This window comes from Caballeronia sp. INML3B, assembly GCF_023631305.1.
In the GTDB taxonomy this organism is placed as follows: Bacteria; Pseudomonadota; Gammaproteobacteria; order Burkholderiales; family Burkholderiaceae; genus Caballeronia; species Caballeronia turbans.
In genome coordinates this window covers 1-55,916 of the sequence record NZ_JALQDI010000073.1, presented here as the reverse complement: position 1 = coordinate 55,916, position 55,916 = coordinate 1, and the positions used below count along the sequence as shown (strand labels likewise).

At 62.2% G+C, this 55,916-nt stretch carries 54 protein-coding genes, 2 pseudogenes and 2 riboswitches (1 of these 58 running past the window's edge); of the genes and pseudogenes, 21 read left to right on the top strand and 35 right to left on the bottom strand.

Features of this window, described 5'->3' with window-relative positions; genetic code table 11:
* Together NCS58_RS29300 and NCS58_RS29295 are read right to left on the bottom strand one after the other, a co-directional pair.
* Nucleotides 1-901, bottom strand: the 5' portion of a protein-coding gene (locus NCS58_RS29300) for an ATP-binding protein (protein WP_061118925.1). Its footprint begins 407 nt before the window's first position; the window shows 901 of its 1,308 coding nt (coding positions 1-901); its start codon is at nucleotides 899-901; its stop codon lies beyond the left edge, outside the window.
* 5 nt (nucleotides 902-906) lie between these two features.
* Nucleotides 907-1,635 carry a response regulator gene (locus tag NCS58_RS29295; RefSeq protein ID WP_061118924.1) on the bottom strand — a complete coding sequence of 243 codons (729 nt, stop codon included), beginning with the start codon at nucleotides 1,633-1,635 and terminating at the stop codon, nucleotides 907-909.
* Between the two features lie 241 nt (nucleotides 1,636-1,876).
* Here NCS58_RS29295 and NCS58_RS29290 point away from each other — a divergent pair, with 241 nt between their 5' ends.
* Nucleotides 1,877-2,626, top strand: a complete 750-nt coding sequence (locus NCS58_RS29290) for a response regulator (protein ID WP_061118923.1) — start codon at nucleotides 1,877-1,879, stop codon at nucleotides 2,624-2,626.
* A gap of 558 nt (nucleotides 2,627-3,184) precedes the next feature.
* Here NCS58_RS29290 and NCS58_RS34535 read toward each other — a convergent pair.
* The 9 genes from NCS58_RS34535 to NCS58_RS29250 all read right to left on the bottom strand — a co-directional run bounded on the left by NCS58_RS34535 (nucleotide 3,185) and on the right by NCS58_RS29250 (nucleotide 8,696).
* Nucleotides 3,185-3,406, bottom strand: coding sequence for a TNT domain-containing protein (locus NCS58_RS34535; RefSeq protein ID WP_086961174.1), 222 nt, complete (start codon nucleotides 3,404-3,406; stop codon nucleotides 3,185-3,187).
* 210 nt (nucleotides 3,407-3,616) lie between these two features.
* Complete coding sequence (locus NCS58_RS34395) at nucleotides 3,617-4,414, bottom strand: RHS repeat-associated core domain-containing protein (protein ID WP_250538935.1); 798 nt, start codon at nucleotides 4,412-4,414, stop codon at nucleotides 3,617-3,619.
* Nucleotides 4,408-5,724, bottom strand: a complete 1,317-nt coding sequence (locus tag NCS58_RS29280; protein WP_250538934.1) for a hypothetical protein — start codon at nucleotides 5,722-5,724, stop codon at nucleotides 4,408-4,410. Before NCS58_RS29280 ends, NCS58_RS34395 begins: the two co-directional genes overlap by 7 nt.
* Entirely contained in the window at nucleotides 5,724-6,251 is a 528-nt protein-coding gene (locus tag NCS58_RS29275; protein ID WP_250538933.1) for a DUF6531 domain-containing protein, read from the bottom strand. The genes NCS58_RS29280 and NCS58_RS29275 overlap by 1 nt, the downstream gene beginning before the upstream one ends.
* A gap of 4 nt (nucleotides 6,252-6,255) precedes the next feature.
* Complete coding sequence (locus NCS58_RS29270; RefSeq protein ID WP_143756436.1) at nucleotides 6,256-6,714, bottom strand: hypothetical protein; 459 nt, start codon at nucleotides 6,712-6,714, stop codon at nucleotides 6,256-6,258.
* Nucleotides 6,715-7,031: 317 nt separating this feature from the next.
* Nucleotides 7,032-7,700 carry a flagellar basal body L-ring protein FlgH gene (locus tag NCS58_RS29265; protein WP_250538932.1) on the bottom strand — a complete coding sequence of 223 codons (669 nt, stop codon included), beginning with the start codon at nucleotides 7,698-7,700 and terminating at the stop codon, nucleotides 7,032-7,034.
* A gap of 20 nt (nucleotides 7,701-7,720) precedes the next feature.
* The gene (locus NCS58_RS29260) at nucleotides 7,721-8,341 is read right to left on the bottom strand and encodes a hypothetical protein (protein ID WP_061121330.1); all 621 of its coding nucleotides are present in this window, start codon (nucleotides 8,339-8,341) and stop codon (nucleotides 7,721-7,723) included.
* A 1-nt stretch (nucleotide 8,342) separates the two neighbouring features.
* Nucleotides 8,343-8,525, bottom strand: coding sequence for a DUF6726 family protein (locus NCS58_RS29255; RefSeq protein WP_061121331.1), 183 nt, complete (start codon nucleotides 8,523-8,525; stop codon nucleotides 8,343-8,345).
* A gap of 3 nt (nucleotides 8,526-8,528) precedes the next feature.
* Entirely contained in the window at nucleotides 8,529-8,696 is a 168-nt protein-coding gene (locus tag NCS58_RS29250) for a hypothetical protein (protein WP_250478102.1), read from the bottom strand.
* 404 nt (nucleotides 8,697-9,100) lie between these two features.
* Here NCS58_RS29250 and NCS58_RS29245 point away from each other — a divergent pair, with 404 nt between their 5' ends.
* From NCS58_RS29245 to NCS58_RS29225, 5 genes are read left to right on the top strand one after another with little or no spacing between them, the layout of a single operon-like run.
* Nucleotides 9,101-10,060, top strand: coding sequence for an ABC transporter substrate-binding protein (locus tag NCS58_RS29245; protein WP_061121333.1), 960 nt, complete (start codon nucleotides 9,101-9,103; stop codon nucleotides 10,058-10,060).
* Between the two features lie 6 nt (nucleotides 10,061-10,066).
* Nucleotides 10,067-11,587 (top strand): sugar ABC transporter ATP-binding protein, encoded by a 1,521-nt coding sequence (locus NCS58_RS29240; RefSeq protein ID WP_061121334.1) that lies wholly within the window; start codon nucleotides 10,067-10,069, stop codon nucleotides 11,585-11,587.
* Nucleotides 11,580-12,635, top strand: a complete 1,056-nt coding sequence (locus NCS58_RS29235; protein ID WP_061121335.1) for an ABC transporter permease — start codon at nucleotides 11,580-11,582, stop codon at nucleotides 12,633-12,635. Before NCS58_RS29240 ends, NCS58_RS29235 begins: the two co-directional genes overlap by 8 nt.
* A complete protein-coding gene (gene yjfF / locus NCS58_RS29230) occupies nucleotides 12,632-13,654 on the top strand; it encodes a galactofuranose ABC transporter, permease protein YjfF (protein WP_096031964.1) in 1,023 nt (340 codons plus the stop codon). The genes NCS58_RS29235 and yjfF overlap by 4 nt, the downstream gene beginning before the upstream one ends.
* A 7-nt stretch (nucleotides 13,655-13,661) precedes the next feature.
* Nucleotides 13,662-14,384 (top strand): FadR/GntR family transcriptional regulator, encoded by a 723-nt coding sequence (locus NCS58_RS29225; protein WP_061121336.1) that lies wholly within the window; start codon nucleotides 13,662-13,664, stop codon nucleotides 14,382-14,384.
* Nucleotides 14,385-14,389: 5 nt separating this feature from the next.
* Here NCS58_RS29225 and NCS58_RS29220 read toward each other — a convergent pair whose 3' ends face one another.
* Together NCS58_RS29220 and gcvA are read right to left on the bottom strand one after the other, a co-directional pair.
* Entirely contained in the window at nucleotides 14,390-15,553 is a 1,164-nt protein-coding gene (locus NCS58_RS29220; protein ID WP_061121373.1) for a phytanoyl-CoA dioxygenase family protein, read from the bottom strand.
* Between the two features lie 250 nt (nucleotides 15,554-15,803).
* Nucleotides 15,804-16,712 (bottom strand): transcriptional regulator GcvA, encoded by a 909-nt coding sequence (gene gcvA / locus NCS58_RS29215; protein WP_250478101.1) that lies wholly within the window; start codon nucleotides 16,710-16,712, stop codon nucleotides 15,804-15,806.
* Between the two features lie 105 nt (nucleotides 16,713-16,817).
* On the opposite strand from gcvA, the gene NCS58_RS29210 reads away from it, so the two are divergent.
* From NCS58_RS29210 to NCS58_RS29200, 3 genes are all read left to right on the top strand, one after another.
* Nucleotides 16,818-17,660, top strand: a complete 843-nt coding sequence (locus NCS58_RS29210) for a DMT family transporter (RefSeq protein ID WP_061121338.1) — start codon at nucleotides 16,818-16,820, stop codon at nucleotides 17,658-17,660.
* A 201-nt stretch (nucleotides 17,661-17,861) separates the two neighbouring features.
* Entirely contained in the window at nucleotides 17,862-19,784 is a 1,923-nt protein-coding gene (locus NCS58_RS29205) for a diguanylate cyclase domain-containing protein (protein ID WP_061121339.1), read from the top strand.
* A gap of 237 nt (nucleotides 19,785-20,021) precedes the next feature.
* Complete coding sequence (locus tag NCS58_RS29200; RefSeq protein WP_061121340.1) at nucleotides 20,022-20,240, top strand: hypothetical protein; 219 nt, start codon at nucleotides 20,022-20,024, stop codon at nucleotides 20,238-20,240.
* A 99-nt stretch (nucleotides 20,241-20,339) separates the two neighbouring features.
* Here the strand turns inward: NCS58_RS29200 and NCS58_RS29195 are convergent, their stop codons facing one another.
* The 5 genes from NCS58_RS29195 to NCS58_RS29175 form a co-directional block, all read right to left on the bottom strand.
* Nucleotides 20,340-20,978 (bottom strand): hypothetical protein, encoded by a 639-nt coding sequence (locus tag NCS58_RS29195; RefSeq protein ID WP_143756437.1) that lies wholly within the window; start codon nucleotides 20,976-20,978, stop codon nucleotides 20,340-20,342.
* Nucleotides 20,979-21,605: 627 nt separating this feature from the next.
* Complete coding sequence (locus tag NCS58_RS29190; protein WP_061121342.1) at nucleotides 21,606-22,130, bottom strand: SLATT domain-containing protein; 525 nt, start codon at nucleotides 22,128-22,130, stop codon at nucleotides 21,606-21,608.
* Nucleotides 22,131-22,192: 62 nt separating this feature from the next.
* Nucleotides 22,193-22,600 carry a VOC family protein gene (locus NCS58_RS29185; protein WP_061121343.1) on the bottom strand — a complete coding sequence of 136 codons (408 nt, stop codon included), beginning with the start codon at nucleotides 22,598-22,600 and terminating at the stop codon, nucleotides 22,193-22,195.
* On the bottom strand, nucleotides 22,597-23,106 hold the full coding sequence (locus NCS58_RS29180; protein ID WP_250478100.1) for a helix-turn-helix domain-containing protein: 510 nt from the start codon (nucleotides 23,104-23,106) through the stop codon (nucleotides 22,597-22,599). The genes NCS58_RS29185 and NCS58_RS29180 overlap by 4 nt, the downstream gene beginning before the upstream one ends.
* A gap of 238 nt (nucleotides 23,107-23,344) precedes the next feature.
* On the bottom strand, nucleotides 23,345-24,229 hold the full coding sequence (locus NCS58_RS29175) for a LysR family transcriptional regulator (protein ID WP_250478099.1): 885 nt from the start codon (nucleotides 24,227-24,229) through the stop codon (nucleotides 23,345-23,347).
* Between the two features lie 77 nt (nucleotides 24,230-24,306).
* Between NCS58_RS29175 and NCS58_RS29170 the strand changes: the two genes are divergently transcribed.
* Complete coding sequence (locus NCS58_RS29170; protein WP_061121346.1) at nucleotides 24,307-25,608, top strand: aspartate aminotransferase family protein; 1,302 nt, start codon at nucleotides 24,307-24,309, stop codon at nucleotides 25,606-25,608.
* A gap of 63 nt (nucleotides 25,609-25,671) precedes the next feature.
* Here NCS58_RS29170 and NCS58_RS29165 read toward each other — a convergent pair whose 3' ends face one another.
* Nucleotides 25,672-26,151 carry a VOC family protein gene (locus NCS58_RS29165; protein WP_061121347.1) on the bottom strand — a complete coding sequence of 160 codons (480 nt, stop codon included), beginning with the start codon at nucleotides 26,149-26,151 and terminating at the stop codon, nucleotides 25,672-25,674.
* Nucleotides 26,152-26,190: 39 nt separating this feature from the next.
* Entirely contained in the window at nucleotides 26,191-27,465 is a 1,275-nt protein-coding gene (locus tag NCS58_RS29160) for a D-amino acid dehydrogenase (RefSeq protein ID WP_250478098.1), read from the bottom strand.
* Nucleotides 27,466-27,530: 65 nt separating this feature from the next.
* A riboswitch (glycine riboswitch) is annotated at nucleotides 27,531-27,635 on the bottom strand.
* 10 nt (nucleotides 27,636-27,645) lie between these two features.
* A riboswitch (glycine riboswitch) is annotated at nucleotides 27,646-27,719 on the bottom strand.
* A 120-nt stretch (nucleotides 27,720-27,839) separates the two neighbouring features.
* Here NCS58_RS29160 and NCS58_RS29155 point away from each other — a divergent pair.
* The 5 genes from NCS58_RS29155 (at nucleotide 27,840) to NCS58_RS29135 (ending at nucleotide 33,388) form a co-directional block, all read left to right on the top strand.
* Nucleotides 27,840-29,093 (top strand): cation:proton antiporter, encoded by a 1,254-nt coding sequence (locus tag NCS58_RS29155; protein ID WP_061121349.1) that lies wholly within the window; start codon nucleotides 27,840-27,842, stop codon nucleotides 29,091-29,093.
* 57 nt (nucleotides 29,094-29,150) lie between these two features.
* Nucleotides 29,151-29,969: a LuxR C-terminal-related transcriptional regulator gene (locus NCS58_RS29150; RefSeq protein ID WP_061121350.1), complete on the top strand. Its 819-nt coding sequence runs from the start codon at nucleotides 29,151-29,153 to the stop codon at nucleotides 29,967-29,969.
* Nucleotides 29,970-30,109: 140 nt separating this feature from the next.
* A complete protein-coding gene (locus tag NCS58_RS29145; RefSeq protein ID WP_061121351.1) occupies nucleotides 30,110-31,465 on the top strand; it encodes an MFS transporter in 1,356 nt (451 codons plus the stop codon).
* A 21-nt stretch (nucleotides 31,466-31,486) separates the two neighbouring features.
* Entirely contained in the window at nucleotides 31,487-33,193 is a 1,707-nt protein-coding gene (locus NCS58_RS29140; RefSeq protein ID WP_250478096.1) for an FAD-dependent oxidoreductase, read from the top strand.
* Nucleotides 33,194-33,208: 15 nt separating this feature from the next.
* Nucleotides 33,209-33,388 carry a hypothetical protein gene (locus NCS58_RS29135; protein ID WP_061121374.1) on the top strand — a complete coding sequence of 60 codons (180 nt, stop codon included), beginning with the start codon at nucleotides 33,209-33,211 and terminating at the stop codon, nucleotides 33,386-33,388.
* A gap of 60 nt (nucleotides 33,389-33,448) precedes the next feature.
* Here NCS58_RS29135 and NCS58_RS29130 read toward each other — a convergent pair.
* Nucleotides 33,449-33,609, bottom strand: a pseudogene (locus NCS58_RS29130) (DUF1328 family protein).
* A 514-nt stretch (nucleotides 33,610-34,123) separates the two neighbouring features.
* Between NCS58_RS29130 and NCS58_RS29125 the strand changes: the two are divergent.
* Nucleotides 34,124-36,043, top strand: coding sequence for an AAA family ATPase (locus NCS58_RS29125; protein WP_061121354.1), 1,920 nt, complete (start codon nucleotides 34,124-34,126; stop codon nucleotides 36,041-36,043).
* Between the two features lie 31 nt (nucleotides 36,044-36,074).
* Nucleotides 36,075-36,200, top strand: coding sequence for a hypothetical protein (locus tag NCS58_RS34245; RefSeq protein ID WP_284502455.1), 126 nt, complete (start codon nucleotides 36,075-36,077; stop codon nucleotides 36,198-36,200).
* 21 nt (nucleotides 36,201-36,221) lie between these two features.
* Here NCS58_RS34245 and NCS58_RS29120 read toward each other — a convergent pair whose 3' ends face one another.
* On the bottom strand, nucleotides 36,222-37,214 hold the full coding sequence (locus NCS58_RS29120) for a GlxA family transcriptional regulator (protein WP_061121355.1): 993 nt from the start codon (nucleotides 37,212-37,214) through the stop codon (nucleotides 36,222-36,224).
* 546 nt (nucleotides 37,215-37,760) lie between these two features.
* Here NCS58_RS29120 and NCS58_RS29115 point away from each other — a divergent pair.
* A complete protein-coding gene (locus NCS58_RS29115) occupies nucleotides 37,761-38,528 on the top strand; it encodes a class I SAM-dependent methyltransferase (protein WP_061121358.1) in 768 nt (255 codons plus the stop codon).
* Nucleotides 38,529-38,561: 33 nt separating this feature from the next.
* Here NCS58_RS29115 and NCS58_RS29110 read toward each other — a convergent pair whose 3' ends face one another.
* The 4 genes from NCS58_RS29110 to NCS58_RS29095 all read right to left on the bottom strand — a co-directional run bounded on the left by NCS58_RS29110 (nucleotide 38,562) and on the right by NCS58_RS29095 (nucleotide 44,763).
* On the bottom strand, nucleotides 38,562-39,938 hold the full coding sequence (locus NCS58_RS29110) for an undecaprenyl-phosphate glucose phosphotransferase (RefSeq protein ID WP_061121359.1): 1,377 nt from the start codon (nucleotides 39,936-39,938) through the stop codon (nucleotides 38,562-38,564).
* 58 nt (nucleotides 39,939-39,996) lie between these two features.
* On the bottom strand, nucleotides 39,997-41,511 hold the full coding sequence (locus tag NCS58_RS29105) for a mannose-1-phosphate guanylyltransferase/mannose-6-phosphate isomerase (RefSeq protein WP_250478095.1): 1,515 nt from the start codon (nucleotides 41,509-41,511) through the stop codon (nucleotides 39,997-39,999).
* A gap of 305 nt (nucleotides 41,512-41,816) precedes the next feature.
* On the bottom strand, nucleotides 41,817-42,935 hold the full coding sequence (gmd, locus tag NCS58_RS29100; protein WP_061121362.1) for a GDP-mannose 4,6-dehydratase: 1,119 nt from the start codon (nucleotides 42,933-42,935) through the stop codon (nucleotides 41,817-41,819).
* A gap of 679 nt (nucleotides 42,936-43,614) precedes the next feature.
* The gene (locus NCS58_RS29095; protein ID WP_250538931.1) at nucleotides 43,615-44,763 is read right to left on the bottom strand and encodes a GlxA family transcriptional regulator; all 1,149 of its coding nucleotides are present in this window, start codon (nucleotides 44,761-44,763) and stop codon (nucleotides 43,615-43,617) included.
* 359 nt (nucleotides 44,764-45,122) lie between these two features.
* Here NCS58_RS29095 and NCS58_RS29090 point away from each other — a divergent pair, with 359 nt between their 5' ends.
* Nucleotides 45,123-45,269 carry a hypothetical protein gene (locus NCS58_RS29090; protein ID WP_250538930.1) on the top strand — a complete coding sequence of 49 codons (147 nt, stop codon included), beginning with the start codon at nucleotides 45,123-45,125 and terminating at the stop codon, nucleotides 45,267-45,269.
* Between the two features lie 114 nt (nucleotides 45,270-45,383).
* On the opposite strand, the gene NCS58_RS29085 is transcribed toward NCS58_RS29090, so the two are convergent.
* From NCS58_RS29085 to NCS58_RS29065, 5 genes are all read right to left on the bottom strand, one after another.
* Nucleotides 45,384-46,724 (bottom strand): MFS transporter, encoded by a 1,341-nt coding sequence (locus tag NCS58_RS29085; protein ID WP_096031965.1) that lies wholly within the window; start codon nucleotides 46,722-46,724, stop codon nucleotides 45,384-45,386.
* A gap of 79 nt (nucleotides 46,725-46,803) precedes the next feature.
* A complete protein-coding gene (locus NCS58_RS29080) occupies nucleotides 46,804-48,015 on the bottom strand; it encodes a M24 family metallopeptidase (protein WP_061121364.1) in 1,212 nt (403 codons plus the stop codon).
* Nucleotides 48,016-48,155: 140 nt separating this feature from the next.
* The gene (locus NCS58_RS29075; RefSeq protein WP_061121365.1) at nucleotides 48,156-49,172 is read right to left on the bottom strand and encodes a GlxA family transcriptional regulator; all 1,017 of its coding nucleotides are present in this window, start codon (nucleotides 49,170-49,172) and stop codon (nucleotides 48,156-48,158) included.
* A gap of 22 nt (nucleotides 49,173-49,194) precedes the next feature.
* Nucleotides 49,195-49,608 (bottom strand): DUF1398 domain-containing protein, encoded by a 414-nt coding sequence (locus tag NCS58_RS29070; RefSeq protein WP_061121366.1) that lies wholly within the window; start codon nucleotides 49,606-49,608, stop codon nucleotides 49,195-49,197.
* A gap of 21 nt (nucleotides 49,609-49,629) precedes the next feature.
* Nucleotides 49,630-50,094, bottom strand: a complete 465-nt coding sequence (locus tag NCS58_RS29065; protein ID WP_250478093.1) for a MarR family winged helix-turn-helix transcriptional regulator — start codon at nucleotides 50,092-50,094, stop codon at nucleotides 49,630-49,632.
* A 204-nt stretch (nucleotides 50,095-50,298) separates the two neighbouring features.
* Here NCS58_RS29065 and NCS58_RS29060 point away from each other — a divergent pair, with 204 nt between their 5' ends.
* Entirely contained in the window at nucleotides 50,299-50,667 is a 369-nt protein-coding gene (locus NCS58_RS29060; RefSeq protein ID WP_061121367.1) for a DUF2784 domain-containing protein, read from the top strand.
* A 12-nt stretch (nucleotides 50,668-50,679) separates the two neighbouring features.
* Here the strand turns inward: NCS58_RS29060 and NCS58_RS29055 are convergent, their stop codons facing one another.
* From NCS58_RS29055 to NCS58_RS29040, 4 genes and pseudogenes are all read right to left on the bottom strand, one after another.
* Complete coding sequence (locus NCS58_RS29055; RefSeq protein ID WP_061121368.1) at nucleotides 50,680-51,120, bottom strand: cupin domain-containing protein; 441 nt, start codon at nucleotides 51,118-51,120, stop codon at nucleotides 50,680-50,682.
* Between the two features lie 240 nt (nucleotides 51,121-51,360).
* Nucleotides 51,361-51,591 (bottom strand): annotated as a pseudogene (locus NCS58_RS34530) (winged helix-turn-helix domain-containing protein); the annotation flags it as partial.
* 204 nt (nucleotides 51,592-51,795) lie between these two features.
* Complete coding sequence (locus NCS58_RS29045) at nucleotides 51,796-52,098, bottom strand: protealysin inhibitor emfourin (RefSeq protein ID WP_061121370.1); 303 nt, start codon at nucleotides 52,096-52,098, stop codon at nucleotides 51,796-51,798.
* Between the two features lie 74 nt (nucleotides 52,099-52,172).
* Nucleotides 52,173-53,246 carry a M4 family metallopeptidase gene (locus tag NCS58_RS29040; RefSeq protein ID WP_061121377.1) on the bottom strand — a complete coding sequence of 358 codons (1,074 nt, stop codon included), beginning with the start codon at nucleotides 53,244-53,246 and terminating at the stop codon, nucleotides 52,173-52,175.
* A gap of 514 nt (nucleotides 53,247-53,760) precedes the next feature.
* Between NCS58_RS29040 and NCS58_RS29035 the strand changes: the two genes are divergently transcribed.
* Nucleotides 53,761-55,587, top strand: coding sequence for a serine aminopeptidase domain-containing protein (locus NCS58_RS29035; RefSeq protein WP_061121371.1), 1,827 nt, complete (start codon nucleotides 53,761-53,763; stop codon nucleotides 55,585-55,587).
* The last annotated feature ends 329 nt before the right edge of the window (nucleotides 55,588-55,916 follow it).

The window sequence follows — 55,916 nt, the reverse complement described above, 5'->3', positions numbered from 1 at the left end:
GCTCCGCGATGAACGCATCGACACCGGTCTTCGCGCTCTCCGACGACGACCGGCCCGCGAATTCGAGGAACTGCTGCACGATGCGCGTCATCGAATCGATATCGCGCAGAAAATGCGCGCGCTCGCGTTCGTCTTTCGCGAGCACGGTCGCGCGCAACGACAGGCGCGTGAGCGGCGCCTTCAGATCGTGCGCGATGCCGGCGAGCATCACGGCGCGATCGTCGTCGGCGTCGGTGAGTTTCTTCATCATCTGATTGAACGCGCCGATCAGTTCGCGCAATTCGCGCGGCCCGTTTTCCTCTACGGGCACCGGCCGTTCGCCGCCACCGAAGCGGCGCGCCGCCTGCGCGACGCGTGCGAGCGGGCGTTGCAGTTGCCACGTCGCGATGAGCGAGAGCACGAGCGCACCGGCGAGCAGCACGACGCCCTCCGTGATGAACGGCGCGGGCGGCGGCAGATCGATCGGCGTGACGATCCACACGTTGCTCGACGGATAACGCACCCAGAGCCGCGACTTGTTATGGCCATCGATATCGACGGCGATCTGCGAGCCCGGCGGCAACCGCTCGGCGAGCTGGCGCGCGAGGTGCGCATGGCGCGTCTTCGCGGCGTCGCGCAGCGTGAGCGGCTCGGGCATGTTCCACACCGGCACGAGATGCACGCGCGTCTCGCGCATGAGCCGTCCGCCGAGCGCGACATCGTTATGCGCCGCTTCCAGCACGATGAGCAACGCGCGCGCGTAACCATCGGCTTCCTTGTGCGGCCCTTGCACGTGCAGAATCGCGAACCATCCGCCCTGAAGCGCGAGCAGCACGCAGATCGACACGATCGCCATGCGGCCGAACAGCGTGTCGATGAAACCGCGCGGCCTGCGCGCGGACTCCCAGAAACCCGGACGCATCGTGGTTACGCCTCGGTCCAGCCGGATGCCGGAGCGTCCGTGTCGGGGACGAATACGTACCCCTGCCCGCGCACGGTCTGCACATGACGCGGATGCGATGGATCGTCTTCGATGAGGCGGCGCAAACGCCAGATCGGCACATCGAGGCCGCGATCGCGAAAAGGCAGATCGTCGCGATGCACTAGATCGTGAATCAGCACGCGCGACAGCACCTTGTACGGATGCTTGATGAACACCTTGAGTAGCGCGAATTCGCTATCGCGCAGCGCGATGCGTTCGCCGCCGCTCGATAGCGAGCGCGTCACGAAGTCCACTTCGAAGCGCCCGAAGCGTTCGCGCGGCGCGGGCTCCGGACGGCTCGGCGCGCTCGCGCGCCGCCGCAGCACCGCCTCGATGCGCGCGAGCAGTTCGCGCGGATCGAAAGGCTTGGCGAGGTAGTCGTCCGCACCCGACTGCAGCCCCGCGATCTTTTGCGGCACGCTGTCGCAACCGGTCACGAAGATCACCGGAATGTCCTCGCCCGCCGCGCGCAGATCACGCAGCGCGCGCAGGCCGTCGATGTCCGGCATCATGATGTCGAGCACGACTATGGACGGACGTTCGAGTGTAAGCCGCCGCCGCAGGCCGCCGCCGTCGTGGAGGACGGAAACGTCGATGCCTTGCGCGTTGAAGAAGCGGCGCAGCAGATCGCGCACCGCGGGGTCGTCGTCGACGATAAGAACCGATGTAGACATCTCAAAATTTTATTCGGCCTTAATTCCTTATCGCGCTTCGTACGCCTGGCGCGACATTACGGATGTTTACGGAACGCATTGCGGACGCCAGAAACGTGTGAAGCACGCGCGTGCTATCTCGCGCGGACCCGCGTACGTGGGAGAGCCGCCGGCGCATCGTCGTTGAAACGCGCCGTAACGGAAAGAAATGGAAAGTTCGCGGCCATCGCGACGGCATCGGGCTTGCGCTTAGAATCCGCCCATGACACCCCATGTACTGATGGTCGACGACGACCCCGTTGTGCGCGATCACGTTCGCGACTATCTGCGGCAGCACGGCTTCGATGTCTCCGTCCTGAGCGATGGAACGGACCTGAAGCGCCGCGTGCAGGCCGAGCGTCCCTCGATGATCGTGCTCGACGTCATGATGCCCGGCAAGGACGGCATCAGCGCGCTGCGCGAGTTGCGCAACGCGCGCGACGATATCCCCGTGATGCTTCTGACGGCGCGCTCGGACGTGCTCGATCGCGTCATCGGGCTCGAACTCGGCGCGGACGATTATCTCGGCAAGCCCTTCGATCCGCGCGAACTGCTCGCACGCATCCGCTCGATCCTGAGGCGTCGCGAGCCCGCGTCGCCGGTCGTGGCGAGCGCGCCTGAGATGCGGCCGGCCTATCGCTTCGGCCCGTTCGAAATGGACTTCGGCACGCGCGAACTGCGCCGCGATGGCGAGCGTATTGCGCTGCGCTCGGGCGAATTCGCGCTGCTCAAGACGCTCGTTAAAAACGCGATGGTCGTGCTCACGCGCGCTGAGTTGAATGAAAAGATGCGCGGAAACGGCACGCATCGCGATCGCAGTCTCGATGTCGCGATCTGGCGGTTGCGGCGGCTGCTCGAGATCGATCCGTCGGAGCCGCGTTATGTGCAGACGGTTTGGGGGCAGGGGTATATCTTCGTGCCGCATGGCGATCCGGCTGCGGCTGGGCGGATTGCGGCGGGTGGTGGCGGTTAGGACGTTGATGAACGCGTGTTGGCGAATGAGCACTTCATTCGTCACGTCAAGCAAAGTTGAGCGTTGGACCGATGGGAATCGCGATTAAGTCTGTCCCGCTCGACTCCCAAGCCCGCCGAATTCGCGCTGAGGCAGCGCGTCAAGGTCGTCGCGGATCGGCCTGCGATTCCCACTGAACAAGATAGAGCCAAAGGCCGCCGCGTCAGCGGCCCGACGCCGTTATTCTGCCTGCTCCAATAAAAGCTCTCTCCTGAAAACCTACGCTTGTCTTTAAGGCCCATTGGATTTTCTGCGGAGTGGATCATCAGCAATAGGGACGCTTTTCGCGTTCCCTTGAGTTATCGTCCTAACATGTGCTTCAGTCTTTCAAAGAATTCACTACAAGCTTCCGCTTCGTCGGGATACGACCGCTCTTCGGTGCGCTGACCGCGCTCGCTATAAAAAATCCTCCAAGTCTTTCCTTCATGAATCAAACAAAGCGATTCGTCTGATACTTCATCAATTGAATAACTGTCCTTAGGAAAGTCAGTTGATTCCAACACTCTAACTAGTTCGTGTTTATTCACAATTACTCTTTACCTCACGCAAGTGACCAGAATCGATGAGCTCCTGTACTGATCGTGGCAGAAGATATTGAATTCCCCCGCCGGGTTCACCAAACCATGCTGCAATCTTGCTCGCTTTAACTTCCTCTATAGGCTTGACTACCTCGTAGGTGTAATAGGGTTTCGTGACATCGGTTCCTGGCGGCAAGGCTCGTATCGGGTATGGCGTCCCTATCGGTGATGTCTAACTACCGCCAGGATAGCCATAACGATCGATAAGCGTCCCCGGCTTCAAGGTGATAGTGCTAACGGGCCCTGATGCGCCGTCATTGGGCGGCCAATACGGAACAATCTCATTAGTTAAGCCTGTAGGGTCGATCCACCCGAATGTATTTGGCGCAAACTGATGTGGATTAACGCGGCCGTGCAGGCCAATCGGATCTTGCTAGATGAAGTTGCCGGTCTGGGAGTCAAAGTACCTATACCGGTTGTACCTCAGTCCCGACTCATCGTCCGAGTATTGGCCTTGGAGGCGGATCGGCTGGTCGATTGTATGCGTCTGGATATGATCAACCGCGCCCGTTACACCATAGTGTGCCTCCCAAGCGATCTGCCCGTCGTCGGTGCGTAGTCTCACCGGTGCGCCGTTCGAGTCGTTCTGATAGTAGAACATTTCAGCACGCGGCGCACCTGCGGCCTCATCTATCGAGACGGCCTGCATCGCCAGCGGCTCGAAGCTCTTCAGGTGGTAAGCATAGAAGCGGCCCTCGTTCTTGGAGCGTACATGACGGCTCTCGCCCGCCATCGCATCGCCGTCCCACAGAAAGCAGCGGGTCTGCACCTCGTCAGGCTGCGCGGTGTAAAGTCTTCCCAGCGCCTCCTTGCAGATACGCCTCCCCAGCGCGTCATAGCGATACGCCCACTGCTCGTTACGCGTGTTCTCGAACTGCACGAGCCGACCGAACGCATCCCACTTGAAACGCTGCACGCCCGACCGGTGATAATGCCGCTCGATGAGTTGTCCCGCCGCATCGAGCCACCATCGCGCGCCGCCGTCGTGCTCTATCTGCCGTCCATCCTTGTTCGCATACTGCCTGCTGAAACGATCGCCTTGCCTGTCATATACGAAGTGCCGCAACGTCTGCGCAGGGTCCGTATGCGCCACGATGCGCCCTAACGGATCGTAGCGATAGCGGTCTGTGCCAAGCCGCGAGTCGTCGCGCTCGGTGAGATTGCCTAGCACGTCGTAACGGTAAGCGACCTGATCGACAATCGCCCGGCCTCGTCATAGACGTACTCGATCGCTCCCGAGAATGACGCCTGCTGCTGCGTCTCACGCGTCAGTCGGCCATCGGTGTCGTAGGTGCGCTCAACCGTGCCGTGCGCGTTGCTCGCTGTGGTCAGTTGGCCCTTGCGGTTATAGGCGTAACACTCTTCCTCGCCCGTCTGCGCGCTGCGCTTGACGACTCGCCCCAAGGCATCGCACTGAATCGCGAGCGCCTGCCCCAACGGATCAATGGAGCGCGTCAAATGTCCGGCGGGGTCGTAAGCGTAGCGTCGCGCCTGACCCCAGTAGTCCACTTCCTCGATCAGCCGGCCATTCCCATCGCGCTTGAGTTGCCACTGCTGCCCGAGCGGATTGCTCACGCCGACAAGTTGTTCCTCCGTATCGTAGTGATAGCGCGTCACGCTGCCATCGGGATCGGTGCGCGTGTGCAGCCGCCCTTGACCGAAATAGGTATAGCTCGTGAGTTGACCGGCTTCGTCGGTATAGCGGATCAGATTGTCTTGCGCGTCATACTCGCAAAGCACGTCCCGCGAACCGGGCAAATGACACGCGCTCAAACGATTCTTGGCGTCCCAGCGATAAGACGTGGCGTCTTCACCGGGCGCTTCTCGGCGCAGCAGATTGCCGCGCGCATCGTGCGCGAGGCGGATGCTTCGGCCCGCCGCGTTGATTAATTCGGCGAGATAGCCGAACGTGTCGTAGATGAGCGTCGTGGGTTGTTTGGCCGCATCGTCGACCCGCACGAGCTGGCCGCGCGCATCGTATTCGAACGCCGTCTCGATGCCTTCGGGCGTGGTCTGTCGCACCAGATTTCCGCGCGCATCCCACGCCTGTTTCCATACGCCGCCCTCGGGATCGGTGATCGCGACGGGTCTGAGGGTTTCGTCGTACTCGGTGCAGACGCGGCCTCGATCGGGGAGCGTCTGGCTCACGACATTGCCGAAGTTGTCGTATTCCCACGTCGTGCGGTTGCGCGCCGGATCGACCATCGACGTGGTGCGGCCCAATCCGTCGTAGTGGTAGCTGGAGACACCGCCCATCGGATCGGTCAGCATGATCGGCAGGCCGCGTGCATCGGCTTGCAGGAGTGTCACGCCGCCAAGCGAATCGATGATGCGTGTTTCCAGATGCGTCAGGTCGTACTCGAAAAGATAGTCGTACAGCCCACCATCGCCCCACGCATGATCGACGCGCCAGAGACCATCGTCGTGATGTTGATGCGAGTAATAGAACGACAGGCCGTTACGATCCGTATGGCGCACCATCAGGTGACGATGCCGCCGATTTCGTCGTCGTGCTCGAACAAATCGAGGCGGATGTCAGCAGGCGTGCGCCAGCCGTGGCCCGCCGCGCCCGGCAACATGTCATGGCTCGCGTAGTAGCGATGCCACACGAGCGGCAAACGCCCGCGCACGGTGAAGTCGCGCTGCTCGACGATCACTTCGCCAGTCACGCCATCGACCGGTTCACCGAAGGCACGCTGGCAGACGCTGCTGAGGAACCTGCCCCACTTGCCATCGCCTAGTCGATCCTGAATCGCCCGCGATACGTCGCAGAACTTCGGCTTCTGGTTCATCGCGTGGGCGTGTGCGGCTTGCATCGCCATGCCCGCGAGCGCCGCGATGCTCGGCACCGGTGGACCGCCAACCAATACTGGGCGTGAGGCGGGAATCGGCAGCATCATCGAGGTCGGCAGCGAGGCGGAGCCGCGCTTGCTGTGTTCAGCGTTGTGAGAGAGCGAAAGCATCCCCACGAACCAGCAACTCAGCGCGGGCAACACGGCGTAGGACATCGGGTCACCGTTGGCGCGCACGGTGAGGCTGCCAAGGAACGATTCGCTGTTGCTGGATGGCCGGGGCGCGTCGGGGCCCGTGAACGTGCCGCCAATCGGGAAATGCAGGCCGGGAACATGAATGGTCTGGGTGCCCGCGGTGGTGCGCATCAGGCCGTTGACATGGATAGGGTCCACCGCCTCCGCCAGCGGCGCTCTGCACGGCCATCGCCGCCACGCCGACCGCCGCCGCGCCAAAACTGCGCATGCCCATCTTGACGATGGAGGCCGCGCCCATCGCCATCATGCCCATCGACACCATGTTGCCGACGCCCTCTGGCAAGAGGCTCAGGTACTCCATCGGATCGAACACCATGCCTACGTGCGGATGCGGCAGCGGTAGCGTGGGGCCTGCGAATGTCTGGATCAGATGAACGTCCACGCCGATGACCGGCGTCAGGTGGGTAACTGCAAGCAGCGCCATTACGCGTGGCCTCCCGTTTCGGGAGCCAATTCCCCGGCGAACTGTTGCGATACGTCCGGATGCCAGTTATTCATTCTCGCTTTCGCGCCTGAGAGGAATCGAACCGTCTTTCTAAACCACGGCTTAAATCAAAGCAAACCTAGTAATCCTAATCAATGCACCAAAAATCCCGGATGACTCTCGTGGGGGACACACACGGAATCACGCTGCAAGCGGTTCATCCGATCGACGCAGACCATCTGCGATGGCAAAAAGCGAAGCTCGTCAGCGCTGGATTTCGCAAACCACGCGCAGGATCAACGCGCCCCGCATCACCATCAGAAAGTCAGCACACTCATGAACAGCCGCTGCAACCACCCCATCGTCGTCGAATCCGCGAGCATTCCCACGCCCGCCTGCTCGATGCGCGCATTCGCCACCTTGTTCGACGCCACGTAATTCCCCGCCTCGATATCCTTCGGATTGACGATGCCGGAGAATCGCAGCCGGTCCTGATTGCCGCTCATCGCGATGATCTTGTCGCCCGCGACCACGAGATTGCCGCCCGGCAACGTGCCGATGACCGATACCGCGAGCGTGCCGCTCATCGCCGAACGATTGCTGGTGCTGCCGTTCCCCTTGAACGACGTATCCGCCGAGCCGACATTGAAAAGACGCGCGAGCCGCGCCGCCGCCCCGCTCGACTTGTCGGCGGCCTCGGCGCTGATGCTGCTCGCGCGGGTCGCGCTGGCATCCGCGGTATTGCTGCCCTGGTACGACTCCGCGAGCCGGATCGTCAGCACGTCGCCGACCTTCTGCGCGCGCGAAGTCTCGTAGAGCGATGCCGAACTGCCCGCCTGATAGATCGCGCCCAGCGTGTTGACGTTGACCGGCTGCGCGACGGCCGGCGCATAAGTCGGCATCTCGACGATCGAGCGCGACCCCGACGACGAGCACGCGGCGAGCGCGAGCACGAACGCCGCGCATGGCATTGACGCCAGTTTCATGAACAATCCTCTCCTTCGATTCAGGGCGCGTCGTGAACGGCGGCGAGCCGCCATCTGTCGGTGGTATCGCGCAGCCACGCTTCGTAGGCCTTCAGGCGATAGATCACGCGCGCCGAGGCCGCGGCGCCGTTCGCCTCCAGCGTGATCGAGCTCGCCGCGTTCTCCCATGTCCGCGTCTGGTAGCCGTTCGCGCGCTCGACACGACTCCCGCCGAACTTCGACGTCAGCGCTTGCGCGAAGTCATCGGCCACGCGCGCATCGATCACGAACGACATGCGATAGAGCCGCGGCGACGCATCGCCCGGCATCGCCATGAAGCGCAGCACGTGATCGCGCGCGGGCGTGCCATCGACGACCGCCAGCGATTCGCTCCATCCGTTTTGCGTGCGATGCGCCCATTTGCAGGCGATCGACAGGCTGTGCGCATCGCGCAGCACCATGCCGAGCGAGGCGGCCTCGAGGTCCGTGTCGCATACGGCGACGCTGCCCGGCGGCGTCGCGCGCGCGGGTTCCTCGCGACGGAAGGCATCGAGCGAAATGCCGAGCCGCAGGCCGCGGAAGTCGAACGGCTTTTGCGCCGCGGCGAATGCGGGCATCGCCATGCAAGCGAGCAAGGCGCAGCGAAGGAACGTTCGCTTCATGTCAGTCGATGGCGGTGGCGCAGGCATCGAAGGGCGTGGACGCGGCATGACCCACGACCGGCACGATCTTCAGCGCGGCAGATGTCACGCGGCACGGCAACGCGGCGAGCGCGCAGCCGTCGAGCATGAGCGGACACGCCGCGAGCGCGGCGCACGCGAGCACGAGACGAAAGAACGTCGCCATGATTCACGCGGTCGTGTCGACGTGATTGCCGAGATGCGCCGGATTGCTCGGCGTCGTCTTCGCCTTCGGTGTGGCGGTGTCTACGGTCGGGTTATCGCCACCCCGCTTGATGGGCAACGTGTGCGACGACGTTTGCGTCGTGTGTTGAGTGCTCGGGCCAGTGACGTTCATGCTGCGCGCTCCTTGAAGATGAAAGACCGTTGCGGATTGCAACGGGGCAATCTTCCATGAGCCCGCGATGTGACGATCGCGCGAAAAAAACACGCTTTTCGCGGGTGCTCACGAGGCATTACGCCGGTGTTACCGGTTCTTTCCACTTCGTTCGAAACGATGCTGCAATGCGGCGAAAGCCGCGAGATGGTATGACTGTTTCGCCCGAAAAAGCGGGTTAACGTGAATTAAAAGTGGCCGGATAGCTTCATATAGTCAATCTATCTCGGCGCCGTTGCATCGGCAGTATAAAAACCCAAATACCGGAACGGCAAAGAGATAAATAGAACAACGAATTAACAGGTTATTCCAGAATCACTCGAACAAAGTCGAATAAATAGCCAACGGATGGAGGAACCACTGACATGAAACGCCGCACCGTGTTAGTCGCGATGGCCGCCGCGCCCCTGAGCGCCATGCTCCCGCTACCCGCCTTCGCACAGAAGCCGATCGTGCTCGGCTTCGCGCAGGTTGGCGCCGAAAGCGAATGGCGCACTGCGAACACCGAGTCGATCAAGTCGAGCGCGAAGGAGGCGGGCATCGACCTCAAATTCTCCGACGCCCAGCAGAAGCAGGAAAACCAGATCAAGGCGATTCGCTCGTATATCGCCCAAAAGGTCGATGTGATCGCGTTCTCGCCGGTCGTCGAAACCGGCTGGGAAACGGTGCTCGTCGAAGCGAAGAACGCGAAGATTCCCGTGGTGCTCACCGACCGCGCCATCAGCAGCAAGGACGAGACGCTCTATGTCACGTTCATCGGCTCGGACTTCACCGAGGAAGGCCGCAAGGCGGGCCGGTGGCTCGTCGAGAAGGAGAAAGGCAATCCGGGGCCGGTCAATATCGTCGAGTTGCAGGGGACAGTGGGTTCCGCGCCCGCGATCGATCGCAAGAAGGGCTTCGAGGAAATCATCAAGTCCGATCCGAAGTTCAAGATCATCCGTTCGCAGACCGGCGACTTCACGCGCGCGAAAGGCAAGGAAGTGATGGAAGCCTTCCTCAAGGCCGAAGGCAAAAAGATCAACGTGCTCTACGCCCACAACGACGACATGGCGATCGGCGCGATCCAGGCGATCGAGGAAGCCGGCATGAAGCCCGGCAAGGACATCATCATCATTTCAGTGGATGGCGTGAAGGGCGCCTTCGAAGCGATGATGGCGGGCAAGCTCAACGTATCCGTCGAATGCAGTCCGCTGCTCGGGCCCCAGTTGATGTCGGTCGTGAAGGACATCAAGGCCGGCAAGTCCGTGCCCAAGCGTATCGTCACGCAGGAAAGCATCTTCCCGATGGAGGTCGCGGCGAAGGAATTCCCCAATCGCAAATACTGATCTCCGATGACTTCACCCGTATTGGAGTTGCGCGGCATCGACAAGCGCTTTGCCGGCGTGCATGCGCTGCAGGACGTGAACCTCACCCTCTATCCGGGCGAGGTTCACGCGCTGATGGGACAGAACGGCGCCGGCAAGTCGACGCTCATCAAGGTGCTCACCGGCGTCGTCAGTCTCGACGCCGGCGAAATCGTGCTCGACGGTCGCGCGATTCGCCCCGAGTCGCCGCTCGAAGCGCAGAAGCTCGGCATCAGCACGGTCTATCAGGAAGTGAATCTCTGCCCGAATCTGTCGGTGGCGGAGAACATCTTCGCCGGTTACTTTCCGCGGCGCGGCGCGCTGCACGGCTATCGCATCGACTGGGACGCGACGAACCGGCAGGCGCGCGAGCTGCTTGCGCGCATCGGTCTCGATATCGACGTGACGCGCGTGCTGACGAGCTATTCGGTCGCCGTGCAGCAGATGGTCGCGATCGCGCGGGCGCTGAAGCTGTCGTCGAAAGTATTGATTCTCGACGAGCCCACTTCCAGCCTCGACGACGACGAAGTGCGCCGCCTGTTCGACGTGCTGCGGCGGCTGCGCGAGCAAGGTCTCGCCATTCTGTTCGTCACGCACTTTCTGAATCAGGTCTACGCGATCTCCGATCGCATCACCGTATTGCGCAATAGCCGGCGCGTGGGCGAATGGCGCGCGAGCGAGCTGGGCACGCAGGCGCTGATCGCAGCGATGCTCGGGCGCGAGCTCGCCGCAGCGCAAGCGCGTCAGGCGCCGCCCGAAGAGTCCGAGGCGAGCGCGACGGATAACGCCGTGCTCGACGCCGTGCGGCTCGGCCAGAAGGGACAATTGCAACCGCTCGATCTGCGCGTACGTGCGGGCGAAGTGGTCGGCGTCGCGGGGCTGCTCGGGTCCGGACGCACCGAGCTTGCGAAGCTGCTCTTCGGTCTGGAGAAGCCCGACGAAGGCGAACTGCGCATCGATGGCACGCCGGTTTCGTTCGCGACGCCCGCCCAGGCGATCCGTCATGGCATCGCATTTTGTCCGGAGGAGCGCAAGGCCGATGGCATCGTCGCGGAGTTGTCGTTGCGCGAGAACATCGCACTCGCGTTGCAAGCGCGAATGGGCGCGCGACGCTGCCTCACGCGCGCCGAACAGAACGCGCTCGCCGAACGCTTCGTGCGCGCGCTCGGCATCAAGGCCGCGACGCTCGACATGCCGATAGGCCTGCTCTCCGGCGGCAATCAGCAAAAGGCGCTCATCGCGCGATGGCTCGCGACCGAGCCGCGTCTGCTCATTCTCGACGAGCCGACGCGCGGCATCGACGTCGCGGCAAAACAGGAAATCATGGACGAGATACTTCGCCTCGCATCGACGGGCATGGCGGTGCTCTTCATCTCGTCGGAAATCTCGGAGGTCGTGCGCATCGCCAACCGCATCGTCGTGCTGCGCGACCGTCGCAAGGTCGGCGAGCTACCGGCGGGAACGAGCGAGGACACCGTCTGCGAAATGATCGGAGCCGAACATGGATGACACCGTGCGACGTGGAATGCTGCGTTCGGCGATGGAGCATCGGCTCGGCTGGCCGATCGTCACGCTCGCGCTGCTGCTCGCGCTGAACGCGGCCTTCAATCCGGGCTTCCTGCATGTCGAATGGCGCGATCATCATCTCTACGGCAGCCTCGTCGACATCCTCAACCGCGCCGCGCCGCTCGCGGTCGTCGCGCTCGGCATGACCATCGTGATCGCGACGCGCGGCATCGATATCTCCGTGGGCGCGGTCGTCGCCATCGCGGGCGCGGTCGCCGCATGGACGATCGGCGGGTCGGTCGCGGGCACCGTCACGCGCTTTCCACTGCCCGTCGTGATCGTGGCCGCGCTCGGCGTCGCGTTGCTGTGCGGGCTGTGGAACGGCCTGCTCGTTGCGCGCGCGGGCATGCAGCCGATCATCGCGACGCTCATTCTCATGGTCGCGGGACGCGGCATAGCACAGCTCATCACGAGCGGCCAGATCATCACGATCTACTACTCGCCCTACTTCTTCTTCGGCGGCGGTTATCTGCTCGGCGTGCCGGTGTCGATTCTTATCGTCGCGCTCGTGTTCGTGCTGCTCTATCTCGCCATTACACGCACCGCGCTCGGGCTTTTTCTGCAGGCGATCGGCATCAATCCGACCGCCGCGCGCGTCGCGGGCGTGCAGGCGCGAAGGCTCACGCTCGGCGCGTATGCATTCAGCGGATTGTGCGCGGGCGTCGCCGGCATTCTGATCAGCTCGAATGTAAAAAGCGCGGACGGCAACAACGCGGGCCTGCTGCTCGAACTCGATGCCATCCTCGCCGTCACGCTCGGCGGCACCGCGTTGACGGGCGGCCGTTTCACGCTCGCGGGCAGCGTGATCGGCGCGCTCATCATCCAGACGCTCACCTATCTGATCTATTCGCTCGGCGTGCCGCCGGAGGTGAATCTCGTCGTGAAAGCGATCGTCGTGTTCGCGGTGATGATGCTGCAATCGGGCGAATTCCGCGCGACAGTCGCGAAGTTCGCGCGCCGCCCTCTTCCTGACCGCGAGGTGCGCCGATGAATTCGGGCCTGCCCACGCTCACGCAGCATCGCAAGGAAGATACGCCGCCGCGCAAGACATCGCGCAGCCGCTACCTTCCGCTTGCCGCGACGGTATCGCTCTTCATCGCCGTGTCCGTGCTCGGCTCGGTGATGTACACCGGCTTCTTCTCGCCGCAAGTCTTTCTGAATCTGCTGATCGACAACGCGTTTCTGATCGTCGTCGCGGTGGGCGAGACATTCGTGATTCTGTCGGGCGGCATCGATCTGTCGGTGGGATCGGTCATCGCGCTCACGACGATGGTCTCCGCCGCGCTCGTCGAGAAGGCGGGCTGGCATCCGCTCGTGGTGATTCCACTCGTGCTCGCGATGGGCACCGCGTTCGGCACGCTGATGGGCTGGCTGATCGCGCGCTTTCGCCTGCAGCCGTTCATCGTCACGCTCGCCGGAATGTTTCTCGCGCGCGGGCTGTGCTATCTCATCAGCATCGACTCGATCAGCATCACGGACCCGTGGTACGCCGCTGTGTCGCAGATTCGCATACCGGTGATGAGCGGCGCGTCGCTCTCGCTCGGCGCGGTGATCGCGCTCGTCGTGCTCGCCGCCGCCGTGTTCGTCGCGCATTACACGCCGTTCGGACGCACCATCTATGCGGTCGGCGGCAACCCGCATTCCGCGCTGCTGATGGGCTTGCCGGTGAATGCGGCGACCATCGGCGCCTATGCGCTGTCGGGCTTCTGTTCCGCGCTCGGCGGCGTGCTGTTCACGTTCTACATGCTGTCGGGCTACGGCCTGCATGCGATGGGCCTCGAACTCGATGCGATCGCTTCGGTCGTCATCGGCGGAACGTTGCTGACGGGCGGTGTCGGCTATGTGATCGGCACGCTCTTCGGCGTGCTGTTGCTCGGCATCATTCAGACGCTGATTTCATTCGACGGCTCGCTCAGTTCGTGGTGGACCAAGATCGCGGTCGGCGCGCTGCTGCTCGTGTTCTGTCTGTCGCAGCGGGCGTTCGGTGACCGCGGCGCGGCGAAGCGCTGACGAAGCTATGGACTATCGCCATCCACAGCCCCGCAAGAGCATGCACGCGCGCATCGTGCAGGAACTCGGCATCGAGATCGTGAGCGGCAGGCTCAAGCCGGGCGACCGCCTGCCCGCCGAGGCGAAGCTATGCGAAGCGTATGGCGTGAGCCGGCCCGTGCTGCGCGAAGCGACCCGCGTGCTGGTCGCGAAAGGGCTCGTGCTGTCGAAGCCGCGTCTGGGCAGCGTCGTGCGTGCGCGCGATGAATGGCATACGCTCGATCCCGATGTGCTCTTCTGGACGATCAACAGCGTGCATGAAGGCGAGTTCTTTCAATCGCTGCTCGTGGTGCGCAGGATTGTCGAGCCTGCCGCCGCCGCGCTCGCCGCATCGAACGCAACGGAGGACGATGTCGCGCGTATCCGTGACGCATTCGAGCGCATGTCGCACGCGCCCACGCCCGAGGCACTGCTCGCGCCCGATCTCGAGTTTCATCGCGCCATCATGACGGCGACGCACAACGACATGCTGATGTACATCGGACACATGCTGACGCTGGCGCTGTCGGAGTCGATCAAACTCACGAGCCGTCATCCCGATACGCATGCGCTCTCATTGCCGCGGCACAAGGCGATTCTCACCGCCATCGCGAATCGCGATCCGCTCGGCGCGCGTCATGCGAGTCTCGTGCAACTCGACAACGCGCTCGCCGATGCACAAAGCGTGCTGTCGGCGGTGTATCAGGAATAGCGGCCTTACGTGCTCCGGCGCCACGCGTTGTCTTTCAGTGCCTTTTCGAAGGCATCGGCGGACCAGGCTTCATCGAGCGCCTGGCGAAGCAGCGCCTGCTGGCTCTTCGGCGCGAGACCCCCGATGGGTGGATCGCGATCCAGATTCGTCGGGAACGCATAACCTTCCGCGCACGACGCGATGACCGCATCGAGCTCGGCATCGTTCATTCGTCCCGTCGACTTGATGTCGAGCAGCACCGGAAAGATCGCTTCGCACATGCGCGCGCGATCGAGCGTTTCCATCGCGCGGCCATACGCGGACGACACCTGGAGAAGATTCGCCATGCGCTGCACGTCGTGCGTGCGGTTCGCGCCCGCCGCATGGAAGAGCGCCGGGCTGAAAAAGAGCGCGTCGCCCTTTTCGAGCGGCAGTTGAACGTAGTGAGCCTCGAAGTGCGCGCGGAAGTCCGCACGGCGCCATGCGAGATAACCCTCGCGATAACGTTGCGAGAACGGCAGCAGTTTCGTCGGGCCGCTCTCGACGGGCATGTCGCTGTGCGCGACCGCGCCTTGCAGCGTGAGAAACGGCGACATCGCGTGGACGTGTGCCGGATAGCGTTGCACTTCATCCGCCGTCTGGAATCCGAGGTGATAGTCGCGATGTGCCTCTTGCGCGTCTCCGCCCGGACGCACGACATTGACCTGCGACGTCATCTGAAATCCGGGACCGAGCCACGCTCGCGCGGCACACTCGATGAACGGATTCGCAAAGTAGCGCGCAAAAACGCGGGGTGCTTGCAGACAGAGCTTTTCCTGAGCGTTCCAGATGCGATCGTTCGCGCCGGCTTTTGCGAAATGATCGCCCGCGCTCGCGCCTCGCGCGTGCTCCTGCCGGATGATGGATTCGAAAATCGCGGTGGCTTCGTCTACGGGGCCGGTGTCCGCATACGCGCGCTTCAGTACGAACACGCCCGCGCCATCGCGCAGCACCGTCGCCCATTCCGCCTGCAATGCCATGATCTTCGATGAATCGTGCAGCACCTCGGCAAGCGCGCCGCAATCGTAGAGCGGAATCCGGCTTCGACTATCCGATGCGAATATCAGCTTCTGCGCGGTGTCGCGCTCGAGCAGGCTCGAAAACGCGTCGAGCGAGCACCCGCTTTCCGTGTACCAGTTCGTCTCGTTCATGTCTTGCTCCGTTTTCCTCAAGCATAACGGCTAATGCGAAAAGCGGACCATCATCGATACATCAAAAAACCATCAAGCCTCGATGATGAAAACGGACCGTCTTGCAGAAAGCGGCTGAAGCTCATTTCAGCGGATCGTGGCCCCAGTTCATCAGCGAATAACGCCAGTGCGAATGCTCGACGTCGTGCGGACGTTGCGCGAGGGTGCCGTTTGATATAGCCGATCACTTTGCGCACGTGCGCATAGGTATTCACCCTTCATGCTCGATCTCGAACGCCTGGCCCTCGTGCTCCAGCCACGAGCGAAACAGCACGATCAGATCGTCTCCGGCCTTTTCATCGGCGATATAGGTGCAGTAGCTGCGCGACGGCAAACGCGGACCGGCAAACGGCGCGACGAGCCGTCCCGCGGCGAGGTCGTCGGCGACGAGCGCGGTCGGGCCCATCGCGACGCCCATGCCATCGACAGCCGCCTGCAAGGTCAGATAGAAGTGATCGAACGTCAGCACCGCCGCGGGCGTGAGCGCGGACTGGCCCACCTGCGCGAGCCAGTCAGGCCAGACGCGCGGCAAGCTCGACGTATGCAGCAGAGTGTGCCGCCGCAAGTCTTCAGGCGTTCGCAGCGGCAAGCGGCGCAGCAGCGCCGGACTGCACACGGGCAAGCGCGACTCTTCCAGAAACGGCCGCATTGTGTACCCATAGAACGTGTCCGGGCCGCCACGGATGACGATGTCATGGGCATCCTTCAGGCGCTCCACCGGCTCGTTCGACGTCTCGATCCTGACTTCGACGTCGGGATGACGCACGCGGAATTTTTCGAGCCTCGGCACGAGCCAGCGCAAGGTAAACGTCGCGGGCGCATCCACGGTCAGCGTGCGCGACACCTTCGCCGACACGCCATAGCGCGCGGTGGCCTGCGCAAGCTGATCGAAAAGCGGACCGATCTCCGCGAGATAAGCCCGCGCCGCAGACGTCAGCACGACGCGCCGGTTATGGCGCTCGAACAGTGACGCGCCGAGCCACGCTTCGAGCAGGCGTACTTGCTGGCTGATCGCCCCTTGCGTCACATGCAATTCGGCCGCGGCTTCCTTGAAGCTGCCGAGCCGCCCTGCAGCCTCGAAGGCGCGCAGCGCGTTGAGCGAAGGCAATGACGGTCTCATTCACAAGAGATTTTCTAACACGACTACGCAATTTATATGCTTTGTCGCCCGCAGACAAGATAGTTATTCTGTAAATCGTCCGTCACATAATCAACATAAAAACGCATGTTCACTTACACCGGCGGAGTGGTTCTCCTCGCAGCCGTGCTTCACGCGAGCTGGAACGCGATGCTCCATGGCAACCGCGACCGGTTCCTCTCGATGACATGGATGAGCATCGCGATCGGGGTCGTGTCGGCGCTCGTCGTCCTCTATCTGCCGATGCCCGCGAAAGCCGCGTGGCCGTACATCGTCGCTTCGGGGCTCGTGCATATCGTCTATAACGTGAGCCTCGTGCGCTCGTATCGTCGCGGCGATCTCGCGCAGGCTTATCCGATTGCGCGCGGGTCATCGCCGATGCTCGTCACGCTCGGCGCGGCGCTCTTCGCGCACGAAGGCATCGGCTTGCTGCATGCGTTCGGCATCGTGCTGATATCGGGCGGCATCATGGCGCTCGCGCTGCAGGGCGGACGCGTGTCGCGCGCGGGCGGGCTCGCCGCGCTGACGACGGGCGTGACCATCGCGATCTATACGGTCATCGACGGTATCGGCGTGCGTCTCTCCGATGGCCAAGCGCTCACCTACACCGCATGGATGTTCATGTTCTACTGGCTGATGCCGGTGATCTTCGTCGCGAAGCGCGGCCTTCCGGCGCTCTGGACGCCCGTGAAGGAAGCGCCGATGGCCGTGGGCTCGTCGCTCGCGGGCGGACTCGTGTCGATCGCCGCCTACGGCATCGTGATCTGGGCGATGCAGTCCGGCGCGATGGGCGCGGTATCCGCGTTGCGCGAGACGAGCGTCGTGTTCGCAGCACTCATCGGCCGCGTGTTCCTGCGCGAGCCGGTGAGCGCGAAGCGCTGGCTCGCATGCGTGGTCGTCGCGGGCGGGGCCGTGTGTCTGGGACTTTGAAGGCGGGCTTTGAAGCGGGCTATGAAGCATGCCGCGAAGTGAGGCTCAAGGCTGCCTTTGATCGACGAATCGGGATTGCGCAGGGTTCGATAAATTGCTCATCGTGGCATTGGGCGCGATGGCAAACCGCGGCGCACAGTGTCAGTGACGCGCGTAGCGCGATGTTGCCGTCTGTGTGACCGAGAAGAATCGAGAACGACCTTGCAACCCGTACACGAATGGCATGCGGCGCCTTTGCCCGCCGATGAAGCGAAGCGGCTCCAGTTGCTGCGAAGCCTCGACCTGCTCGACACTGCGCGCGAAGAAGTCTTCGACCGGGTGACGCGCGTCGTCGCTGAACTGTTGCAGGTGCCCATCGCGCTGGTGTCGCTCGTCGATGAACATCGTCAGTGGTTCAAATCGCGCGTCGGGCTGGATGTCTGCGAAACCGCGCGCGACGTGTCCTTCTGCGCGCACGCGCTGCATTCGGGGCGCCTGCTGCTCGTCGAGGATACGCAACACGACGCACGCTTCGCGGGCAATCCGCTCGTCACGGGCGCGCCTCATATCCGCTTCTATGCGGGCGTGCCGCTGCGCTCGTCGCACGGGCTCGTGCTCGGCACGCTGTGCGCCATCGACACGAAGCCGAGAACGCTGAGCGCATCCCTGCAAGCCGCATTGTGCGATCTCGCGGCCACGGTCGAGCGCGAGATCGTCCAGCGCGAAGCCGCACGCGAGACGCGCGAGCTTCAGGAAGCCGACCGTCGGAAACTGCGCCTGTCCGAGTCGCGCTTTCACACGATCTTCCAGCAGACGCCGACGGGCAAGGCGATCGTCGATCTGAACGGCCGCTTCGTCGAAGTCAATCCGAAGCTGTGCGACATCACCGGTTATAGCGCCGATGAACTCGTCACGATGACCTTCCAGCAGATCACCGAGGAAGCGGACCTTTCCGTCGATCTGCAACTCGTCGCCGAACTGCTCGACGGCGCCAGAAAAACCTATACGCTCGAAAAGCGCTATCGACGCCGCGACGGCGAACTCGTGTGGATCGAGCTTTCCGTCGCGCTGATTCGCGACGATCGCGGCGCGCCGCTGCACTTCGTGAGCGTGATGCACGACATCACGAGCCGCAAGCACAGCGAACAGATGTTGCGCGACTACCGGCAGGAGCTCGAACGCCGCGTGCTCGAACGCACTTGCGAACTCACCAGCAGCCGCGTCGCGTTGCAGACGATCACGGACAACCTGCCGGTGCTGATCGCCCATGTCGATGCCGACCTGCGCTATCGCTTCAACAATCAGGTGTATCGCGAGGTGTTCGGCATCGAGCCGGCCGCGTTGCGCGGCAAGCGCATTCGCGACACGATCGGCGCGACGGCGTTCGGGCGCTGCCTGCCGTTCTTCCGCCGCGCTCTCGCGGGCGAACGCGTGACGCACGAGGACATCGTCTACGAAGGTGCGCCGGGGCGGATCTGGAACGCGACGTATATCCCCGAATTTCAGCGCGATGATGTCGGCGGCTTCTACATCATGTCGCAGGACATCACCGAGACGAAGCGGCGCGAGAACCAGATGCGCTCGGAAGTGATGCTGGACGTACTGACGGGCCTGCCCAACCGCCGCGCCCTTGCAGAGCAACTCGCCCTTTGCATCGAAGCGGCCCGCGACGACGACGTGCCCTTCGCGCTCTTCTTCATGGACCTCGACGGCTTCAAGAGCGTCAACGATCAGCACGGACACGATGCAGGCGACGCCCTCCTGAGACAAGTGGCCGCGCGTCTGAAGAAGACCACGCGCGCGGGCGATCTCGTCTGCCGCCTCGCCGGAGACGAGTTCGTGCTGCTCGCGCGAGGCATTTCATCGACGAGCGCGTGCAGCCGCATCGCGCAGGACATCTGCCGCGCGATCGGCCGGCCTTTCGAGCTCGGCTACGCCGAGGCGCGACTCGGGACGAGCGTGGGCATCGCGATGTGCGCCGGCGGCTTCGACACTTCCGCCGACGCGATTCTCGGCGACGCGGATCGCGCGATGTACGAGGCCAAACGCAAGGGGCGCAACGGGTTTCGTTTCGCGCCCGTGCTGGCGGACTCGGCCGCGCATTCGACCAACTATCGCCGTGAAATTTTCACGATGCGGAATTGAGGTCCGTTGCCCGAAAATCCACGCTGCATGGCAGCACGGCGCGGGTTGCACATCGGAGGATGGGCTTTCTCATCATGAGAGTTCGCGCTTAACGCATTGATTCTCCTGCATTTTTATATTGCTGCCGTCACCCCGCAAGGCAACCGGCCGCCGTCGTTTCTTCGATAACCTCTTACAAGAGGTGACGTTCGCCGATGCGAACCGCCCAGTGCTTTCCAATCACGCGGGAGTAACGCAATGCAGAATGTCTATATCGAACCGATGCCGAAGGGCCAGTGGGGACCAATCGATGGCTACACGCTCGAATTCCACGACGGCACGAAGATCACGCCGCAGGTTTATCGCTCGGAGCGGCTTGCCGTCGATGAAATCAAGCTGCGCGGGTATTCGCCGCTGGTCGCGACCGTGCGTGTGACGGACAAGACCGTCGATGATCACTGGCAGCCTGCCAATTAAAGAACCCACACGCGCTTCGCGTCTCGCGCGAAGCGCATTCTCCTTTCCAGTCTCGCCCCCGCCTGGCCGGAAGTTTTTATCCGGCGATTCGCCTTCCGCTCAATTCTTCGCTTTGCCCGGCTTCCAGCTTCCGTCGGCGGTCATGGCCGGTTTCACCGGTGATGGAATGGCCGCGACCTTTTGAAATTCCTTTGTCCCTGTTTTCGCTCGTGCAACCGGGGGAGGATTCGGCGATTTGTTCGCCTGCCGATGCTTCGGCTCCGCGCTAGCGACGCGGCGTTGCGGTTGCTCCGTACACGCACGACCGGTCTTATGCGCACACGCGGCGGCGGGTTTGGAGGCGACCTTGGACACGGGCTTGGAAACAGTCTTGGGCGCGGCTTTGCTCGAGTGCTGCACACGGGTCGCCGAAGGTTTGGCCGCGACCGGTCGTTCGCTCACGACGGCCTCGCGAGTGTGATCATCGCTGGATGCGGCAACCGCAATCAAGGGTGAAGCCGTTTCGACTGGAGGATTCGTCGAAGCGCGAGACGGCGCCTCGACGATTCGCTGCGGCGGCACGTCGGCTTTCGGCGCTGCCTGCCCAACGCTGCCGACCACCGCGACTGGGAGTGTCCCTGCGCGTGGCATCGAAGAATGCTGGTCGAAATAAGCGCGTATCAGGAAACACGCCCCAATCACGATGCCGCCCATTGCGACCGTAGCCAGTATCGAATTCGATGCGCGATGCGGTTCCATCACGGCCGCCGCGCTGGCGGACGCGCTCGCGGGCGCGGACAAACGCGGTTCGCGCCGACGCGGACGCACGGTCCATCGCACGCGCGCCACTTCGTCTTGCGCCTGAAAATGGCGCGTCACGCCGCGCGCCGCTTCGACAGCCCGCAGCGACGTCTCCGCGCCCTTCGTCAGTACCGCCCCGTGCCTGTCCGCGCCGCAGAACGGGCATACGCTTTCTTCTACGGATGAAAGGCTTTCACATCGGGGGCAGATGACGAGATATAGCGACGAGCAGCCTGCCCGCTGGTCCATTGTCACACTCCATCCGAATCAGTTCGGAAGGCCGATCGACAATCAGCGATCGCCCGGTCGCAAGTAATACATACGAATCACCGTAGCACACCGGGCAACGTTTCGGAAGAACAAACAAACGCATTGGATGCGTTCAATCTTCAGGTGAATAAGGCACTTTGGAAGATGCGTCCGGCTATGCATTCAAATGGGCGACGAGCGCGAGAAGCCGAGTGATTTCGCGCGTTCTGCGTTTCGCGCGACGGTGCGTTGAGGAAGACAAACGGTAGCGCCGGCGCAAAAATTTCAATGTACTGACCATTCAAGCTCTAATCGAGATACCGCGGCTGACCGAGCTTACCCCTTCGCCTCCATCGCCCCGCCACTCGCCAGCGTGCGCGGCAAATGCGGCGCGGTCTGCGCGATATGGTCGAGTTCGTCGCGCACTGCATCGATCACGCGGACATCGTGCATACAAGGGTCCGCTGCATGGATCGCCTCGAGACGCCGCCGCACCGCGCCGTACTGCGCACCCGCACGCCGATGGAGTTCGGCCCGCTCGCTGTAGCGCAGGAACGTCTGCAATGAGGCGAGCACGGCCGCGCTGAGACTCGTCATGCCGATCACGACGCGCACATCCGGCGACATCGCCGTCGCGACGAGCGACAGGAACGCCGACGTGCCCGTCGCCGCCGTGATGCCGATGACACCGAGGCCGAGCCGTCTGCCGCAGCCTGTCAGCCTGTCGGCCATCGTGTAGTGACGAATTTGCGATTCGCGGGCACGCCTGATCCAGGCCAGCACGAGCGCCGGCGTGTCGCGAGGCGGATCGTACGAGTCAGCCGTGCCGGTTCGTTGCGGTTGAAGGTGCAAGTCGGTCATGTTCTAAACGTTGTATGAACAGACTTCATCTTCTCCGCAAGCACGGACAGATCATGTCCCGATCAGCGCGGCGCCTGGATCACCTTCCAGCCGTTGCCGGCGGGATCGCGGAATCCTGCATCGACGCTGCCGAAGCGATCGACCGGCTCCTGCGTGAACTCCACGCCGCTCGCCTTCAACCGCTCGTAGGTGGCGCGGCAATCCGCGACGGACAGCACGAGCGGCGGCATCGCGCCCTTCGCGACCATCGCGCGCAAAGTGAGCGCGGTGGCGTCGTCGTGAATGGGCGGGCCGGGCGCGAACAGGCCGAGCTGAAACGACGGTTGATCCGGATGCTGCACGGTGAGCCATCGGTACGTGCCGTTGCGCACGTCGGTTTGAACGCGGAATCCGAGCTTGTCGACGTAGAACGCGAGCGCTTCGTCCTGATCGTCGACATAGATGCCCACCACGCTGATGCCCTGGTTCATGCGACCTCCTTCGTTGAAGATGGCCGCACTGTACCGTTCGCCCCGCGCCGCCGCTTCTCCAAAACTGCGATCGTGAGATCGGGGCGCTGCGCCGCCTTCAGCACGCAGGCGGGCACGCGCTCGAGCGCGGGAACGTCTGCGCGGGATTCGATGCGCATCGCGCCCGGACTGTGACCGGTGATATCGCGAAAGATGCGGCCGAAGGTGCCGAGGCTCTCCCACCCGGTGACGAAGGCGATGTCCGTGACGGAAAGATCGGTGTCGCGCAACAGCGTGACGGCCTGCTCGATGCGCCGCGTCAGCAGATAGCGATGCGGCGGAATCCCGAACGCCCGCTTGAACGAGCGCGCGAAATGCGCTTCGGAAACGCCGCTGACTTCGGCGAGGCGCCTGACCGGCCAGTCTTCATGCGACGACGCATCCATGCGGTCCTTGGCGCGCAAGAGGCGCCGCAGCAGCGCCGGGTCTTGCGAGTCGTCGGCGCTGTCGTGGTCGCGAGATGGCATGGCGTTCAGGGCGCGGAAAGTGAGCGGAAAGTGAGCGGCTAGTGTAGCCCGCGCGCGCAATCTTCCGCCGCAAAAGAAAAACGTCGTGCGGACGGAATCCGCACGACGCGAAGTCGCTCACTCCCTGGAGGGAAAAGAGCTGGAGGGGATGGAAAGCATCGTAGCGCGCGTCAGCAAATCGCCAAGCGCCGGAAAGCGGGCGATTCTCGGCCTACTTCGCCGAATCGAATCAATCTCATCAAAGCAACGGCAGCGTGAGCCGGATGTGGTCCGCAAATGCCGCCGTCAGCAGCGAAGGCCGGTCCCGCGCGAACTTCAGCGATATGCCCACGCCCGGCAACGCAGGCAGGCCGGGGTCGGCATTCAGCACGCAGAGGTCCGCGGGCACCGCCGTCTGCGTGATGACCGCGAAGGCCTGCCCGGAGCGCACGAGCGCGGTGAGACCCGCGAGGCTGCTGCTCGCGTACGCGATGCGATACGCCTTGCCCGTGCGCTGCAACGCCTCACACGCGGCAATGTGATCGAGCGTATCCGGATCGGAGAGCGCGAGCGGCAACGGGTCGTAGTGCGCCGAATCCATGCCCGGACAGCCGATCCAGACAAGCTGCTCGCGCCGGATCACGTCGTCGCCGGGGCTGTCTTCGGGCAGCGAGAGCATCGCGAGATCGAGCGCCCGCTTCTTCAACTGCTCGGCGAGCCGGGGCGTCGGGCCGCACACGACTTCCACCAGCGCATGGGGATGCTGGCTCGAAAACTGCCGCAACAAGGCCGGCAGAAAAACGGCGGCGTAGTCGTCCGGACAGCCGAAACGGATGCTGCCCGACAGCCCCTTGCCGCATAAATCGGCCATCGCCTCGTCGTGCAGCCGCAGGATGCGCTGCGCGTGAACGAGCAGACGCTCGCCGGGATTCGTCAACACGACGCCTCGGCCAGTGCGCTGAAAGAGCGGCTGATCGACGATCTCTTCCAGCCGCTTCATCTGCTGACTGAGCGCGGACTGCGTCCGGCCGATCCGCTCCGCCGCGCGGCTCAGCGCCCGCACTTCCGCGATGACGGCAAACGATCGCAGCAATTCGATCTCGAGCGAAAGACTCAAGGTATTAGCGCCTCTTCTATCTTGCATTAGAACTATTCGATTCTATAAAACCAGAGCGCCGACTACACTGCAAATTCCCTTCACCTTTCGAGAGGAGAAGCAAGGTGTCCCGGAACGACGACGCAATTTTTTGGCAGAACGCCAGACAGCACCTCATCCGCTACGGCGGCACATTCGAGCCGATGATCATCGAGCGCGCCCAGGGCAGCTTCGTCTACGACGCCGACGGCCGCGCGATCCTCGATTTCACGTCGGGACAGATGAGTGCCGTGCTGGGGCACAGTCACCCTGAAATCGTGTCGGTGATCAGCGAATATGCGGGCAAGCTGGACCATCTCTTCAGCGGGATGCTGTCGCGTCCCGTGGTCGATCTCGCGACGCGTCTCGCCGATATCACGCCCGCCGGGCTCGATCGCGCGCTTCTGCTCAGCACGGGCGCGGAGTCGAACGAGGCGGCGATCCGCATGGCGAAGCTCGTCACGGGGCGGTACGAAATCGTCGGCTTCGCGCAGTCGTGGCACGGCATGACGGGCCATGCCGCGTCGGCCACGTACAGCGCCGGGCGCAAGGGCGTCGGTCCGGCGGCGGTCGGCTCGTTTGCGATTCCCGCGCCGTTTCCGTATCGCCCGCGCTTCGAGCGCAACGGTCACTACGACTGGCTCGCGGAACTCGACTACGCGTTCGATCTCGTCGATCGTCAGTCGAGCGGCAATCTCGCGGCGTTCATTGCGGAGCCGATCCTGAGCTCGGGCGGCATCATCGAATTGCCGGAAGGCTACATGGCGGCGCTGAAGCGCAAGTGCGAGGCGCGCGGCATGCTGCTGATTCTCGATGAAGCGCAAACCGGCATCGGCCGCACGGGCACGATGTTCGCGTGCCAGCGCGACGGCGTCACGCCCGACATCCTCACACTATCGAAAACGCTGGGCGCGGGTTTGCCGCTCGCGGCCACCATCACTTCGGCGGCGATCGAAGAAAGAGCGCACGAACTCGGCTATCTGTTTTACACGACGCACGTGTCCGATCCGCTGCCGGCTGCCGTCGGCTTGCGCGTGCTGGACGTGGTCGAGCGCGATGGGCTCGTCGCGCGCGCGAACGTGATGAGCGCGCGGCTCAGACGCGGGCTGCTCGATCTGATGGAGCGCTTCGACTGCATCGGCGATGTGCGCGGACGCGGTCTGCTGCTGGGTGTGGAGATCGTCAGGGATCGCCGCACGAAGGAGCCCGCCGATGGACTCGGCGCGAAGATCACGCGCGAGTGCATGAAGCTCGGGTTGAGCATGAACATCGTGCAGTTGCCTGGCATGGGCGGGGTGTTTCGTATCGCGCCGCCGCTTACCGTGAGCGAGGAAGAGATCGATCTCGGGATTGATTTGCTCGGCAAGGCTATCGAGCGTTCGCTGTAGGTTTTGCCGGATCCCGGCGAAAGCCCGATTAACAAAAGCTCCAAGCACGCCCTGGACGTAGCGTCAACGATGCGCGCCCGCCGCCGCGCGCTCGATCGCGGCGATATCGATCTTCTTCATCGTCATCATCGCGTCCATCGCGCGTCGCGCGGCTTCGCGATCGGGGCCGCTGAAAATCTCGAGCATCCGCTTCGGCGTGATCTGCCATGAAAAACCCCAGCGATCCTTGCACCAGCCGCACCGACTTTCCTCGCCCCCATTGCCGACGATCGCGTTCCAGTAGCGATCGGTCTCTTCCGCGCTGCCGGTATGCACCATGAAGCTCACCGCTTCGTTCGGCTTGAAGTTCGGGCCGCCGTTCAGTCCGAGGAAGCGCTGGCCGAGCACGGTGAACTCGACGGTCAACTCCGGCCCCTGCCCCACGCCCGGCTTCGCGGACGCATGGCCCGCGCCGACGCGGCTATCGGGAAAGGTGGCGGCGTAGAACTCCGCCGCTTCACGGGCATTACCGTCGAACCAAAGGCAATTGACGAGTTCGGCCATTTCGCGCTCCTTCGGACAGTGAACAGTGCGCCGACGATATCACGCCGGCGTATCCATCCTCACCCGCGACGACGCGCCAACGTGCACGCGCTTCGAAGGCAAACGCTGCAACACCGCCTCCGCAACGATCTCCGCCGTCGCGGCCGACAAGGTCCAGCCGAGATGCCCGTGCCCGGTGTTATAGAACACGCCCGGACGCCTGCCCTGCCCGACTTTCGGCAGCATGCCGGGCAACATCGGGCGCAGGCCGCTCCACGGAATCACGCGCGCGGTCGACACATCGGGGAAATGACGCCGCGTCCATTCGACGAGCGGCGCGATGCGGTCCGCGCGGATATCGCGATTGAAGCCGTTCAGCTCCGCCGTGCCCGCGACGCGGAAACGGTCCGCGCCGAGCCGGCTCGTGACGATTTTCGCGCGGTCGTCGAGCAGGCTGACCCACGGCGCGCGATCGCGGCTCTTCGCATCGTCGAGACAGACGGTGATCGAATAGCCCTTGACCGGATAGACGTTGAGATGATCGCCCGCCATCGATGCAAACGCCCGGCTGCCCACGCCCGCGCAGATCACGATGCCATCGAACTGGAGCGCCTGCGCCTCGCCCGCATGCTCGACGGTCAGCGTGAGCCGCCCCGCCTGTTCGTCGATGGATGTCACCGACGTGTCGTAGCGGAACTCGACGCCGTGCCGCGCGCATGCATCGGCGAGTCCGCGCGTGAACTTGTGGATGTCGCCGGTGGAATCCGACGGCGTGAAGAAGCCGCCATGAAACGAGCCGCGCAAGGCCGGTTCGATCGATGCGATCTCTTCCGGCGCGACCGGGTGACGGTCGAGGCCCGCATCGCGCAGGATTTCGTTGACCCTCGATGCGGCGTCGAACTCCTTGCGGGTCGCGTAGAAATGCAGAATGCCGCGCCGTTCGAGATCGAAATCGATGTTCTCGTCCCGCGCGATGCGAAACAGATGCTCGCGCGCCGCGATCGCAAGGCGCACCGTCTCGGCGGCATTCGCACGATAGTTCGGAATCTGACGCAGGAACTCGCCGATCCAGCTGTACTTGTGCCAGCCCGGCCGCGGATTCATCAGGAGGGGCGCGTCGCGCGTGAACATCCACTTGAGCCCTTTCAGCACGGTGGAACGGCTATTCCACACTTCGGCGTTGCTCGCCGAGAGTTGCCCGCCATTGGCGAAGGACGTTTCCATCGCCGCATAGCGATGACGCTCGAGAACGGTGACGCGAAAGCCGCGCTGCGCAAGGGCGTAAGCGGTCGTGACGCCGGTGATCCCGGCGCCGATGATGGCGATTCGTGACATGACATGATCCAGATTGATTGAGCATCGCCGGCTTTGGCCACATGCCGCAGCCGGCACCGATGCCCCATCTGTCCATGTACCTGAGAGTTTCGCCCGCGGGCCGCCCGACATTCGCGTCGGCAGCCGGGGCTCCCCTTCGGTGGGCGCGTTCAGGCGCCGCTCTCCAGATGTTCCGGCGCGCACGGTCCTTTTGCCTGAGAGTTTCCGGGGCGGTTGCTCCGTCGGCGTCGTCGCGGGGGACGAGCTCTTCCGTGGCGCGTTGTCGAACTTTTTGACAATACCGGTACAAAACTGACGTGGCAAGCCCCCGTCACGTTGACAGACCGCCGCGCTCGCCGTCAGACTCCCGTCGTTCGTTCTTTCGCAGCTCAAAAATGCCGTCTTCCCAATTGTCCGTCTACTTTTTCGCGCAGGCCGCGGTGATCGTGCTCGCGAGCCAGCTTGTCGGCAGGCTTGCGCAGCGCGTCGGCCAGCCGCAAGTGGTCGGTGAAATGATCGCGGGCGTGCTGCTCGGGCCGTCGCTCTTCGGAATGCTTCTCCCGCACTGGCAGCAGGCGCTCTTTCCCAAGCCGACGATGGGCATGCTCTACGTCGCGGCGCAGCTCGGCGTCGGGCTCTACATGTTCCTCGTCGGCACGGAGTTTCGCGCGGACCATTTCCGCGCCCGCGCAAGAAGCGCGATGAGCGTGTCGCTTGCCGGCATCGTGGCGCCGTTCGCGCTCGCGTTCGCGCTCACGCCGTGGCTGCACACGATCCCCGGTCTCTTCGCGGAGAAGGTGCGGCTCTACGAGGCGTCGCTCTTCCTCGGCGCGGCGATCGCGATCACCGCGTTTCCGATGCTCGCGCGCATCATCCACGAACGGGGGCTTGCCGGCACATCGCTCGGCACGCTCGCGCTGACCGCGGGCGCATTCGACGACGCCGCCGCGTGGTGCATCCTCGCGATCGTGCTCGCGAGCTTCGGCGGCTCGTGGATGGGCGCCTACGCGGCGATCGGCGGCGGCGCGGCCTTCGCGCTCTTCATGATCTTCGCCGGCGGGAAGCTGCTGCGCCGGCTCGCGGCCGGATTGAATCCGCACGCACCGCTGCCCACGAGCGTGCTCGCCACCGTGATGGTGCTGTTCTCGCTCTGCGCATTCGCGATGGACGCAATCGGCATCCATGCCGTGTTCGGCGGCTTCCTGCTCGGCGTGGCGCTGCCGCGCGGCCCGCTGACGGAAAAGCTGCGCGACATGCTGCAGCCCTTCGTCGTCGTGTTTCTGTTGCCGATGTTCTTCACCTACTCGGGCCTCAACACGCGGCTCGACATGCTGATGGACCCGGCCATCATGCTTGCGGCCGTCGTCATCCTGCTCGCGTCGTTCGGCGGCAAGGGCATCGCATGCTGGGCGGCCGCGCGCGCCAATGGCGAGCCTTCCGGCGACGCAATGGCGATCGGCGCGCTGATGAATGCGCGCGGTTTGATGGAACTGATCATCATCAACATCGGACTCGCGGCGGGCGTGATCCTGCCCGGACTGTTTTCGATCCTCGTGCTGATGGCCGTGCTCAGCACGCTGATGGCCACGCCGCTCTTCAACTGGATCGTGCGCCGCAATGCGGCGCTGCGCTCGGCTATCGCGCGCTAGCGGGCGGGAGCGCGGGCTTAGAATAGCGGGACCCACACGTATCTCGTTCAGCCCATCATGCGCTCCTGGCGACTCGACCGCGTCTCATCGAACGGGCAGCTCGATCTCAGCCGCGCGACCGGGCTCGTGTCGTCGATCGGCAGCGAGGATTCCAACGCGCTCGCCGCCGAAGTGCTGAAGCTGCTCGGCGACGTCGCCGCGATTTCGCAGTGCACGATCTTCGCGTATGAATTCGGCAACCGGCCGCGCACGGTGTCGGTGGCGGATCATCGCGGCGGGCGTTTCCTGCGCGATGTCGCCGACACCTACGCGTGCCATTTCTACGCGCTCGACGGCAATCAGAAGATCGTTTCCTCGGCGCGCAACGACAAGCCCGGCTCCATGCTCGTGCTGCATCGGCAGACGAGCGAGGACATCGCGCACGAGGCGTATCGCGCGGCGTGCTATCACCAGCCGAACGTGTCGGACCGCGTGTCGCTGCTCGTGCAGCCGAGCGCGGATCTGTGGCTCTCCGTGAACCTGTATCGCGACACGCGCTTCGGCAACTACCATCCGCGCGAGATCGCGTTGATCGAAGCGATGGCGCCGCTCATCGCGCACGCGGCGAAACATCATTACGCGATCTGCGGGCAGCGCGACATGCCGATCTCGCATCTGATGCTCGCGCGCGTGCGCGGCCTGTGCCCGGAGTTGTCGAAGCGCGAGCTCGACGTGCTGACCGGCGTGCTCGAAGGCCGCACCGCGCAGGAAATCGGCGATGCGATGGGCATCAAGGCGACGAGCGTCGTCACATATCAGAAGCGTGCATACCGCAGGCTCGGCATTTCGAGCCAGCGGCAACTGTTCGCGCTGTGCATCGGGCCGGGCAAGGTCTGACGATTCCCCTGCGTAAGTGTTTTCCCCGGGCCGCTGACGGCCTCGCGCTGTACCCAAATTGAGGACAAGCGGCACGATTGCGCGCTTCATACTCCGACGCATCAGATGTCCGACAGAGCGACACGACCGGAGACGACAGCATGGAAACCACGAGCGCAAGCGGCGCATTAAACGCGACGCAACGCACATCGAACCCGCACACGCAGGAGCCGCCCGTCATCGCGAAAGTTTCGCGGCATCTGCTGTGGTTCCTTTTCGTGCTGTTCTTCTTTTCGTTTCTGGACCGCATCAACATCGGCTTCGCCGGCCTGACGATGATGAAGGACCTCGGCCTCACCAGCACGCAATTCGGCCTTGCGACGACGCTCTTCTATGTCGCGTACATCGCGTGCGGCATTCCGAGCAACATCGTGCTCGCGCGTATCGGCGCGCGCCGCTGGATCGGCACGATCATGGTCGCGTGGGGCCTCGCGTCGACGGCCACGATGTTCGCGACGAGCCCCGCGTCGCTCTATGTATTGCGCGTGCTGGTCGGCGTGACGGAGGCGGGTTTCCTGCCCGGCATCCTGCTTTATCTCACGTACTGGTTTCCCGGCGCATACCGTGCGCGCGCCAATGCGCTTTTCATGATCGCGATGCCCGTGACCGCGGCCGTCGGCTCGGCGCTTTCAGGCTTCATTCTCGGGCTCGACGGCACGCTCGGCCTGAAGGGCTGGCAGTGGCTCTTCCTGCTGGAAGGCTTGCCGTCGGCAGTGCTCGGCCTCGTCGTCTATCGCTATCTCGACGACAACCCCGGCAACGCGCGCTGGCTCGATACCGACGAAAAGCGCGCGCTTGCCGACACGCTCGCATCTGACCATTCCGGCGACGCGAGCGCTCCGGCGCAGCATGCACGCGGCACGAGCATCGTGGCGGAACTGCTTTCGCCGACCGTGGTGAAATTCGCGATCGCGTACTTCTGCCTCGTGAACACGCTCGCGATGGTCGCCGTATGGACGCCGCTCATCGTCAAGAGCTTCAGCGCCGATGCGAGCAATCGCACGATCGGCCTCCTCGCGGCGATTCCGCAGGTCTGCACGATCGTCGCGATGATCGTCTGGGGCCGCCGCTCGGATCGCAAGCAGGAGCGCAAATGGCACCTGATGCTGCCGATGCTCTTCTCCGCCGCGGGCTGGCTCTGCACCGCATGCTCGACGAACCCCGCGCTGCGCATGCTTGGCGTATGCCTCGCGTCGGCGGGCTCATACACGGCGATGTCGATCTTCTGGACCACGCCCGATCACGCACTGAGCTTCAGGGCGCGCGCCATCGGCATCGCGGTCATCAATGCGACGGGCAACATCAGCTCGGCGCTCAATCCGCTGATTGTCGGCTGGCTGAAGGACGCGACGCACAGCTTCACGTCGGGGCTGATCTATTCGGCGGTGTTGCTCGCAATCGGCGCGGTCATCGTCATGATGTTGCCGATCAGGCAAAACGCAGCGCAAGCCGTTTGAGGAACACGCAAGGAGCACTCGATGAACAAGCCATTCAAGCCGTATCCGTTCACGGCGAAAAAGTATGCGGCGCGCGTTCCGGCGCTGGAACAAGGCGTCGAAGTGAAGCGTCATGACGTGACGATCGTCGGCGGCGGTCCGGTCGGACTCGCGGTCGCGCTCGGGCTCGCGAATCATGGCGTGCGCTCGGTGCTGATCGAAGCGGACGATTCGGTCTGTCACGGCAGCCGCGCGATCTGCATCTCGCGGCGCAGCCTGGAAATCATCGAACGCCTGGGCGCGCTCGGCGGCTTTCTGAAAACGGGCCTGCCGTGGACGGGCGGCCGAAGCTTCTATCGCGACACGGAAGTGCTGCATTTCACGATGCCGCAGGACGAAAACCAGAAGCTGCCGCCAATGGTCAATCTCGCGCAGTATCACATCGAACAGTTTCTGCTCGATGCCGCCGAGAAGCGCGCCGACCTCATCGATATTCGCTGGCAAACGCGCGTGAAATCGATCGACGCGCGCGACGATGGCGCGACGCTGCAACTCACGACACCCGAAGGCGATTACGCGCTCGAAACCGGCTGGGTCGTCGCGAGCGACGGCGGCCGCAGCACGATACGCGAAGCGCTCGGTCTTCAGCTCGAAGGAACGAGCTACGAAGGGCGTTATGTGATCGTCGATATCGAACTGGAGAGCGAGCGGCCGACAGAGCGGCTCGCGTACTTCGACCCATCGTCGAATCCGGGCTCGACCGTGCTCGTGCACCAACAGCCCCACAACGTATGGCGCATCGACTATCAATTACGCGACGGCGAGGATGCCGACGAAGCCGTGAAGCCCGATAACGTCATGCCGCGCGTGCAAAGCCTGCTCGACATGATGGGCGAAACGGGCGCCTGGTCGCCGATCTGGATCACGATCTACAAGGCCAATGCGTTGACGCTCGAACGCTATCGCCACCGGCGCGTGATGTTCGCGGGCGATGCCGCGCATCTCGTGCCGATCTTCGGCGTGCGCGGCGCGAACTCCGGTATCGACGATGCCGACAACATCGCGTGGAAACTCGCGTTCGTCGTGAAGGGACTTGCCTCCGATACGCTGCTCGACAGCTATTCCGACGAACGCGTCGCCGCCACGCACGAGAATCTGAGCTACGGCACGAAGAGCACTGAGTTCATGGCACCGCCTTCGTTCGCCTTCGATCTCATGCGCACGGCCGTATTGAGTCTCGCGGCGAAACATCCCGAAGTGCGTTCGCTGATCAATCCGCGCCAGACGTCCGCGATCACGTACGCGGCCTCGCCCTTGAACGTCGTCGATCGCGATGCATTCGCATCGGGTCCTGTTCCCGGCGCGGTGCTGACCGAGTATCCGGTGACGATCGTCGAGGCCGGGCACGGACGCGAAGCGCATCTGACCGATCTCGCCGGCCCGAGCTTCACCGCGCTGTGCTTTACCGACGATGGCATGCTGCCCGCCGCGTTCGCGACGTTGGCGCACGCGTTGCGCTCGCGCGGATTGCCGTTCAAGGCGGTGCCGTTGAGCGCGCATTTGCATCCGCGCACGCAGGGCGTGCATGCATGGGATCACACGGGACGCATCTTCGAGCGATACGACGCCCGGCCCGGCGCGGTGTATGTGCTCAGGCCCGATGGCCATGTGCTCGGCCGCTGGCGCGATGCGCAACCCGGCGATATCGACGCGGCGATTGCACGCGCGCTGTGCGCATCAACCGATTGAACGATGGAGAACATCATGAACGATGCACAACTCGACGCTGTCTACACGCGCCTGTGCAAGACGATGACGCAACTCGGCGAAGCGAAGACGTCGCTGTTTCTCGCGCGCTTTGCATTGCTTGCAATCGGCGAGATGGACGATGCGAACGTGTCGCTCAGGTTGATCGATGAAGCGAGCGACGGTATCGCGAGTTGATTCGGGAAGAGAAGGCGTCGTGCCGGCCAGCCGCAACACGACGCCTTCGTCAGGAGGCCGTCAACGTCGCATGAGCCCCATCACCAGCGTCACGAGGAATATGACAAGGAATATGAAGAAAAGGATCTTCGCGATGCTCGCTGCGCCCGCCGCGATGCCGCCGAACCCGAGGGCGGCGCGATGATCGCCACGATGAAAAAGACCAATGCGTAATACAACATGATGTTATGTCCCTCCGGTTCAGTATCCGCCGCGCGCCCCATGGTCGCGGACAGTGGACCACTCCAAGCAAGCAGTATTCCTTACCGGATGGAGCAGAGTTTTTTCCCGTGATATCCTTGGCTCCGTCCTGCATACGCCATCAAACCTGCATCACGCCGCGAGCGCGGATCATCCGCTTTTTACACGGTCGTCAAGAACACTCGTCACCTGCCGTTAATTAAAAAAAGGGACTAGAAGCTGAAACGACGTGTTTCGACGCTCGCTCGCGCTGTTCCGCGTTATCGAATGGTCATGCGATTTGGGCACCATTCCAGCGGAGCACTTCCCGATAAAAGGGCCATGCTCGCATGGTTGACGATCTGCGGATCAAGGTCGATCGCCTCGCCATCTTGTGCACAAGACATACGCGGCGGGCATCCCACCACCGAGAAATGAAAGAGACACGTCCCGAGGCCATTTCCTCCGACGATAGATTGAAGGGTGCCGCTCATTCGGCCCCATTGGGAAAGATTGATGAAACCGGCAAGGAATTCGCTGCGGTCACGCGTTGGCCGATATATCGCGTATGGTTTGATCGCGGCCGCGCTCGTAGCGGGCGTGAGCTTTCTGCATTGGCGCCACGAGTCACGGACCGCGCAGTCGCAGTCCGCGGCACTCGCGGGCGTCGCGAGCCAGATGCGCCATGACGCGTCGGCCTGGACGCATCGGGAAAAGGATGCATCGGAAATGCTGACCGATATCCGCGACAGGAACGTCGCCACGATCGGCGTCAGTCCGGATGCGATCCTCGTCTCCACGCTCAAGGGCGAGAAATACTACGTGGCCGACCATAACGGCGCGTTCTCCAATGCACTCCTGCTCGGAGACATGAAGCCGGGCGCGAGTTCGCCCTATCAGCTCGTCTGGCTGCCCGACGCCGACGTGCGAACGGGCGTGGCGCGCTGGAGCGAGATGTTTGATCGCTCGCGCGACATCCTGAGCCTCATGTTGCCGCTGCTGATGCTCGGCGGCCTCCTATGGTTCATGCGCCGCGAGATGCGCGGCGGCGCGCAGTTGCTCGGCGAGTCGCCGACGCTGCGTTTCGACGACGTCATCGGGGCGGGCGAAGCGAAGGCCGCGCTCACCGATGTCCGCGCGTGGCTGACCGAGCCTGCACAATTTACCGGCATGGGCGTGCGTGCGCCGTGCGGCATTCTGATGACGGGCGGCCCCGGCGTCGGCAAGACGCGGCTTGCGCAGGCGCTCGCGGGCGAATGCGGCGCGAACTTCATCGCGATCACGGGCAGTTACTTCAGCGCGAAGTATTACGGCGTGGGCATTCAAAAGGTGAAGCATCTGTTCGAACTCGCGCGCAAAAACGCGCCGACCGTGATCTTCATCGATGAAGCCGACGGCCTCGGCAAGCGCACTGATACCGGCGGCGGCCCGGTCGAAGCGGAGAGCAACCGCATCATCAATCAACTGCTCGCGGAGATGGACGGTTTCGCATCGAACGAAGGCGTGATCATCGTCGCTGCAACGAATCATCCGGACAATCTCGACGAAGCGCTGCGGCGCCCCGGCCGTTTCGATCGCACGGTGCAGGTGCGGCTGCCGAGCCTCGACGATCGCGCCGAGATCCTGCGTTTCTATGCGGCCAATTTGAAGAAGAAGAACGACGACATCGACTTCGAACAACTCGCGCGTCTGACGACGGGCCTGTCGCCGGCCACGCTGTCGATGATCGTCAATCAGGCGGGACTCGTCGCGCGCAAGGCCGGCGAACGCGAAGTGGCCGCGAAGCATTTCCTCGAAGCCATCAAGATCGCGCGCATCGGCGATGTCAACGGCGCGGAGCGCGCGCTGTCCGACGACGAACGCACGCGCATCGCGGTGCATGAAGCGGGTCACGGACTCGTTGCGGCGCTGCTCGGCACGGGCATGCTCGAAGAAGTGACGATCCTGCCGCGCGGCGGCGCTTTGGGCGTCGCTCTCATCACGAAGATGCAGGACAAGCATCTGTACCGTGAGACCGAACTGCGCAACGAGATTCAGGTGCTGCTCGGCGGACGCAATGCTGAACTGCTAATGTTCGACGAAGCGTCGAGCGGCGCGGCATCGGATCTTCAGGAAGCGTCGCGCATCAGTCTCGACATGGTGTCGAAATTCGGCTTCAACGAGGATGGCAACCTGTTCAGCCTCGCAGCACTTCCGCAGCAGTATGCGGGCTTGCAACTGAAGAATTCCATCGGACACGCGAACGCCTTGCTGCACGACCTGAGCGATGAATGCTTCGCGCTGCTGCGGGCGAACGAGTCGGTGTTGCGCGCGATCGCCGATCAACTGCTCGAGTCGGAGACCGTGCCGGGCGAGACGGTTTATCGGCTGATCCGCGAGCACGCTGCCGCTGTGGAGCATGTGCAAGCGGCGGTCGACGAAGTGCTGGCCGCCTGAGCGGTTCGCACCGCAAACCAAGAGCGTGGACATGTCCGCCTATCGCGCGAAAGATCCCGAGGGGCACATCTGGACCTTCGGCGTCACCGTGCAGCGCATGAAGCCCGAGCAATGGGACGAGGCGAGCGGCCTGAAAACGCGCATGCGCCTCGACTGATCCGCATCGTCGTACCGAAGGTCAGACCGCGTCGCCGCTTTTTCTTCGATACCGGTACTCGGTCGGGGACATCGAAAACTGCTTCCTGAATACCTTGGAGAATCGCTCGCCATTCGTGAGCCCCGTCCTGCGCGCGATCTTGTCGATGGGCAGATCGCTCTTGGCCAGCAACTCGCAACTGAGATTGAGGCGGGCGCGCAAGAGATACTGCGATGGCGTCAGACCCATCTCGCGCTTGAACAAACGCAGAAAGTTGCGCTCGCTCATCGCCACGGTCCGCGCGGCGTCGCCCACTGAAATCGGACGGCCGCAATTGCGTTCGAGCCAGCGCGCGGATTCCTGTGCCTTCTCCGCCAGCGTCGTCGTGGCGATGGTGCTCAGCATGATCGGCAGGTGCTGGTCATGCGACGACGCGAGCCGGTCCGCCACCGCTGTCGCAATGTCGTAGCCGAGATCGCGCTTGACGAGCGTGAGCGCGTTGATCAGCGCATCGCCGCGTTCGGTCGTTGCCAGGCCTTTCGACGGGCCGCTGTTCCATATCCCGCGCTCCACCGAAGCCCATGCGCTGCGCGAAATGTCCGCCGCTGCGAGCAGCACATCACCGTTGCTGAGCGCGCTGACTACGACGCTTTGCGAGCATGCAATGCGCAGTAGCTCGATGAGCGTTTCGTCCGCGGCGGCGCGCGTCACGCCCGGACCGCCCGCGATAAACAGCGCGTCGAAACTCTGGAATCTCTGGCCGCCCAGCCGCTCGGTCCACACGCAAACCGACGACGAACACGCGATCGCGCCGCCGCGTGCCGAAACGAGCCGGACGCTGTAATCGATGTGATTGCCCGAACCGGGAGACTGAAGCTCGGTCGCGATATGAAATGCCTCGGCGAGCGTTCCCGCACCGAGCAGCGAAAAACCGTCATACAACAGAATGCCCATGCGCTTCGTTACTTTCTCATCAGACAAGCAATACACCTTGCTGATATCTGCATCGCCGAAGGTTATGGCTTGAGAAGACATGTCGATCTCCCTGATTTCGGTTGCAGATTCGATTCGTTCGCTGCGGTGCGAAGGCCACCCTTATTCCGTATACTTTCGTGATCGTAGTGGCCAATTCGCTCCATTCTTTTCGCCGTGGCGGGCGAAAGCATGGTTTTGGCCGAGAAATGCCGCACCCGACAATTCGACATCGGCCGCCGGCGATTTCGCTATCCGATGGAAGCTGGCGAAGCGCCGAATCGCGAAGTTGACTTCGGACTCCGTATCTGTCTGTCTCCGGAGAATGCAGGTATCGAAAGCGTCGTCCTGACTGAGAAGCGGTTTAATCGATTGCGGGGCGTCGATGATGAGCAGAGTCCGCATTTTTATTCGGCCAACGCCTGGTCGAAACCCGCCTCGGCGACCGGCGCAAGGACCCGGCCAACACCTTGCCGAAATCCGTCACTCATGCGGCCGTGCACCGCATGGTGACTACCCTCTGTCAAGACCGGCCAGCTGACGAGGCTGACGAGTCGATAGCGCAAGCCGAGGCGGGTTGGCACCACGACGATTCATGGAGTCGCTCACATGAGTTTCAGCAAGCGATACTCGCAATACTACGATCTTTTCTATCACGAGAAAAACTACAAGGAAGAGGCGGCGTTCGTCACTGGCCTGCTCAGCCGCTATGGAATCGTTGGCGGCAATCTGATGGATCTCGGTTGCGGGACCGGTCGTCACGCGGTGGAACTGGCGGCTACGGGCTTCTTCGTTTCAGGTGTCGACATGAACGCGGATATGCTTGCCCGGGCCGATGCCCGACGCATCGCGCTGCCCGGCGCCGTCGCGAAGCGACTGAAGTTCCAGCAAGGCGACGCACGTACCGTCCGCACCGAAGAGATCTATAACGCCGTCGTCTCTTTGTTTCGTGTCGCAAGCTATCAGACGACCAACGCGGACTTCATGGCGATGTGCCACACCGCCGCGACGCACCTGCCGCGCTCCGGCCTGTTCCTGTTCGACTGCTGGTACGGACCCGCTGTGCTTGCCGATCCGCCCAAGGTCCGCGTCAAGCGCGCGACCAGCGACGACACCGCCGTGATCCGCATCGCCGAGCCCTTGATGCGTCCGCATGACAACACCTTCGCGGTCAATTACACCATCATGATGACGGACTGGAAAACGCAGTGCGTCGAGACCGTGCTCGAAACGCACGTCATGCGCTACATGTTCAAGCCCGAAGTGGAACTGATGCTGGATCTGAGCGGCTTCGAAGTGCTGGACAGCGTGAGGTGGATGGGCGGCGAGCTGACCGCCGCCGATCGGTCCGCGACGTTCGTCGCCCGAAAAAGATGACGTGAAGCGTCGCGCGACGATCCGCCAGGCCTGTCAGTAAGCGTTCACGCCGCGCAGTCCCTTGAAGACCGTTGCAGCGATGATCCGCATATCCAGCCCGAACGACCAGTTCCCCAGATAGTACAAATCGTGCGCGACACGCGCCTCCATCTTTTCGATACGGTCGGTTTCGCCGCGCAGGCCGTTGACCTGCGCCCAGCCGGTGATTCCCGGCTTGATCCGGTAACGATGGATATAGCCGGACACCACCTTCTGATACAGATCGTCATGCTCGATCGCGTGGGGACGCGGCCCCACGACGGACATATCTCCGCGCAGAACATTGAAGAACTGCGGCAGTTCGTCGAGGCTCGTGCGCCGCAAAAAAGCACCGACCGGCGTCACGCGCGGATCGTTACGCGTGGCCTGACTGAGCACGCCGGCCTGCTCGCTATGCAGGCGCATCGACCGAAACTTGTAGATCGTGAAGACGCGCCCGTCCGCGCCCTTGCGTCGCTGTCTGAAGAACACGGGACCGCGTGAGCTGAGCTTCACCGCAATGGCGATGCCGACGAGCAGCGGCGCCACCGCGCAGAGCGCGGCAAGCGCGAACAGCCGGTCGAATATTTCCTTCTGCAGCACCGCCCTCTGCGAGAGCGGCGAGGCAAGGAGATTGATCGCAGGAACGCCCAGTAACTCGGACACGCCGCTCTCAAAGAGCGCGAGGCTGCGCACGTCGGGGATAAAGCGCACGTTGACGAGATCATCGCGGAACTCGTTCACGAAGCGCAGGATCACGCGCTCCTGCGATAGCGGTAACGCAAGCCATACTTCATGTGCGCTGTGTTCGCGGACGTGCGCGACGAACGTATCGAAATCGTCGAAGACAGGTGCGCGGGATGTGATCGACACCTCGGGAGAGGCATTGAACACCGCGATCGTGCGAAAGCCGGAATGGCTCGCCTCCTCGATCTTCTTCGTGACCGATTCGCAATGCTTGCCGCAGCCGACGACCGCCACGTGGTGATAGTTCATGCCCGCCTGACGCATATGGGCGAGCACCGCATGCGTGACGAAGCGGCCCGCGATCATCAACCCGCCCGACATTGCGGTCCAGTAAGCGAACCAGAGGCGCGACACTTGATCGAGCCGGTGCAGCGAGAACATCAGTACGAGCGCGCAGGCCTGCACGACGAGCCAGACGAGCGACACTCGGCTCGCCAGCACGAGCTTGCTGCGCCCGCGCCACGATTCGTACACGCCGAAGCTCGGGAACAAGGTAAGCGAAAACGCAGCGGAAAACGCGGCGAACGGCATGTAATAGTCGGGACCGCCGATGTGATCGAACCTGATCCGCGACGCGATCGCTGCGCCGAAAACCACCATGCCGACATCGAACAGCCGGGCTAGCAATCCCTGTATATCGCGCATGAGAAACCCCAAGCCTGAGATGCGATGCCTTGTTCTTGACGCACCGGGTGGCGCGCGCTCAGATGCGGCCGTAGCAATCGTCCAGCCGCACGATATCGTCCTCGCCGAGATAGGAGCCCGATTGCACCTCGATGATTTCGAGTTGCACCTTGCCCGGATTCTCCAGTCGATGCCGCACGCCGAGCGGAATGAACGTCGACTCGTTTTCTGAAAGCAGGAATTGGTCCTCGCCACGCGTGACGAGCGCCGTGCCGCTCACCACGACCCAATGCTCCGCGCGATGATGATGCATCTGCAACGACAGTCGCGCGCCGGGCGCCACCACGATGCGTTTCACCTGGAAGCGTTCGCCATGCTCGATCGAATCGTAAAAGCCCCAGGGACGCCGCACCTTCCGATGCGCCTCGGCTTCGGGCGCGTGCTGCTCCCGTATGCGCGCCACGAGCCGCTTGATGTCCTGCGCATGGGATCGGTCGGCGACGAGCACGGCGTCGTCGGTATCGACGACCACGACGTTCGTCGTGCCGACGCACGCCACCAGCCGTCCGCCTTCGGAGCGCGCATAGCTGGACGTCGCGCCCTCGAATACGACGCGTCCGCTCGCAACGTTGCCGAGCCCGTCTTTCTCCATCGCTTCCCACACGGCATCCCAGGATCCGAGGTCCGACCAGCCCGCCGCAAGCGGCACGACCACGCCCTTGCATGGCGAGTCGGCCCCGCCGATATGTTCCATCACCGCGTAGTCGATCGAATCCGACGGCACGCGGCCGAACTGATGCGGACACGGGCGAATGAAGTGACCGTCCGTTTTGCCATCCTTGAGCGCCGCGATGCAGCCCGCATGCATCTCGCCGTTGAGACGCGCGAGCGCATCGAGCCAGACGCTTGCACGCACGACGAAGATGCCGCTGTTCCACCAGTAGGTTTGCGCGGCGATGTACTGCGCGGCCAGCTCGGCGGCTGGCTTTTCGACGAATCGATCGATCAGATGAGCGCCATCGCCGAGCGGCTCGCCGATGCGAATGTAGCCGAAGCCCGTATCGGGGCGCGTGGGCGGAACGCCGAGCGTCACGATCATTCCACGTTCGGCATGATTCGCCGCCGCGGAGATCGCACTGTGCAACGCGGTGAGGTCCGCAATGGAATGATCGGACGGCATGGCGACCATGATCGCGTCTTCGCGCGCATCGGCGATGGCGAGCGCCGCGAGCGTCAGCGCCGGCGCCGTGTCGCGTCGCGCCGGCTCGACGATGATGCGCGCGCCGACGCCGCATAGCCGCACCTGTTCTTCAGTCGTGAAGCGATGCTCCTCGCCGCAAACGATGACCGGTTGCGCATCGACGTCGAACTTGCCCTTGAAGCCTTCCATCCGTGTGACCGTCGCCTGTAACAACGAATCGCGTCCGACGACGCCGATCAGTTGCTTCGGAAACTGTTCGCGTGACATCGGCCAGAGGCGCGTGCCCGATCCGCCTGCAAGAATGACCGGCACGATGCGGCGGCAGAGCGGCCGATCCGCTGCTTGCCCGGATGTCGCCGTCGTTGCGTCTGCAGAACTCGTTGCGATTTGCATGGCTGAACTCCGTGGTTTGCCACATTCGTCCGTCGAAAGAACGCTGCACCCGAAGTCATGCCCGCCGGACGGAGGTGTGAAGTTGGACCATTACCGCTGGCATCGTTTGACGAAAACGCTGCACCGACTGCCCCGGGCACGAGAGAAACCGGATCATCATGTCAAGCACCGCGGCGACCCTCTGCTCCTGCTGCGCCAGGGCGAGCGCCAGTCTGCAAGGTAGATGGAATCCGCGCCGACTCATGCGCTCGGCGACCGGATGACGTTCTCCGTCGAAGCGCCCCCCGATCAGCGAACGCTCGGCCTCATTCGTGATGTTCCAGCGCCCGATATCCCGCAAGCGTGATCAGCGCATCCCGCTTCGCTATCTGGTAGTCGGACAGCACCATCTCCTTGACGAGCGCGGCGAATGTCACCGTGGGGGCCCATCCCAGCTTCGCGTGGGCATTCGATGGATCGCCCAGCAAGGTTTCGACTTCGGTCGGCCTGAAATAGCGAGGATCGACCCGAACGATGACCGTACCCGGGGCGACCCGGCATTCCTTGGCGGACACGCTTTCCACGATACCGACCTCATCGACGCCGCTACCCTCGAAGCGAATCTTCATGCCGAGCTCGGCCGCCGCGTGGTGAACGAACTCACGAACGCTGTATTGCACGCCCGATGCGATAACGAAGTCTTCGGGCTCCCGTTGCTGAAGCATGAGCCATTGCATCTGGACATAATCGCGTGCGTGTCCCCAGTCGCGCATCGCCGCCAGATTGCCGAGATACAGACGGTCCTGTGACCCGATCGCAATGCGCGCGATGGCGCGCGTGATCTTGCGTGTGACGAAGGTCTCTCCGCGAACCGGCGATTCGTGGTTGAACAAAATCCCGTTGCACGCGTATATCCCATAGGCCTCGCGATAGTTCACCGTGATCCAGTATGCATACATCTTCGCCACGGCATAAGGACTGCGGGGATAGAACGGCGTGGACTCGCGCTGCGGCACTTCCCGAACCAGGCCGAACAATTCGGACGTGGATGCCTGATAGAAGCGGGCCGTCTTCTCGAGGCCCAATACGCGCATTGCTTCGAGAATTCGCAGAGCGCCGAGGCCGTCTGCGTTGGCCGTGTACTCGGGTTCTTCGAAGGACACCGCTACGTGGCTTTGCGCGGCCAGATTGTAGATTTCGTCGGGCTGCACGCGCTGGATGATGCGCAGAATGCTGGTCGAGTCCGTCAGGTCGCCGTGATGCAAGTGAAAACGCCGCTTTGCGACATGATCATCCTCATAGAGATGATCGATCCGGTCGGTATTGAAAAGGGAGGAACGGCGCTTCACGCCATGCACCTCATAGCCTTTGTCGAGCAGGAATTGAGCGAGATAGGAACCATCCTGACCGGTGATCCCGGTGATCAGCGCGACCTTGTTCGACATCGTTCTTTCTCCTCGTGTGCGTGTGCGACTTTCGAAGTGCAATCAGAAGGTGTCTACGGGCCTCGCCACATCCCCCGCCGAGCCGGCGCCACGATCATGCACGGCGCTGCATCCGGACTTGTCGGCGGAACATCCGCCCTGCATGCCCGGCAGGCGCGCTTATATGAGGGACGACGCGTCATGAAAGCGGGCACTCGGACGCGTTTCCTGGGTTCCTGAAGCAGAACAAGCTGAAGGGTTCGGAATTCGCCGACGAGAAACCAGATGAGCCTCGCTGCGTCCGTCGCTGTTGTGCACTGTACCTATGCCTTGCTCGCGCATGGCGATGCGACGGAAATCGCCAAGATGTTGTCGGCAGCGAAAGCACTGTCGGTAAGAACGAAACTGCGCCCGAAGCACCGGCGTGCTTCGGCAAGGCTTTGTCGGCCTACATACGGGGATAGGGAACATCGTCCATGCCGTCGGCGTCATGACCGAGCCGGGTAACGCGGAAGCACTGCCGGAGGCGATCGTAGGTCCGCTTTACCCCGCGCTAGAGAATCGTGGCTATGTTGCCGTCTTCACGGTTCTCTTTTTTGTGCATCGATCTCCTGAGTTGAAGGCATCCGTGGCGGCAACGCGGCCAATTCATCCGCAAGCGCTCCGACAGATTTTTTGATCGTCGGGTGGCCGGCGTCGCTCAGGATTTCTCGCGGCTTCGCGCGCGAAACTCGGTCGGGGACATCGAGAATTCCTTGCGGAAAAGTTTTGACAGCCTCTCTCCGTTGCTAAGCCCCGTCCGCCGCGCAATCTTGTCGACCGGGAGATCGCTACTCTCGAGCAGTTTGCATGTGAGTTCGAGCCGCGCGCGAAGCAGGTACTTCGAAGGCGTGACACCGATCTCGCGTTTGAACAAGCGCAGGAAGTTACGCTCGCTCATCGACGACATCTGCGCCGCGTGCACCACGGATATCGGCTTTGCGCAGTTTTGGACAAGCCAGCGCGCCGCTGCGCGCGCTTTCTCCGCGAGCGTCGCGTCGTACATCTCTTCGAACCTGTCGGCGAGCGAAAGGTCCGCACCGGAGCCGAGGCGGTCCGCCACACGAACGGCCAATTCCGCGCCGAGGTCTTTTTTGAGCAGCGCGAGCGAAGTCATCAAGGCCTGATCGCGCTCATGATCGTCCACGATCGCCGTTTGCGACTTGTGATGTATCTCCGGCTTCATCGAGGGCCAGTCACGTCGCGCCACGCCCGCCGCCGACAAGAGCATCTGTCCGTTACCGATCGCGGTTATCGTGACGCTCTTCGCGCTCACGCGTCGCAAGAGATCGATGAGACCGTCATCGGCTGAAGCGCGCGCGATCCCGGTCCCACCGGCGACGAAAAGATTGTCGAGGCTTTCGAACTGCCGGCCCGCCAGTTGTTCTGTCCAGACCGACATTGAAGAGGAACACGAGACGGTTCCACCACGGGCCGATACGAGGTTCACGCGATAGGTCAGGGAACGGTTCGCATCTTCCGATTGCAATTCATTTGCCGCATGCAACGCCTCCGCGACCATCCCGGCCGCGAGCAGGGAAAATCCGTCGTACAGGACGATACCGACATGTTTTACCACTGCTGAATTCCGCATCGAATAGGCGTGCCTACCCATGCAATCCACAGCTTCGAGAACGTCAGATGAAGTTGACATCACGTAACCTCCGAGTCGTTGCGTTAATGTTCTTCGTATTGAACGAGCGAATCGACTGACGGGCGTCGTCGGACTGAGAAGTCGCTTCTGAATTTGCACGTTCAGGTTACAGGCAAGAAAAAATTGCGTCGAGGGCTGGATAAAATAGGCATCCATATGAAAAAACTTCCCGATCCGTTTTTAGTCTACGAATGATCACGCACGTTCGTATAGACATCCTGCATGACGCGTACAACTTAGGAGACCTTTCGCAGCCTGCGAAAGATGCGTGGTCAAACAGCAAGTTTGGCTATATACCAGTCAGATAATCCGCCATTCAAATTTGAATAGCCCTCCTTCTGCTGGAAAACGTGGACGCGGCGCCCATTAGCGCCGAATAACATTCCCGCAATCGTTTGCGCGCGGCCGCATTGGCAACGCTACGACCGCTGCCAGGTTCGACTTATCGACTGGTGAAGTCTTTTGTCTGAATACACCGGAATGAAAATCAAAGACCGATGAGTGCGGATCGACCCATGGAACAAATGAATGGCGATCCGGCAATCGATGTCCAATGGAGGACAGGGATGCCGGATCGTGAAAAGAAGCGACGGGTTAAAGATCCCGGGCTTGGGGAAAGTCCCTACGGGGTTTCAGTGAAAGATGCGAAAAGACAGCTTTAATTCGCCTTACAGGCAATATCATTTGGTGTGCTACGCATACAATCTTCCTGGCTGCCGCGCATTGTATCCTCTTATCAAATCGCAACGGGTTAGCGGTCCATCCGCGAACAATAGTTAATCCGGCAACGGCGCGTGCGAAGTTTCGCGACTTGCAAGCATTGCAATGAGTGCCACGCCCGCGGCTCCAACGAGATACCACGCGGGCGCCAGCTTGTTGCCCGTCGCGCTGATGAGCCACGTCGCGACGAGCGGTGCGGTACCGCCGAAGAGCGCATTCGCGGCATTGAAGCAGAAGGCAAAGCCGCTATAACGGACGCGCGTCGGGAATATCTCCGACAAGAAGCACGGCAATGTGCCATCGTTCATCGTGAGCAGCGCGCCGAACGCGACCTGGATCGCGACGATCATTGCGAAGCTCGCGCCCGCCAGTCCCTTGAAAAGCGGCACCGTCAACACCGCGAACAAGATCGATGCACCAATCAGCATCGACTTGCGTCCTACGCGGTCGGATATCGCACCCATCACGAAGATCAGGCCGATGTATGCCGTGAGCGAAATGGTCGCCGCAATGAACGAGGCGCTCTCGCTCATCCCCATTTCAGTAGAGAGATACGTCGGCATGTAGCTCAGCACCAGATAGAACGCCACCGCATTCAGGCACGTTACGCCGAATGCAATCAGCATTCTCCCGCGATGCTTCGACAGCAATTCAGCTATCGGCGCCTGCGCGGCTTGATGATTCTTCTCCATTGCCTTGAAACGCGGCGTGTCCTCGAGCTTCACGCGGATATATCGACCGATAAGACCAAACGGCGCGGCCAGAAGAAAAGGCAGACGCCAGCCGAAGGACTGCAACTGCTCGCTCGTGAGCGCGGCATGCATCAGAACAACGAGGACCGAGCCCAACAGCAAGCCCGCCGCCGTGCTGGCGGGCACGATGCTCGTATAGATGCCGCGCCGTTTGTCCGGTGCGTATTCGGCGAGGAACGCAGCCGCGCCCGCATACTCACCCGATGCAGAAAAGCCCTGCACGACGCGCACGAGAAGCAGCAGAACCGGCGCTAGCATGCCGACCTGCGCATAAGTCGGAAGCAATGCAATGAGAAAGGTCGAACACGACATGATAAGAATCGACAGAGACAGCGATGTCCGCCTTCCTATCCTGTCGCCCACATGGCCCCACACGATGCCGCCGATCGGCCTCACGATGAACGAGATCGCGAACACGCCGTAAGTGGCGAGCAAACCCGTCGCGCCGTCGGTCTTCGGGAAGAACACGACGGCGATGATGGTCGCCAGATAGCCATAAGACGCATAATCGAACCACTCGACGAAATTGCCGATGAAGCTCGCACAAGCCGCACGCTTCAATATCTGCGGATCGACTTGCGTGCTCTCCTTGTGCGATACCTCGGGCATCGCGACCTGCGCGGCGACTGCTCTTTCCGTATTCATCGACTGTCTCCCGACATGATGATGCGATTGCTTCATGCGAGCCGGCGGCGACGCCGCCGCCGGATCGTGCCTTGGCCGTTCAGGCCGGGATGATGTTGTGCTCCGGTCCGTAAGGGAAGCCTGTGATGTTCGTAGCGCCCTTCTCCCCGACGACGAGGATGTCGTGTTCGCGATAACCCCCGGCACCGGGCAGGCCTTGCGGAAGCATGATCATCGGCTCCATCGAGACGACCATGTTCGGTTCGAGCACCGTGTCGATGTCCTCGCGAAGTTCGAGGCCCGCTTCGCGACCGTAATAGTGCGAGAGCACGCCGAACGAATGGCCATAACCGAATGTGCGGTATTGCAATACGCCGTATTCGGCATAGATCTTGTTGAGCTCGCTCGCGATATCGCAGCATCGAGCACCCGGCTTGATGAGCTTCAGCCCCGCCTCATGAACTTCGACGTTGATCTTCCACAACCGCATATGGGCGTCGGAGCAATGATCGAAGAACATGGTGCGTTCAAGCGCCGTGTAGTATCCCGCGATCATCGAAAAGCAATTGAGGCTGAGGATGTCGCCCTTTTCCACCTTGCGCGTGGTGACGGGATTGTGCGCGCCATCTGTATTGATGCCGGACTGGAACCAGGTCCAGGTATCCATGAGTTCTGAATCGGGAAAGCGGCGGGCGATCTCGCGCACCATTGCCTGCGTGGATGCGAGCGCCACTTCATGCTCGGGCACGCCTTCGTGAACGGCCTTTGCGAGCGCAGCGCCGCCGACGTCGCACACGTTCGCACCATGCTTGATCACATCGATTTCTTCCGCCGATTTGATCATGCGCATGCGCATCGTCTGCACGCCGATATCGACGAGTTCCACCGACGGCAGCGCAGCCTTCAGCTTCGATAACATCTCGACCGAGAGCTGATCGAATTCGACGCCCACACGTCCCTTGTTTTCGATTTCACCTTGTACGGCGCGGAAAAAGTTATCGCGCTGCCAGTCGGTATAGACGACGTTATAGTCCCCCACGGTGCGCCGCCACGGCTGTCCGCCGTCGATGTTCGCGGAAATTGACACGACTTTCTTCGGCGTGACGACGAGACCGTACTTCCGGCCGAACGAACAATATAGAAAGTCGGCGTAATAGTTGATGTTGTGATACGACGTGAACAGGACGACATCGACGTTCTCGCGCGCCATCAATTCGCGCAGCCTGCCGTGGCGATTCGCGTATTCGGCATCGGAGAACGTGTGCGTGGCTTTGTCGCCGTTCTCGATGCGGATAAGGTTCTCCATTTTCATGCACTCAGCTCCTCGGTGAAAGTCCGTTGGTGTGAGTGAATGGTAGGAGCCTGGCGGTTTTGGATATTTCCCGATTCGACGTCAAAATTCGGCTTTTCGACATCGAGGGTTAACCACGAACGACGCCTGTGAGCGCTGCTTCAAAGGGCCTTTTGATAGCGCCGGCGATCGGCTATCGGCGAGATGTTGAACTGCGCCTTATAGCGCGTCGAGAAATGGGACAGGGACGTGAAGCCGGTGCGCTCGCATACGTCTTCGAGCGTGCGCGCGGTTCTATACAGCAATTGACGCGCGCGCAGCAGGCGTATTTCGAGGTAAGCCTGCGCCGGTGTCCTGTCGAGGCGCTCCTGAAACCATCGCTCGAGTTGACGTTGGGATACCTTCACGAATGCCGCGATCTCCGCGATGCTGAGCGTCTCCTCGATATTGCTTTCCATGACCTGCAGTGCTTCATCGAGCTTGGCGTGTGCGTCGCCGGTGTATTGCCTGAGCGACGTCACCTGGCGCTCTTCGTGACCGCGCCGCTCCGCGACGAGCAATTCGAGCACACGCGCCGCGAGTGCGGGGCTGCCCGGCGGAAGCGACAGCAAATGCACCATCAGATCGAGCGGGGCAACGCCGCCGCTGCACGTGTACCGGTCACGATCCACTTCATAGAGCCGATTGGATACGGTGAGCTTCGGAAACTGCTCCAGCAGCGTGTCCTGATCCTCCCAGTGAATCGTGCAGCGATAGCCATTGAGCAGGCCGGCGCGCGCAAGAAAATAGCTGCCCGTATCGAGACCGCCGAGCGCGCTGCCGCGACGCGCCTGCAAGCGGAGCCAGTCCATGATCGCGCCAATACCCTTGCGCGGAATCGGATTCGGCCCGACGACGAACACGGCGTCGAACTCGGCCGCCTCCGGCATCGCGACATCGGGAATCACGCGGATGCCGTCGCTCGAACGCACGGCGTTACCGTTCGTGCCAATGAGCGTGTACTCGTAGACCACGCGCTCGACGAGCATATTGGCAATGCGGAGCGGATCGACCGCCGTGCCGAGAGCGATCAGCGAAAAGTTTTCCAGAAGCAAGAAGCCGATTCGCATCACACGCAGATCGTGCATGCCGAGATGGGCACGCCGCGTCTTGTCGGGCAGATTGGCGGCGGACGGCATGAGAGGTCGCTTGGCTCCCGTATCACACCATCACTTCGGGATAGTGCTCGATGTATTCCTCACCCTGGCACCCGGAATAGACAACACATCTGCGAATCAGATCGACGTCGTAGCGAACCACGCCGGCATTCCACGCGCTCTGAAGGAACTCGGGGAACGTGCTTTGGCCCGCCTGATCCGTCCGCAACGCTTTGATCAGTGCGCCGCGATCGAATGCCGGCACGTCGAGTGCGCCCTGCGCTAACGGCGCACCTTGCTGAATCACAGCACCGCGCGTCGTCATATAAAGACTCTGGCACGAGGGCAGAAACCAGACGTTCTTGCTGACGCCAGCCTGCCGAAGCACTTCCGCGAGATATGGAAATCCGCCGGACTTCGGTGTGCCGTTCATTGCGCGTCGTTGGGCGGCGGCAAGATTTTCGATCGCCTCACTCATTCCTTCTCCATTCATCGAGGATCATTCGATAGGGATCTCGCGAATCTGATTAAGCTCGGCGAGCTTTTGCAGGAGATCGCGAAGTGTGTTGCGCTCCGATTCGTCGAGCACGGAAAAGAAATGGTCGTCATTACCGTCGGCAATGGCGGTCAGTTTAGGTAGCAAGCGACGCGCGTCGCGTGTAAGCGACAGTATTTGCACACGGCTGTCATCAGCACTTGCGACGCGCGAGACGAGCCCTTTTGATTCGAGCTTGTCGAGAATCTTCGAAACGGCGCCCCTCGTCATCCCGATCGAAGCGGCCATTGCCGAGTTCGTCGAGTTGGCACGGTTCGCGATATGGTTCAGCGCAACCCATTCGGCCACGGAGATCTGCCGATCCGACAAGGCGCGTGCAAATGCGTCCGATACCTCGTTCGATACGAGCCTCATCCAGTATCCGAGGTGGCGCTCAAGAGGATCATGCGTGGCAGACAGGTTAGTCACAGATCGAATCACATTTTATGTTTCCGTGGAAACAATTTTAGTTTCCACGGAAACATATGTCAAGCTACCATCTGTGCGTTTTTCAGTACGCTGCAATGCGTACGCGATATTGCCAGCGCCGTAGACGCATACTATGGAATGTATGTCCGGGGATGAACTCCGCAAAACGCCGGCTTGAAACGAGAGAAGAATCAACACTTGAAAATGATCTGGCTCGCGAACGCGACTCTCGTACTGCACGCGCTGATCGTGATTTTTATCGTCGGCGGATTGATCGCGATCTGGAGCGGCGCCGCGTTCGGACGCAACTGGGCGCGCAACCGCGCGTTTCGCAGAGCGCACATCTTTGCCATCGCCATCGTCGCGGCACTCGCCGTCGCGGGCCTCCCCTGCCCGCTCACCGTTCTGGAAGATCAGTTGCGCGCCGGGGCGCCCGGCGCGCAAGGCTTCGTGCAGCGTTGGGTCGGCGCCTGCCTGTACTGGGACTTGCCGGGCTGGGCGTTCACGCTCGCCTATGTCGCATTCTTCCTCGCTGTGGTCGTGACTTGGCGCCGCATTCCGCCTGACGCGTGAACGGATTGAGATTCAGAACGACGTGCGGGGAAGATAGCCGCTCGGCCTGCCCTGGAGCTTGCGGCTCACCTTGAGGGCGAGCAATACCGGTTTGGTGATATGCGGGCGCAGGATCGCATGTTTGCGCACATACCTTGGAACGTACCATTCGGAACGCGTGCCCGCGTAGAACAGGGCAGCGTGTCCCGCGCGCAGCGTGCGCGGTTCTTGCCCTTCGGCGGTGATGATAACTTCGCCTTCGATCACGTAAATCGTCTCGTCTTCTTCGAAGTACCAGTTGAAACGGCCGGCGGTGCAGTCCCAGACCCAGGAGGAAGTCGTGGTATCGAGACTTTGCGACCACCTGCCGCTGCGGGCAACGGGATTGCCTTCGAGGATCCACGCCGGGTCGATCGGATCGGGCTCCAGCAACACGTCATCCAGACGCACGGACTCGAAAACGGGACTTGTCATGAAGGCTCCTTTTTACGTTGCAGCTCATCGGTCATAAACAGAGCGAGGCTCCGTCGGAAGGCGTCGGTGCCTTGCGCTCAGGGCGATCCGCATTGGTCTGATCGCATTAATAGACAAATTCGCCAGAACCCGGTTCGCGACATACATTACAGTTTGTAATGTATGTCCATCATACCTTGCCGCAGAACGGTGCAAACAGAAAAGACGTTCCTTGTATGACAAATCGCACTCGACTTCGTCACGAACGTTGCGGATCAATGCGCACCGAAGCGCTTGCGCATCGAACGAAAGAGCACGTCGAGCATTGCTTTGCACTTCGTTTCCCCAACCGTAGATCCGGTCTGCGAGTTGCGCGCGGGAAAGAATTGCGTCAGGTCGCTCGAAAAGCGCGTGCATCAACGCGAATTGCCGTGCGGACAACGGCGACGCGACACGCTCGCGCCAAAGCGTGCGGCGGTCGATATCGATCGCATCGGGATTCGCTCGGCTGGGCGTGCGTCACATCACCGATAGCAAGCGCGAACGCGGCAAGAAGAAGGGAATGCACGGAAGAATTCTGCGCATGCGCCGCCGCGCTGAGCCGCGCGAATGTCCGGAAACGGTTGTGCCTCCAATCCGATCGTAGAGACACTAAACCAGCTCACTGTTAGCGACTCTCGTTTCAGGCAGCGCGCTTCAACGATGCCCATGCCGCTTCACGAAATCCATCAAGGCAGCAAACGCGGGAGGAATGGCTGGATCCGCGGCCTTGAGCCGCAGCGCGTCGCCGCCATCGATGTTAATCCGGTAAGTGCGGCCGTCCGGCACCGGCTTCGCGGCGCGCGGGCCCGGCGCGCTTGCCTCGTCGCGCGCCGCAGCGACGAGGCGCGCGAACTCGGCGCCGTCTTGCGCCGACAGGTCGCCTTCGTCGAGTATCACAGGCCGTGCAAGTCCTGGAAAGGCGGCGAATCCGCCATCGGTCGTCAGCTCCGCATGCATCGAAGGCTCCCGTGACGTTTGATGCAAGGCGCAGCCCATGCAAATCAAGGCCGCACCAAGAAAGAGTCCAGTCGTCACAATACACCGACCTCGGTCCATCCTTTCCTGACCGCCGACGACTCCGCGCTGCTCGCGCCATAGAGCTTGCTCGCGGTGGAGAGCGTCAACTTCGCGAACGTCTTGAAGGTCGCCGTCGGCTTGAGATGCGAGTCGGTCAGGGTCTCGTACCAGATCCGTCCCGCCTTCTCCCACGCATATCCGCCGATTTCCAGCGCGGTCACGCAAAAGGCCTTGTTCGGAATGCCCGAATTGATATGCACGCCGCCATTGTCCTGCGTCGTGCGAACGTAATGGCTCATGTGGTCCGGCTGCGGGTCTTTGCCGAGTCTCGGATCGTCGTAGGCGGTGCCGGGATTTTTCATCGACCGCAACGCGACGCCGTTCACGCCGTTGGCGAGCAGTCCTTCGCCGATGAGCCAGTCCGCCTTGTCGGCCGTCTCTTTGTTCGCATACTGCTTGATGAGCGAACCGAACACATCCGACACCGATTCGTTCAACGCGCCCGCCTGCGCCATATAGTTCAGACTCGCGGTGTGCTCCGTCACACCATGCGTCAACTCATGACCGATCACGTCGAGCGCGATGGTGAAACGATTGAACAGTTCTCCATCGCCGTCGCCGAAGACCATCTGCTGTGAATTCCAGAATGCGTTGTCGTAATCGGTTCCGAAATGAACCGTTCCGGTGAGCGGCAATCCCGCATCGTCGATGGAGTTGCGGTGGAACACCTCGAGATAGAACTCGAAGGTCGCGCCGAGTCCGTCATACGCCTCGTCGACTGCATCGTCGTTCACGGGCTTCCCGCCTTCAGCCCGAACCACCGTGCCCGGCAGCGTCTCTGTGTGGTTGGCCGTGTAGATCGTCCTGTTCGCGGAAGGGGCCGCAGCCGTGGGCATCGGCGCGGCACGCCGTGGCGCGAGTGCTGCCTGCACGGAACGGAAATGCCGCATCGTGTGGTCCGTCGACAAGGTGTCGATGGCGATCTCACGCTGTTTCGCATCACCATGTTTTGCGATGTGCTCGAGCATATGCGGCGGGAGAATGCAGTAAATCGAACGCGGACGTTCCGGCTTCGGGTGATTGCACATGATGCTGTCCTTTTTCATAGCGATTGGGATGGCGACCGCAGCTACGACGAAGAATCTAGACGATGAAACTGAATAGTCAATGCGGCGCTTTTACCGAAACGTGGCGAGACGCGAGGTCCTCGTGAACTGCTTCATGCACGTGTAACGAGTGGACGTCGTTTTTCGAGTCTACAAAACACATAGGTATGCTTACTATATTGATGATAAAGAGAAAGAAAGTCACCGTTTGCGGCTTGCGGATAAACATCTGCTCCTGACCGGCGATTTTTGAAGCTCGCCTGCATGCGTCTCCCGGTCATCTGAAGGTTTACGCAAATCATCAGTTTGTTGGCCACCGCACCGAAAAGACGAATCGAAAAGATGTTAAATCTTCCAAAACGTGCAATGAGAAACTCAAGAAAATGCGCGACCTTATTAGAAAATTCGGCGGCCGAGGGACGCGTGACGCTGCCAGCGTCGCGTTTTACCGAAGCACGCGCGCCTGCATCGGTAATTTCGGAAGGGGAGGCGACGCATGACGCCGCTTGTCTTCGGGGGCCGTTTCGGGTGGCTTCATGCGGGTCAGGGAAGCCACGGCGTCGTGCTGTGCAATCCCTTCGGACATGAGGAGGCGTGGGGACACAAGGCCATGCGCTATCTCGCCGAGGAGCTTTCCCGGCGGGACATTCCGGTCCTGCGCTTCGACTATCTTGCAACGGGCGATTCGGTGGGCATCGATCACGAAAGCGATCGGCTCGACGACTTCGTCGCGGATATCGGCGCGGCGGTCGAACGCTTGAGGCATGAAACAGGCGTGACCAGGGTCACGTTGTGCGGCTTGCGTCTGGGCGGAACATTGGCGGCGCTCGCATCGCATCATCCGCTCGTGGATTCGCTCGCACTGCTCGCGCCCGTCGTGAAGGGACGCCACTATCTGCGCGAATTGACTGCCTTGCGCAGCACGTGGGTCGAGAATCTTCCCCTCGACGTGCGCGCCCGGCAGATGGATTCGCCCTATCACGTGCTCGGTCAGGTTTATAGCGAAGCGTTTCGCAACCGGTTGAGCGGCCTCGATCTCGGCAAGTCCATGAGCCGTCATCCCGCTCTACCCAAGCGCGTGTTCGTGGCCGATATGCGGCCCGGCGCGAGTCAGTCGCTCTGCACCGCATTGCGCGATCGTGGCGTCGACGTGCAAGCGGACAGCTTCGACGACTATTTCGAATTCATGCAGGAGACGGCCTCGTCGACGTTGCCGGAGAAAACGCTCAAGCGGACTGCGCAATGGATCGCCCAAGGCATGGCCGAAGACGAGCTCGGCGACCTCGCGCCGGCTCGCACGAGAAAGGCGTCCCGGCCGAGCATGAGCGACGATGCGATCATCGAAACGCCGGAGGCCGTTGAGCGCCCGGTGATCTTCGGCGCGGCCGGACTCTTCGGCATCTTGTGCGAGCCGCGCGACAGACTCGCGGGCGGGCCTGTCATCGTCATCACCAACACGGCGGGCAGCGTGCATCAGGGCGACAGCCGTCTGTCCGTGCGCTTCGCGCGGGAAATGGCGCAACGCGGTATCGCATCGTTGCGCTTCGACGCGCGCGGCATCGGCGATAGCCCCGCCCGCTCGCCCGACGGAACGCTGGACACGATGGCCTCGATTCATGCGGAAAGCACGATCGATGACGTCGCGACCGCGGGCGCATGGCTCAAGCGCAAGGGCTACGACAACGTCATCGCGTTCGGCATCTGCTCGGGCGCGTATAGCGCGTTGCGCGCATCGCTCGTCGAGCCGGCTATCGCGGCCGTGATCGCCGTGAACCTCCAGCGTTTCTACATACCCGAGCGGCTGACCCTGCAGGAACTCAGGAACCAGCGGCGCAACACGATGGCGCGTCTCGGGCCGGCCATCCTGAAGCCCGGGAAATGGTGGCTCGTGCTGAGCGGTCAACGCGGGTTCAAGCCGATCCTCAAGGCTTTCGCATCGAATGCGGCGGCGCGGCTGCAGTCGCAGTTGCTCGGCGTAACCCGCAGGAAACCGGTGCATGCAGGCGGCAACGAATCGCTCACGGACCCGCACAGTGTCGTTCACGCCCTCGAACGCAAGGGCGTGCGCACGTTGCTCGTGTACGGCGCGGGTGACGAAGGCCTCGATCAACTCAATGCCCACTTCGGCCGCCATGGGAAGAAGCTCTCGCGAACGGCGAGAGTGAAGGCCGCCGTTTGCGGGGATGTCGATCACGCGCTCTATGACACGCGCGCGCTGGCGAGCGTGATTGCGCTGTCCGAGACGTTCATTCAGGATCTGCAGCCACGAAGCGTGCCGGTGATGGAACCTGTCGCACCGCTCGGCGTTTCCCAGCAACTTTGAGTTGATCTTCATCACCTCGTCTTCGGTACGGTCGCGACCTGCTTTCTCTTGCGCGGGTCCGTATCGAAGACGACATGCCTCAATCGCGACGATGTTCGTCCGACGCCAACATCCCTCCCCGATCTGTTTTTCGCCGACCGACACGTTGCCTCGATTTTCGCTTCGAAGAAACGATGCAAAGCCGCGTCATCTTCTTGTTTTCTCCATTGATATCAGCCGGTTAGATTAACCGAACAGATCTTCTAGCCTTGCCTGGCACAGCCCTCGCATATGTAGCTGCGAGCGCAACGATTGATGCTCATCCAACCAAACCCAGTCCAGGAGCTACA

Bases quoted from the DNA above. Each gene is read 5' to 3' on its own strand.
- NCS58_RS29035 (WP_061121371.1), top strand. From the start codon at position 53,761: ATGACGCCGCTTGTCTTCGGGGGCCGTTTCGGGTGGCTTCATGCGGGT.
- NCS58_RS29200 (WP_061121340.1), top strand. From the start codon at position 20,022: ATGCAGAATGTCTATATCGAACCGATGCCGAAGGGCCAGTGGGGACCA.
- NCS58_RS29245 (WP_061121333.1), top strand. From the start codon at position 9,101: ATGAAACGCCGCACCGTGTTAGTCGCGATGGCCGCCGCGCCCCTGAGC.
- NCS58_RS29040 (WP_061121377.1), bottom strand. From the start codon at position 53,246: ATGTGCAATCACCCGAAGCCGGAACGTCCGCGTTCGATTTACTGCATT.
- NCS58_RS29125 (WP_061121354.1), top strand. From the start codon at position 34,124: ATGAAACCGGCAAGGAATTCGCTGCGGTCACGCGTTGGCCGATATATC.
- NCS58_RS29295 (WP_061118924.1), bottom strand. From the start codon at position 1,635: ATGTCTACATCGGTTCTTATCGTCGACGACGACCCCGCGGTGCGCGAT.
- NCS58_RS29135 (WP_061121374.1), top strand. From the start codon at position 33,209: ATGAACGATGCACAACTCGACGCTGTCTACACGCGCCTGTGCAAGACG.
- NCS58_RS29280 (WP_250538934.1), bottom strand. From the start codon at position 5,724: ATGGTGCGCCATACGGATCGTAACGGCCTGTCGTTCTATTACTCGCAT.
- NCS58_RS29165 (WP_061121347.1), bottom strand. From the start codon at position 26,151: ATGGCCGAACTCGTCAATTGCCTTTGGTTCGACGGTAATGCCCGTGAA.
- NCS58_RS34245 (WP_284502455.1), top strand. From the start codon at position 36,075: ATGTCCGCCTATCGCGCGAAAGATCCCGAGGGGCACATCTGGACCTTC.
- NCS58_RS29190 (WP_061121342.1), bottom strand. From the start codon at position 22,130: ATGACCGACTTGCACCTTCAACCGCAACGAACCGGCACGGCTGACTCG.
- NCS58_RS29175 (WP_250478099.1), bottom strand. From the start codon at position 24,229: ATGCAAGATAGAAGAGGCGCTAATACCTTGAGTCTTTCGCTCGAGATC.
- NCS58_RS29070 (WP_061121366.1), bottom strand. From the start codon at position 49,608: ATGAGTGAGGCGATCGAAAATCTTGCCGCCGCCCAACGACGCGCAATG.
- NCS58_RS29045 (WP_061121370.1), bottom strand. From the start codon at position 52,098: ATGCATGCGGAGCTGACGACCGATGGCGGATTCGCCGCCTTTCCAGGA.
- NCS58_RS29235 (WP_061121335.1), top strand. From the start codon at position 11,580: ATGGATGACACCGTGCGACGTGGAATGCTGCGTTCGGCGATGGAGCAT.
- gmd (WP_061121362.1), bottom strand. From the start codon at position 42,935: ATGTCGAACAAGGTCGCGCTGATCACCGGGATCACCGGTCAGGATGGT.
- yjfF (WP_096031964.1), top strand. From the start codon at position 12,632: ATGAATTCGGGCCTGCCCACGCTCACGCAGCATCGCAAGGAAGATACG.
- NCS58_RS29225 (WP_061121336.1), top strand. From the start codon at position 13,662: ATGGACTATCGCCATCCACAGCCCCGCAAGAGCATGCACGCGCGCATC.
- NCS58_RS29155 (WP_061121349.1), top strand. From the start codon at position 27,840: ATGCCGTCTTCCCAATTGTCCGTCTACTTTTTCGCGCAGGCCGCGGTG.
- NCS58_RS29210 (WP_061121338.1), top strand. From the start codon at position 16,818: ATGTTCACTTACACCGGCGGAGTGGTTCTCCTCGCAGCCGTGCTTCAC.
- NCS58_RS29080 (WP_061121364.1), bottom strand. From the start codon at position 48,015: ATGAAAATGGAGAACCTTATCCGCATCGAGAACGGCGACAAAGCCACG.
- NCS58_RS29055 (WP_061121368.1), bottom strand. From the start codon at position 51,120: ATGACAAGTCCCGTTTTCGAGTCCGTGCGTCTGGATGACGTGTTGCTG.
- NCS58_RS29195 (WP_143756437.1), bottom strand. From the start codon at position 20,978: ATGGAACCGCATCGCGCATCGAATTCGATACTGGCTACGGTCGCAATG.
- NCS58_RS29145 (WP_061121351.1), top strand. From the start codon at position 30,110: ATGGAAACCACGAGCGCAAGCGGCGCATTAAACGCGACGCAACGCACA.
- NCS58_RS29250 (WP_250478102.1), bottom strand. From the start codon at position 8,696: ATGAACGTCACTGGCCCGAGCACTCAACACACGACGCAAACGTCGTCG.
- NCS58_RS29150 (WP_061121350.1), top strand. From the start codon at position 29,151: ATGCGCTCCTGGCGACTCGACCGCGTCTCATCGAACGGGCAGCTCGAT.
- NCS58_RS29290 (WP_061118923.1), top strand. From the start codon at position 1,877: ATGACACCCCATGTACTGATGGTCGACGACGACCCCGTTGTGCGCGAT.
- NCS58_RS29095 (WP_250538931.1), bottom strand. From the start codon at position 44,763: ATGGATGCCTATTTTATCCAGCCCTCGACGCAATTTTTTCTTGCCTGT.
- NCS58_RS29140 (WP_250478096.1), top strand. From the start codon at position 31,487: ATGAACAAGCCATTCAAGCCGTATCCGTTCACGGCGAAAAAGTATGCG.
- NCS58_RS29075 (WP_061121365.1), bottom strand. From the start codon at position 49,172: ATGCCGTCCGCCGCCAATCTGCCCGACAAGACGCGGCGTGCCCATCTC.
- NCS58_RS29220 (WP_061121373.1), bottom strand. From the start codon at position 15,553: ATGAACGAGACGAACTGGTACACGGAAAGCGGGTGCTCGCTCGACGCG.
- NCS58_RS29265 (WP_250538932.1), bottom strand. From the start codon at position 7,700: ATGAAACTGGCGTCAATGCCATGCGCGGCGTTCGTGCTCGCGCTCGCC.
- NCS58_RS29085 (WP_096031965.1), bottom strand. From the start codon at position 46,724: ATGAATACGGAAAGAGCAGTCGCCGCGCAGGTCGCGATGCCCGAGGTA.
- NCS58_RS29110 (WP_061121359.1), bottom strand. From the start codon at position 39,938: ATGCGCGATATACAGGGATTGCTAGCCCGGCTGTTCGATGTCGGCATG.
- NCS58_RS29270 (WP_143756436.1), bottom strand. From the start codon at position 6,714: ATGGCGCTGCTTGCAGTTACCCACCTGACGCCGGTCATCGGCGTGGAC.
- NCS58_RS29185 (WP_061121343.1), bottom strand. From the start codon at position 22,600: ATGAACCAGGGCATCAGCGTGGTGGGCATCTATGTCGACGATCAGGAC.
- NCS58_RS29120 (WP_061121355.1), bottom strand. From the start codon at position 37,214: ATGTCTTCTCAAGCCATAACCTTCGGCGATGCAGATATCAGCAAGGTG.
- NCS58_RS29160 (WP_250478098.1), bottom strand. From the start codon at position 27,465: ATGTCACGAATCGCCATCATCGGCGCCGGGATCACCGGCGTCACGACC.
- NCS58_RS29115 (WP_061121358.1), top strand. From the start codon at position 37,761: ATGAGTTTCAGCAAGCGATACTCGCAATACTACGATCTTTTCTATCAC.
- gcvA (WP_250478101.1), bottom strand. From the start codon at position 16,712: ATGAGACCGTCATTGCCTTCGCTCAACGCGCTGCGCGCCTTCGAGGCT.
- NCS58_RS29180 (WP_250478100.1), bottom strand. From the start codon at position 23,106: ATGCCATCTCGCGACCACGACAGCGCCGACGACTCGCAAGACCCGGCG.
- NCS58_RS29090 (WP_250538930.1), top strand. From the start codon at position 45,123: ATGGAACAAATGAATGGCGATCCGGCAATCGATGTCCAATGGAGGACA.
- NCS58_RS29240 (WP_061121334.1), top strand. From the start codon at position 10,067: ATGACTTCACCCGTATTGGAGTTGCGCGGCATCGACAAGCGCTTTGCC.
- NCS58_RS29105 (WP_250478095.1), bottom strand. From the start codon at position 41,511: ATGCAAATCGCAACGAGTTCTGCAGACGCAACGACGGCGACATCCGGG.
- NCS58_RS29060 (WP_061121367.1), top strand. From the start codon at position 50,299: ATGATCTGGCTCGCGAACGCGACTCTCGTACTGCACGCGCTGATCGTG.
- NCS58_RS29275 (WP_250538933.1), bottom strand. From the start codon at position 6,251: ATGTCCTACGCCGTGTTGCCCGCGCTGAGTTGCTGGTTCGTGGGGATG.
- NCS58_RS29255 (WP_061121331.1), bottom strand. From the start codon at position 8,525: ATGGCGACGTTCTTTCGTCTCGTGCTCGCGTGCGCCGCGCTCGCGGCG.
- NCS58_RS29260 (WP_061121330.1), bottom strand. From the start codon at position 8,341: ATGAAGCGAACGTTCCTTCGCTGCGCCTTGCTCGCTTGCATGGCGATG.